Annotated in this window: 49 protein-coding genes and 1 pseudogene (2 of these 50 running past the window's edge); 28 read left to right on the forward strand and 22 right to left on the reverse strand. The window is 65.1% G+C overall.

Annotated elements, in window-relative coordinates; genetic code table 11:
- Window positions 1–1,135 carry the 5' portion of a galactarate dehydratase gene (garD, locus tag FVF58_RS24720; RefSeq protein ID WP_149672455.1) on the reverse strand. It extends 455 nt beyond the left edge of the window, so only the first 1,135 of its 1,590 coding nucleotides appear in the window; the start codon lies at window positions 1,133–1,135; the stop codon falls past the left edge of the window.
- 223 nt (window positions 1,136–1,358) lie between these two features.
- Between garD and kdgD the strand changes: the two genes are divergently transcribed.
- The 3 genes from kdgD (at window position 1,359) to FVF58_RS24735 (ending at window position 4,869) form a co-directional block, all read left to right on the forward strand.
- Entirely contained in the window at window positions 1,359–2,276 is a 918-nt protein-coding gene (gene kdgD, locus FVF58_RS24725) for a 5-dehydro-4-deoxyglucarate dehydratase (RefSeq protein ID WP_149672456.1), read from the forward strand.
- A gap of 292 nt (window positions 2,277–2,568) precedes the next feature.
- Complete coding sequence (locus FVF58_RS24730) at window positions 2,569–3,927, forward strand: MFS transporter (RefSeq protein ID WP_149672457.1); 1,359 nt, start codon at window positions 2,569–2,571, stop codon at window positions 3,925–3,927.
- A 198-nt stretch (window positions 3,928–4,125) separates the two neighbouring features.
- Window positions 4,126–4,869 (forward strand): FadR/GntR family transcriptional regulator, encoded by a 744-nt coding sequence (locus FVF58_RS24735; protein WP_149672458.1) that lies wholly within the window; start codon window positions 4,126–4,128, stop codon window positions 4,867–4,869.
- Between the two features lie 147 nt (window positions 4,870–5,016).
- On the opposite strand, the gene FVF58_RS24740 is transcribed toward FVF58_RS24735, so the two are convergent.
- Complete coding sequence (locus tag FVF58_RS24740) at window positions 5,017–6,600, reverse strand: aldehyde dehydrogenase (NADP(+)) (RefSeq protein ID WP_149672459.1); 1,584 nt, start codon at window positions 6,598–6,600, stop codon at window positions 5,017–5,019.
- Window positions 6,601–6,823: 223 nt separating this feature from the next.
- On the opposite strand from FVF58_RS24740, the gene garL reads away from it, so the two are divergent.
- From garL to FVF58_RS24755, 3 genes and pseudogenes are all read left to right on the forward strand, one after another.
- Complete coding sequence (gene garL / locus FVF58_RS24745; protein ID WP_149672460.1) at window positions 6,824–7,624, forward strand: 2-dehydro-3-deoxyglucarate aldolase; 801 nt, start codon at window positions 6,824–6,826, stop codon at window positions 7,622–7,624.
- Window positions 7,625–7,654: 30 nt separating this feature from the next.
- Window positions 7,655–8,584 (forward strand): annotated as a pseudogene (locus FVF58_RS24750) (2-hydroxy-3-oxopropionate reductase); the annotation flags it as partial.
- A 238-nt stretch (window positions 8,585–8,822) separates the two neighbouring features.
- On the forward strand, window positions 8,823–10,850 hold the full coding sequence (locus FVF58_RS24755) for a glycoside hydrolase family 28 protein (protein WP_149672462.1): 2,028 nt from the start codon (window positions 8,823–8,825) through the stop codon (window positions 10,848–10,850).
- Between the two features lie 436 nt (window positions 10,851–11,286).
- On the opposite strand, the gene FVF58_RS24760 is transcribed toward FVF58_RS24755, so the two are convergent.
- A complete protein-coding gene (locus FVF58_RS24760) occupies window positions 11,287–12,588 on the reverse strand; it encodes an MFS transporter (protein ID WP_149672463.1) in 1,302 nt (433 codons plus the stop codon).
- A gap of 27 nt (window positions 12,589–12,615) precedes the next feature.
- Window positions 12,616–13,452, reverse strand: a complete 837-nt coding sequence (locus FVF58_RS24765) for an NAD-dependent epimerase/dehydratase family protein (RefSeq protein WP_149672464.1) — start codon at window positions 13,450–13,452, stop codon at window positions 12,616–12,618.
- Window positions 13,453–13,871: 419 nt separating this feature from the next.
- Here FVF58_RS24765 and FVF58_RS24770 point away from each other — a divergent pair, with 419 nt between their 5' ends.
- Window positions 13,872–14,411 carry a DUF2867 domain-containing protein gene (locus FVF58_RS24770; protein ID WP_149672465.1) on the forward strand — a complete coding sequence of 180 codons (540 nt, stop codon included), beginning with the start codon at window positions 13,872–13,874 and terminating at the stop codon, window positions 14,409–14,411.
- Between the two features lie 161 nt (window positions 14,412–14,572).
- Here FVF58_RS24770 and FVF58_RS24775 read toward each other — a convergent pair whose 3' ends face one another.
- The gene (locus tag FVF58_RS24775; protein WP_149672466.1) at window positions 14,573–15,394 is read right to left on the reverse strand and encodes an alpha/beta fold hydrolase; all 822 of its coding nucleotides are present in this window, start codon (window positions 15,392–15,394) and stop codon (window positions 14,573–14,575) included.
- 428 nt (window positions 15,395–15,822) lie between these two features.
- Window positions 15,823–16,059 (reverse strand): hypothetical protein, encoded by a 237-nt coding sequence (locus FVF58_RS24780; RefSeq protein WP_149672467.1) that lies wholly within the window; start codon window positions 16,057–16,059, stop codon window positions 15,823–15,825.
- Between the two features lie 93 nt (window positions 16,060–16,152).
- On the opposite strand from FVF58_RS24780, the gene FVF58_RS24785 reads away from it, so the two are divergent.
- The 4 genes from FVF58_RS24785 (at window position 16,153) to FVF58_RS24800 (ending at window position 19,894) form a co-directional block, all read left to right on the forward strand.
- Window positions 16,153–17,565, forward strand: coding sequence for a cytochrome ubiquinol oxidase subunit I (locus FVF58_RS24785; protein ID WP_149672468.1), 1,413 nt, complete (start codon window positions 16,153–16,155; stop codon window positions 17,563–17,565).
- A gap of 30 nt (window positions 17,566–17,595) precedes the next feature.
- On the forward strand, window positions 17,596–18,600 hold the full coding sequence (cydB, locus tag FVF58_RS24790) for a cytochrome d ubiquinol oxidase subunit II (protein WP_149672469.1): 1,005 nt from the start codon (window positions 17,596–17,598) through the stop codon (window positions 18,598–18,600).
- Window positions 18,575–18,766 carry a hypothetical protein gene (locus FVF58_RS24795; RefSeq protein WP_149672470.1) on the forward strand — a complete coding sequence of 64 codons (192 nt, stop codon included), beginning with the start codon at window positions 18,575–18,577 and terminating at the stop codon, window positions 18,764–18,766. The genes cydB and FVF58_RS24795 overlap by 26 nt, the downstream gene beginning before the upstream one ends.
- Window positions 18,767–19,120: 354 nt before the next feature.
- Window positions 19,121–19,894 carry a response regulator transcription factor gene (locus FVF58_RS24800; protein ID WP_149672471.1) on the forward strand — a complete coding sequence of 258 codons (774 nt, stop codon included), beginning with the start codon at window positions 19,121–19,123 and terminating at the stop codon, window positions 19,892–19,894.
- Between the two features lie 147 nt (window positions 19,895–20,041).
- Here the strand turns inward: FVF58_RS24800 and FVF58_RS24805 are convergent, their stop codons facing one another.
- Window positions 20,042–21,967 carry an ATP-binding response regulator gene (locus tag FVF58_RS24805; RefSeq protein ID WP_149672472.1) on the reverse strand — a complete coding sequence of 642 codons (1,926 nt, stop codon included), beginning with the start codon at window positions 21,965–21,967 and terminating at the stop codon, window positions 20,042–20,044.
- Window positions 21,968–22,360: 393 nt separating this feature from the next.
- On the opposite strand from FVF58_RS24805, the gene FVF58_RS24810 reads away from it, so the two are divergent.
- From FVF58_RS24810 to FVF58_RS24820, 3 genes are all read left to right on the forward strand, one after another.
- The gene (locus FVF58_RS24810; RefSeq protein WP_149672473.1) at window positions 22,361–23,152 is read left to right on the forward strand and encodes a hypothetical protein; all 792 of its coding nucleotides are present in this window, start codon (window positions 22,361–22,363) and stop codon (window positions 23,150–23,152) included.
- A gap of 208 nt (window positions 23,153–23,360) precedes the next feature.
- Complete coding sequence (locus FVF58_RS24815; RefSeq protein ID WP_149672474.1) at window positions 23,361–26,780, forward strand: alpha/beta fold hydrolase; 3,420 nt, start codon at window positions 23,361–23,363, stop codon at window positions 26,778–26,780.
- 193 nt (window positions 26,781–26,973) lie between these two features.
- The gene (locus FVF58_RS24820; protein WP_149672475.1) at window positions 26,974–27,756 is read left to right on the forward strand and encodes a substrate-binding domain-containing protein; all 783 of its coding nucleotides are present in this window, start codon (window positions 26,974–26,976) and stop codon (window positions 27,754–27,756) included.
- Between the two features lie 101 nt (window positions 27,757–27,857).
- On the opposite strand, the gene FVF58_RS24825 is transcribed toward FVF58_RS24820, so the two are convergent.
- Together FVF58_RS24825 and FVF58_RS24830 are read right to left on the reverse strand one after the other, a co-directional pair.
- Window positions 27,858–29,294: an FAD-binding oxidoreductase gene (locus tag FVF58_RS24825; RefSeq protein ID WP_149672476.1), complete on the reverse strand. Its 1,437-nt coding sequence runs from the start codon at window positions 29,292–29,294 to the stop codon at window positions 27,858–27,860.
- The gene (locus FVF58_RS24830) at window positions 29,291–30,280 is read right to left on the reverse strand and encodes an isopenicillin N synthase family dioxygenase (RefSeq protein ID WP_149672477.1); all 990 of its coding nucleotides are present in this window, start codon (window positions 30,278–30,280) and stop codon (window positions 29,291–29,293) included. The genes FVF58_RS24825 and FVF58_RS24830 overlap by 4 nt, the downstream gene beginning before the upstream one ends.
- Window positions 30,281–30,603: 323 nt before the next feature.
- On the opposite strand from FVF58_RS24830, the gene FVF58_RS24835 reads away from it, so the two are divergent.
- The 5 genes from FVF58_RS24835 to hutC (FVF58_RS24855) all read left to right on the forward strand — a co-directional run bounded on the left by FVF58_RS24835 (window position 30,604) and on the right by hutC (FVF58_RS24855) (window position 34,606).
- On the forward strand, window positions 30,604–31,431 hold the full coding sequence (locus FVF58_RS24835) for a transporter substrate-binding domain-containing protein (RefSeq protein WP_149672478.1): 828 nt from the start codon (window positions 30,604–30,606) through the stop codon (window positions 31,429–31,431).
- A gap of 110 nt (window positions 31,432–31,541) precedes the next feature.
- On the forward strand, window positions 31,542–32,192 hold the full coding sequence (locus FVF58_RS24840) for an amino acid ABC transporter permease (protein WP_149672479.1): 651 nt from the start codon (window positions 31,542–31,544) through the stop codon (window positions 32,190–32,192).
- Between the two features lie 14 nt (window positions 32,193–32,206).
- Complete coding sequence (locus FVF58_RS24845) at window positions 32,207–32,869, forward strand: amino acid ABC transporter permease (RefSeq protein ID WP_149672480.1); 663 nt, start codon at window positions 32,207–32,209, stop codon at window positions 32,867–32,869.
- A 13-nt stretch (window positions 32,870–32,882) separates the two neighbouring features.
- The gene (locus tag FVF58_RS24850; protein WP_149672481.1) at window positions 32,883–33,752 is read left to right on the forward strand and encodes an amino acid ABC transporter ATP-binding protein; all 870 of its coding nucleotides are present in this window, start codon (window positions 32,883–32,885) and stop codon (window positions 33,750–33,752) included.
- A gap of 50 nt (window positions 33,753–33,802) precedes the next feature.
- A complete protein-coding gene (gene hutC, locus FVF58_RS24855; protein WP_149672482.1) occupies window positions 33,803–34,606 on the forward strand; it encodes a histidine utilization transcriptional repressor HutC in 804 nt (267 codons plus the stop codon).
- Between the two features lie 19 nt (window positions 34,607–34,625).
- Here hutC (FVF58_RS24855) and hutC (FVF58_RS24860) read toward each other — a convergent pair whose 3' ends face one another.
- From hutC (FVF58_RS24860) to FVF58_RS24900, 9 genes are all read right to left on the reverse strand, one after another.
- On the reverse strand, window positions 34,626–35,396 hold the full coding sequence (gene hutC, locus FVF58_RS24860; RefSeq protein WP_149672483.1) for a histidine utilization transcriptional repressor HutC: 771 nt from the start codon (window positions 35,394–35,396) through the stop codon (window positions 34,626–34,628).
- 90 nt (window positions 35,397–35,486) lie between these two features.
- Window positions 35,487–37,136: an HAL/PAL/TAL family ammonia-lyase gene (locus tag FVF58_RS24865; RefSeq protein WP_149672484.1), complete on the reverse strand. Its 1,650-nt coding sequence runs from the start codon at window positions 37,134–37,136 to the stop codon at window positions 35,487–35,489.
- A 38-nt stretch (window positions 37,137–37,174) separates the two neighbouring features.
- Window positions 37,175–37,966 (reverse strand): ABC transporter ATP-binding protein, encoded by a 792-nt coding sequence (locus FVF58_RS24870; RefSeq protein ID WP_149672485.1) that lies wholly within the window; start codon window positions 37,964–37,966, stop codon window positions 37,175–37,177.
- A 56-nt stretch (window positions 37,967–38,022) separates the two neighbouring features.
- Window positions 38,023–38,757 (reverse strand): ABC transporter permease, encoded by a 735-nt coding sequence (locus tag FVF58_RS24875; protein WP_149672486.1) that lies wholly within the window; start codon window positions 38,755–38,757, stop codon window positions 38,023–38,025.
- A gap of 14 nt (window positions 38,758–38,771) precedes the next feature.
- Window positions 38,772–39,494, reverse strand: coding sequence for an ABC transporter permease (locus FVF58_RS24880; protein ID WP_149672487.1), 723 nt, complete (start codon window positions 39,492–39,494; stop codon window positions 38,772–38,774).
- Window positions 39,495–39,580: 86 nt separating this feature from the next.
- Window positions 39,581–40,405, reverse strand: a complete 825-nt coding sequence (locus FVF58_RS24885) for a transporter substrate-binding domain-containing protein (RefSeq protein ID WP_149672534.1) — start codon at window positions 40,403–40,405, stop codon at window positions 39,581–39,583.
- A 303-nt stretch (window positions 40,406–40,708) separates the two neighbouring features.
- Window positions 40,709–41,389 (reverse strand): methyltransferase family protein, encoded by a 681-nt coding sequence (locus tag FVF58_RS24890; RefSeq protein WP_149672488.1) that lies wholly within the window; start codon window positions 41,387–41,389, stop codon window positions 40,709–40,711.
- 24 nt (window positions 41,390–41,413) lie between these two features.
- The gene (locus FVF58_RS24895) at window positions 41,414–42,256 is read right to left on the reverse strand and encodes an arylamine N-acetyltransferase family protein (protein ID WP_149672489.1); all 843 of its coding nucleotides are present in this window, start codon (window positions 42,254–42,256) and stop codon (window positions 41,414–41,416) included.
- 206 nt (window positions 42,257–42,462) lie between these two features.
- A complete protein-coding gene (locus tag FVF58_RS24900; protein WP_149672490.1) occupies window positions 42,463–43,146 on the reverse strand; it encodes a hypothetical protein in 684 nt (227 codons plus the stop codon).
- 338 nt (window positions 43,147–43,484) lie between these two features.
- Here FVF58_RS24900 and FVF58_RS24905 point away from each other — a divergent pair, with 338 nt between their 5' ends.
- The 6 genes from FVF58_RS24905 (at window position 43,485) to FVF58_RS24930 (ending at window position 51,445) form a co-directional block, all read left to right on the forward strand.
- Complete coding sequence (locus FVF58_RS24905) at window positions 43,485–45,008, forward strand: carbohydrate porin (protein WP_149672491.1); 1,524 nt, start codon at window positions 43,485–43,487, stop codon at window positions 45,006–45,008.
- 100 nt (window positions 45,009–45,108) lie between these two features.
- A complete protein-coding gene (locus tag FVF58_RS24910; protein WP_149672492.1) occupies window positions 45,109–46,260 on the forward strand; it encodes an NHL repeat-containing protein in 1,152 nt (383 codons plus the stop codon).
- Window positions 46,261–46,298: 38 nt separating this feature from the next.
- Complete coding sequence (efeB, locus tag FVF58_RS24915) at window positions 46,299–47,603, forward strand: iron uptake transporter deferrochelatase/peroxidase subunit (RefSeq protein WP_149672493.1); 1,305 nt, start codon at window positions 46,299–46,301, stop codon at window positions 47,601–47,603.
- Window positions 47,604–47,668: 65 nt separating this feature from the next.
- On the forward strand, window positions 47,669–48,700 hold the full coding sequence (locus FVF58_RS24920; protein WP_149672494.1) for an iron ABC transporter substrate-binding protein: 1,032 nt from the start codon (window positions 47,669–47,671) through the stop codon (window positions 48,698–48,700).
- Window positions 48,701–50,305: an ABC transporter permease gene (locus FVF58_RS24925; protein ID WP_149672495.1), complete on the forward strand. Its 1,605-nt coding sequence runs from the start codon at window positions 48,701–48,703 to the stop codon at window positions 50,303–50,305.
- A gap of 84 nt (window positions 50,306–50,389) precedes the next feature.
- Complete coding sequence (locus tag FVF58_RS24930; protein ID WP_149672496.1) at window positions 50,390–51,445, forward strand: ABC transporter ATP-binding protein; 1,056 nt, start codon at window positions 50,390–50,392, stop codon at window positions 51,443–51,445.
- Window positions 51,446–51,556: 111 nt separating this feature from the next.
- Here the strand turns inward: FVF58_RS24930 and FVF58_RS24935 are convergent, their stop codons facing one another.
- Window positions 51,557–52,438 carry a LysR family transcriptional regulator gene (locus FVF58_RS24935; protein WP_149672497.1) on the reverse strand — a complete coding sequence of 294 codons (882 nt, stop codon included), beginning with the start codon at window positions 52,436–52,438 and terminating at the stop codon, window positions 51,557–51,559.
- A 111-nt stretch (window positions 52,439–52,549) separates the two neighbouring features.
- Here FVF58_RS24935 and FVF58_RS24940 point away from each other — a divergent pair, with 111 nt between their 5' ends.
- The gene (locus FVF58_RS24940; protein ID WP_149672498.1) at window positions 52,550–53,470 is read left to right on the forward strand and encodes a DMT family transporter; all 921 of its coding nucleotides are present in this window, start codon (window positions 52,550–52,552) and stop codon (window positions 53,468–53,470) included.
- Window positions 53,471–53,563: 93 nt separating this feature from the next.
- Here the strand turns inward: FVF58_RS24940 and FVF58_RS24945 are convergent, their stop codons facing one another.
- From FVF58_RS24945 to FVF58_RS24955, 3 genes are all read right to left on the reverse strand, one after another.
- Complete coding sequence (locus tag FVF58_RS24945) at window positions 53,564–53,815, reverse strand: Txe/YoeB family addiction module toxin (RefSeq protein ID WP_149672499.1); 252 nt, start codon at window positions 53,813–53,815, stop codon at window positions 53,564–53,566.
- Between the two features lie 10 nt (window positions 53,816–53,825).
- A complete protein-coding gene (locus FVF58_RS24950) occupies window positions 53,826–54,119 on the reverse strand; it encodes a type II toxin-antitoxin system Phd/YefM family antitoxin (protein ID WP_149672500.1) in 294 nt (97 codons plus the stop codon).
- 267 nt (window positions 54,120–54,386) lie between these two features.
- Entirely contained in the window at window positions 54,387–55,685 is a 1,299-nt protein-coding gene (locus FVF58_RS24955) for an MFS transporter (protein ID WP_188130920.1), read from the reverse strand.
- 187 nt (window positions 55,686–55,872) lie between these two features.
- On the opposite strand from FVF58_RS24955, the gene FVF58_RS24960 reads away from it, so the two are divergent.
- Window positions 55,873–56,649, forward strand: coding sequence for a GntR family transcriptional regulator (locus FVF58_RS24960; protein ID WP_149672502.1), 777 nt, complete (start codon window positions 55,873–55,875; stop codon window positions 56,647–56,649).
- Between the two features lie 4 nt (window positions 56,650–56,653).
- Window positions 56,654–57,100, forward strand: the 5' end (the start) of a protein-coding gene (gene mdcA / locus FVF58_RS24965; RefSeq protein ID WP_149672503.1) for a malonate decarboxylase subunit alpha. Its footprint extends 1,224 nt past the window's final position; the window shows 447 of its 1,671 coding nt (coding positions 1–447); its start codon is at window positions 56,654–56,656; the stop codon falls past the right edge of the window.

Consider the following 57,100-nt stretch of genomic DNA (forward strand, 5'->3'; position numbering starts at 1 on the left):
TCTTGTTGCCCGGCGTGGTGTTCGCGCTGCGGTCGGCGCCGCCGCGCTTCAGATAGTCGTCGTACCACTGCATCTCGCGGATGATCGCCGCGGCGACCTCCGCATTGGCCGCGCGCGCCGTCAGCTGATCGACGCCGTCGCGCACTTCGGTGACTTCCGAGAACATGACCGTCGCGCCGGCGCGCACCAGCAGGTCAGTCGCGAAGCCCACGGCGGGGTTCGCGGTCAGTCCGGAGAACGCGTCGCTGCCGCCGCATTGCACGCCGATCACCAGATCGGACGCCGGGCAGGTTTCGCGGCGACGATTGTTCAGGCGCTTCAGGTGGCCTTCGGCGGTTCGCATGATCGATTCGATCATCGACTGGAAGCCGACGTGCGCCTCGTCCTGCAGCACCACCACGTCGCCGTTCTGGTCGCCGTCGACATCGCCGATGTCCGCAACTTCGGCGACATTCGCGGCCGCCGCGATCGGAATCGTGCCCGGCGGCATCAGGCGCTCAGGCTGCAGCTTCTCGCAGCCGAGGCTGACCATCATCACTTCGCCGCCGAAGTTCGGATTCAGCGCGATGTTGCGCACGGTGCGGATCGGCACCATCGCGTCGGGCGCGTCGATCGCGACGCCGCAGCCGTACGTGTGGCCGAGGCTCACCACGTCGTCGACATTCGGGTAGTTCGGCAGCAACTCGGCCTTGATGCGCGTGACCGCGTGCTCGACCACGTCGGCCACGCATTGCACGGTGGTCGTGATTGCGAGAATGTTGCGCGAGCCGACCGAGCCGTCCGCATTGCGGTAGCCCTCGAACGTGTAGCCTTCCAGCGGCGGCATCTCCGGCGCCTTGACGGTGGCGATCGGCAGGTCTTCGAGTCCCGGCGGGTTCGGCATGCGGATCACGTGTTCGTTGATCCAGCTGCCCTTGGGCAAAGCCTTGAGCGCATAGCCGATCACCACGTTATAGCGGATGACCTCGTCGCCTTCGGCCAGATCGGCGAGCGCGACCTTGTGGCCTTGCGGCACGCGCTCGCGCAGCACCAGACCGTCGGGGAAAACGGCGCCCTCACCCAGACCGCCGTCGTTGACGACGATCGCGACATTGTCATTGGGGTGAACACGAATGTAGAGCGGAGATTGTTCCATTGCATCGATCCTTTGGCCTTGTACGCCTGCTGCGCCAGCTATTCATACGTCATCCTACAACATGGAAGTTGGCAAGGATGTTCCGTATTTACCCTATGACCAGCATTATGCCGCGAAAACCCCGTTGAGTTACCCGTTTTGTTGTTGTACGATGACGTATAAGAAATCTCCATTTCGATTGAATCTCTACTAATCGACTCACACCGACGCCCGGATACTCATCATGACGACACCGCAGGAACTGAAGCAGATCGTTTCGGAAGGTCTTCTGTCCTTCCCCGTTACCGACTTTGACGCACAAGGCGACTTCCGCGCCGACACGTATGCAGAACGCCTCGAATGGCTCGCACCGTACGGCGCTTCGGCGCTGTTCGTCGCCGGCGGCACGGGTGAATTCTTCTCGCTGACGCACGACGACTATTCGAAGGTCGTGCGCACCGCCACCGAAGTCTGCAAAGGCAAGGTGCCGATCCTGGCCGGCGCGGGCGGCCCGACCCGCGTCGCGATCGCCTACGCGAAGGAAGCCGAGCGCCACGGCGCGAACGGCATTCTGCTGATGCCGCACTACCTGACGGAAGCTTGCCAGGAAGGCATCGCCGCGCACGCGGAAGAAGTCTGCAAGGCCGTGCCGAACATGGGCGTGATCATCTACAACCGCGCCAACTCGAAGCTGAATGCCGACATGCTCGAAGGTCTGGCCGAGCGCTGCCCGAACCTGATCGGCTTCAAGGACGGCGTGGGCGAGATCGAAAACATGGTGACGATCCGCCGCCGCCTGGGCGACCGTTTCTCGTACCTCGGCGGCCTGCCGACCGCGGAAGTCTATGCCGCCGCCTACAAGGCGCTGGGCGTGCCGGTGTACTCGTCGGCGGTGTTCAACTTCATTCCGAAGACCGCGATGGACTTCTACCGCGCGATCGCGGCGGACGACCACGCAACGGTCGGCAAGCTGATCGACGAATTCTTCCTGCCGTACCTGAAGATCCGCAACCGCCGCGCAGGCTACGCGGTCAGCATCGTGAAGGCAGGTGCGAAACTGGTCGGCCATAGCGCCGGCCCGGTGCGCGCACCGCTGACCGACCTGACCGGCGAAGAGATGGAACAGCTCGACGCGCTCATCAAGAAGCTCGGACCGCAGTAATTCGCCGGCGCAACTGCCGGGACGAACATCCGGCAGACACAGGCGAAAAGGCCGTAAGGACGGCCGCGCAACGAGCGCCCGGGGACGGCAACGTCGCCGGGCGTTTTTTGTAGCGCGACGGGCGTTGCATGCCGGCGCCCGCCGCTTCACGCGAACGGGCCGCCGCGCGCGACGCTGCACGCGAAGCCGCACCGTCCCTGATCGCCAAACGTATCGACCAAGGCCGCGACGCTCGATTGCGCCGCCCGGCCAGGGAGCCCGCTCCCTTGCACAACAATTTCAGGAGATGACCATGGACATGAGCCGCACGGCGAATCCCGCCGACGCCGCCACGCGCACCAAAGTCCGCTACGCGATCCTGCTGCTGATCTTTCTGATCACCACGCTCAACTACGCGGACCGCGCGACGCTCTCGGTGACCGGCTCGGCGATGCGCACCGCGTTCAGCTTCGACGCGATCCGCATGGGCTACATTTTCTCCGCGTTCAGCTGGGCCTACGTGCTGTCGCAACTGCCGGCCGGCTGGCTGCTGGACCGCTTCGGCGCGCGGCGCGTGTACGCGGCGAGCATTTTCCTGTGGTCTCTGTTCACGCTGCTGCAAAGCTCGATCGGCCTGCTCGGCAGTGCGGGCGCAGCCGTGGCCGCGCTGTTCGTGCTGCGTTTCGCGATGGGCGCGGCGGAATCGCCGGCGTTCCCGGCGAACGCAAAGGTGGTGGCGAGCTGGTTCCCGACCAACGAACGCGGCACCGCGTCGGCCATTTTCAACGCGGCGCAATATTTCGCCGCGGTCGTGTTCACGCCGCTGATGGCGTGGCTCACCCACGCGTTCGGCTGGCAGGCGGTCTACGTGGTGATGGGCGCGATCGGGCTGGCGCTCGCCGTCACCTGGCTGAAGGTGATGAAGAATCCCGCCGACCATCCGCGCGTGTCGCGCGCCGAACTGGAGTACATCCAGAACGGCGGCGGCGTCGTCACCGGCCACAATGGCAACAAGAATGCGCGCTCGAACGCGATCGAAAACGCCGGCGGCTGGTCGCTGGTGCGTCAGCTGCTCGGCAACCGCATGCTGCTCGGCGTCTATCTCGCGCAGTACTGCATCAACGTGCTGACCTACTTCTTCCTGACCTGGTTTCCGATCTATCTCGTGCAGGCGCGCGGCATGACGATCCTGCAAGCGGGCCTCGTGGCGTCGCTGCCGGCGATCTGCGGCTTCTCGGGCGGCGTGCTCGGCGGCGTGCTGTCGGACGGACTGATCCGGCGCGGCTGCTCGCTGACGGTGGCGCGCAAGGTGCCGATCGTCGGCGGGATGCTGCTGTCGGTGAGCATCATCGGCTGCAACTACGTGTCGACCGACTGGATCGTGGTCGCGCTGATGTCGCTCGCGTTCTTCGGCAAAGGCATCGGCGCGCTCGGCTGGGCAGTCGTCGCCGATACGTCGCCGAAGGAAGCGCTCGGCCTGTCGGGCGCGATCTTCAACATGTTCGGCAACGTGGCGGGCATCGTCACGCCGATCGTGATCGGCTACCTGGTCGCGCGCACCGGCTCGTTCAACGGCGCGCTGGTGTTCGTCGGCGCGAACGCGCTGCTCACGGTGTTCAGCTACCTCGTGATCGTCAAGGACATCAAACGGGTCGAGCTGCGCCGGGCCTGATCGAGGCGCGGTTATCGTACTTCCGGGGCGTCGGGACGAGCACTGTCTTTGCGCCGTCTGGCGCCCCACGGCGCGCTTTTCCGCCATGCAGGGCGCGCGCGCCGAAAATGATCTGGCATTTATATAATCAGTCGTCAGACGACGGTATAATGAATCGCAGGGCGTATCTGCAACTATCTGGTTCAAGGGGCGTTTTCGATGGCTACACCACTGGCATCCGCGGCACCGCCACGACGCGCTCGCAATCTTGCCGAGTTCGTCGTGAATTACGTCACCGAGCAGATCGCGAGCAATGCGCTGAAGCCGGGCGACAAACTGCCGACCGAATCACAACTGATGGTCACGCTGAGCGTGAGCCGCACGGTGATCCGCGAAGCGATTTCACGCCTGCAGGCAGGCAAGGTCATCGAGACGCGGCACGGCATCGGCAGCTTCGTGCTGGAGCCGCAGCGCGAAAAGCTGGGCATCGACATGGTGCCCGCCACCACGCTGCGCGACGTGCTTTCCATCCTCGAACTGCGTATCAGCCTCGAAACGGAGTGCGCCGGGCTCGCCGCGCAGCGCGCGAAACCGGAAGACCTCGCGCGCATGCGCACCGCGCTCGACGCGATCGAAGCCACCCGCCACAACGGGCTGGATAGTGTCGACGCCGACCTGCAGTTCCATATCTCGGTCGCGCGCGCTACGGGCAACCGCTATTTCGTCGACATCCTCACGCAAATGGGCAGCGCGCTGATTCCGCGCAACCGGCTCGACTCGGCGGGCATTGCGCGCGCGGAGCCGGATGCCTATCTGTCGCTCGTCAATCTCGAACACGAAAGCATTCTCGAAGCGATCACGCGGCATGACGCGGAAGGCGCGCGCGCGGCCATGCGCATGCATCTGTCCAATAGTCGCGAACGCTTGCGGCGCGCAAACGAGGCCGCCGACGCGAATAGCTGAAGCACATAGCGCAAGCGTCGCGCTTAAGTTCGCGCTGCACGTACGCAGCACGCAAAAAAATGGCCGGGGAGACTCTCCCCGGCCATTTTTTATTCCGCTTCTGCCCGCAGCCCCGTGATCTACCGGGGCCGCGAGCCCAACACCGGCTCAACCGCGCGTGATCTCGCCGTCGCGACGACGCCACAGATCCAGCGGGTTGCCATCGGCCAGCGCTTGCGGCAACAGATCCGCCGGGAAGTCCTGGTAGCACACCGGGCGCAGGAAGCGCTCGATCGACGTGGTGCCGACCGACGTCGCGCGGCTGTCCGACGTAGCCGGGAACGGGCCGCCGTGCACCATCGCATGCGACACCTCGACGCCCGTCGGGAAGCCGTTGACCAGAATGCGACCGGCTTTGCGCTCGAGAATCGGCACCAGCTTCTTCGCTGCGGCGATATCGGCGCTGTCCATCTGCAGCGTCGCGGTCAACTGGCCGGCAAAGTGCTCGGCAACCGCCAGCAGTTCCTGCTCATCCTTGCAACGCACGATGGTCGACACCGGTCCGAACACCTCGTCTTCGAGCGCCGGGTTCGCGAGGAACGTCTGCGCATCGGTCACGAACAGCGCCGCGCGCGCCTGCGTCGGGCCGGTTGCATCAACGCCGCGCGCCACCGCTTCGACGCCTCGGGTCGCCGTCAGCTTGCTCTCGCCGTCCTGATACGCCGCGTGAATGCCGGCGGTCAGCATGGTCTGGGCCGGTTTGCCGCCCAGCGCTTCGGACGCCGTGGCGACGAAGCCCTTCAGCGCATCGCTGTCGATCGCGATCGCGAGGCCCGGGTTGGTACAGAACTGGCCCGCGCCCAGCACGAGCGAATCGACGAAACCGCGTGCGATGCCGTCGCCGCGTTGCGCCAGCGCGTTCGGCAGGATGAACACGGGGTTGATGCTGCTCATCTCCGCGTAGACCGGAATCGGCTCGGCGCGCGCCGCCGCGACGCGCATCAGCGACGTGCCGCCCGCGCGCGAACCGGTGAAGCCGACCGCCTTGATCGCCGGATGCGACACCAGCGCTTCGCCGACCAGATTGCCGGCGCCGACGATCAGCGAGAACACGCCTTCAGGCAAGTCCATATCCTGCGCGACACGCTGAATCACGCGGCCGACCATTTCCGACGTGCCGAGGTGGGCGCGGTGCGCCTTCACCACGACCGGGCAGCCGGCCGCGAGTGCCGCGGCCGTATCGCCGCCCGCCACCGAAAACGCGAGCGGGAAGTTGCTGGCGCCGAACACCGCGACCGGGCCGAGCGCGATTTTCTGCATGCGCAGATCCGAGCGCGGCAGCGGCTTGCGCTCCGGCAGCGGCGAGTCGAGCGTCGCGGCGAGCCATTGGCCTGCGCGTACGACTTGCGCGAACAGTTTGAGCTGGCCGGTCGTGCGGCCGCGCTCGCCTTCGAGACGCGCCTTCGGCAGACCGGATTCCTGATGCGCACGCTCGATCAGCGCGTCGCCCAAAGCGGTGATACCGTCGGCAATGCGTTCGAGAAATTCGGCGCGCACCGTGAGCGGCAATGCCCGGTACGGGTCGAACGCCTGCTGCGCCAGCTCGCACGCCCGCTCGACCTGGGCGACGCCGCCGCTGCCGAAAACCGGTTCGGCGATCGCCGAACCCGTGGCGGGATTGAACGCGTGCAGTGGTTGTTCCTCGCCGCGCACTGCCTGGCGGCCGATCAGCATTTCGCCGGTAATAGACATTTTCGCTTTCCTTGAATGAACGCCCTAGATATAAGTCATCCTACAACATCCAGCACCCTCCACGCAACCTGAAACGCTTGTCTGGTGGGGAATTCGGGTTTACGTGGCCGTTACAACCAGAGAGCCTGGTGCTAATCTGGCAAAAGACATACGACGACCTATAACATAGCGCATAGCCGTCGCCGCAGCTCGCCCGATCCATTGCCGTTCGAGGAGATATCGCATGCCAGCCGTCACGCCTTACCAGGCCCTACCCAACCGCTTTCGCGGCGCCGTCCGCGGCGGTGAAACCCAGATTGGCTGCTGGGCGTCGCTCGCCAGTCCGATCGTCACGGAACTGCTGGGCGTGATCGGTTTCGACTGGATGCTGCTGGACGCCGAACACGCGCCGAACGACGTGCTCACGCTGATCCCCCAGCTGATGTCGCTCAAGGACAGCGCGAGCGCGCCGGTCGTACGGCCGCCGGCCAACGACAGCGTGTTCATCAAACGGCTGCTCGATAGCGGCTTCTCAAATTTCCTCGTGCCGTTCATCGAAAGCGGTGAAGACGCGGCCCGCGCGGTCGCCGCGACGCGCTACCCGCCGCAGGGCATTCGCGGCGTGTCGGTGAGCCATCGCGGCAACCGCTTTGCGACCGTGGGCGACTACTTCGAGCAAGCCAACGACAACGTTTGCGTAATCGTGCAGATCGAAAGCCGCAAGGCGGTCGACTCGATCGACGAGATTCTCGCGGTGGACGGCGTCGACGCGGTCTTCGTCGGCCCGTCGGATCTCGCGGCCGGCTACGGCCATCTCGGCAACCCGAACCATCCTGAAGTACAACGGGCGATCGCGCGTGTTTTCGAGCGCGCGCAGGCGGCCGGCAAATCGAGCGGCATTCTCGCGCCGGTGCAGGCCGACGCAGAACGCTATCTGGCGATGGGCTGCCGCATCGTCGCGGTCTGCGCGGACATGGGCCTCTTGAAAAACGCCGCGCAGACGGTTCAGAAACACTTCATGCAGAAACCGGCGGGCCAAGGCTGAACCTGGGTCCAAACCAGGCGTCAGTCAGCCGCAAACACGGCCGCAATGACATCTTCGGAGCATTCCATGCAAAAAGCAGGCTTTATCGGACTCGGCATCATGGGCAAGCCCATGGCCGCCAATCTTCTCAAGAACGGTGTCGCGCTGGCCGCGTTCACACGCAGCGGCGTGCCCGACGAACTCACCCAGGCCGGCGCGCTCGCGTGCGACAGCCCCGCCGCCGTCGCCGCGCAAGCCGACGTGATCTTCATCATGGTGCCGGACACGCCGGACGTCGAACGCGTGCTGTTCGGCGACCAGGGGCTGGCCAGCGCGCTGCGCGCCGGGCAGACGGTGGTCGACATGAGCTCGATTTCGCCGATGGCCACGCGCGAGTTCGCCGCCCGCGTGCGCGAGCGCGGCGCGGACTATCTGGACGCGCCGGTCTCGGGCGGCGAAGTTGGCGCCAAGGCCGGCTCGCTGACCATCATGGTGGGCGGCGAACCCGCCACCTTTGACAGCGTCAAGCCGATGTTCGACATGATGGGCAAGAACGTCACGCTGATCGGCGCGGTCGGCGCCGGTCAAGTGTGCAAAGTGGCCAATCAGGTGATCGTCGCCGCGACGATCGAAGCGGTCGGCGAAGCGCTGCTGCTCGCGTCCAAGGCCGGTGTCGATCCGGCGCGCGTGCGTGAAGCGCTGATGGGCGGCTTCGCGTCGTCGCGCATTCTCGAAGTGCACGGCGAGCGCATGACCAAACGCACCTTCGACCCGGGCTTTCGCATCGAGCTGCATCAGAAGGATCTGAACCTTGCGCTGTCCACCGCGCAAGCGCTCGGCGTTTCGCTGCCGAACACCGCCACCTGCCAGGCGCTGTTCAACGCGTGCGTGGCGCACGGCGGCAAGGCGTGGGATCACTCCGCGATGGTGCGCGCGCTCGAAGTGCTCGCCAATCACGAAATCGGCCAACAGCCGGCTTAAAGCCGCACGCGTTCGCGCGCCGCTGCGCCCGTTCCATGCAGATGGAGCCGACGCAGCGGCGTGTACGTGCGCGCGCGGCCTGAACACATCTTCCCGATGATAGCGGCACCGCCGTCGCCGGCCTTTCCTTACAAATAATAAGGATGACTAAGTTTAATGAAAGGCGGCGTCGATGGGCCGTCGTCCCCGGCAGCACCCACGATTACTGACAACGCCCAATAAGGGCAAGGAGACATCCGTGACAAACCGGCATAACAATAACGGCAAGCGGAGCGCATCGAGAACCCCGAACCAGACCGAACCGCACTCGGCCGGACGCCGCGCGTTTATCGTGCTGGCCGGCACGTCCGCCGGCGCAACCCTGCTCGGCGGCCTGTCCGCCTGCGGCGGCTCGGTCAGCGACCCGGCCGCCCCCGCGCCGGCCTCACCGCCGGTAGTGCAGGACCCGATCTGGGGCACCTCGGGCGCCGCGACGCAGATCATCGCGTCGCTGAAAGGCATCACCCAGTCGATGTTCCCCGCACGCGATTACGTGGTCACCCAATACGGCGCGCAGCCCTGCTCCGTGGTCGCCGCGGCCAATCCGTACACGGGCGCCGCATCGCTCGCGAGCCCCGGCTCGGCGCAGACCAACAGCGCCGGCTCGTTCGATTCGCGGCTCGCGTTTCTCGCCGCGATCCAGGCCTGCAACACGGCGGGCGGCGGCCGCGTGGTCGTGCCGTCCGGCACGTGGTACTGCGCCGGACCGATCGTGCTGCTGAGCAACGTGAACTTCCACCTCAGCGCGAACTGCACGATCTACTTCAGCCCGAATCCCGCCGACTACGCGAAGGACGGTTCGGTCGATTGCGGCGCCAACGGCAAGCTGTTCTATAGCCGCTGGCAGGCCAACGATTGCCTGAACTTCGGCTCGCCGGTCTACGCGCGCAACCAGACCAACATCGCGCTGACCGGCGAAGACGCCACCTCGGTGCTCAACGGTCAGGCCATGACGCCGTTCACCGGCACGGGCAACACCGCTACCTGCTGGTGGACCTTCAAGGGGTCGAACGGCGCATACGGCTGCGTGAGTTCGTCGACACCGTCGCAGGTTTATCTCAATCCGAACAACGTCGATCTGAAGACCGCCGCGCCGGGCATTTCCGCTGCGCTCTACGCCCAACTGACCAGCCCGACCACGCCGTGGCAAGAGGACCAGAACTACCTGCCCGCGCTGTCCGAGGCGGGCGTGCCGGTCGCCAAGCGGATCTTCGGTGTCGGGCATTACCTGCGGCCGTGCATGGTCGAATTCATCGGCTGCACCAACGTGCTGATGGAGAACTACTGCACCAACAACACGCCGTTCTGGCAGCACCATCCGACCGATTGCACGAACGTCGTGATCCGCGGCGTGACGACCAACAGCATCGGCCCGAACAACGACGGCTTCGATCCGGACGCGTGCGACAACGTGCTGTGCGACAGCGTGACCTTCAACACCGGCGACGATTGCATCGCGATCAAATCCGGCAAGGATCTCGACACGCAATACGGTCCCGCGCAGAACCACGTGATCCAGAACTGCACGATGAATAGCGGCCACGGCGGCATCACGCTCGGCAGCGAAATGGGCGGCGGCGTGCAGAACATTTACGCGCGCAATCTGCAGATGCTCAATCAGAACTGGGCAACCAATCCGCTGAACATCGCGATTCGCATCAAGACGAATATGAATCGCGGCGGCTTCGTGAAGAACTTCTATGTCGACACGGTCACGCTGCCCAACGGCGTGAGCCTGAAAGGCGCGGGCTACGGCAGCGCGTTGCTGAGCGGCAGCCCGATCAACGGCACCGTGCCGCTCGGCGTGGTCACGGCGACGGCGGCCAACCCGTCGGCGGCCCAGGGCGGCCTGATCACGTTCGACTGCGACTACCAACCGGCCAACGACGCGATCAGGACTCGTCCGGCGGTGGTGCAGAACGTCAACATCTCGAACGTGCAGGCAAGCAACGTGACGGTCAACGGCGCGACGGGCTCGTGCTTCCAGGCGATCGTCGCACAGGGGCCGGTCGCTTTCGACTACAACGGCCCCACTCCGGCGCCGACCGTGCCGCCGATCACCGGCGTGACGATCTCGAACTGCAATCTGGGCACCGCCGTGTGCGCCGGACCGGCTAGTGCGAGCACGCCTGGGCCGATCTATGCGTACAACGTCAACGGCATCACGTTGAACAACGTCGTGATCGGCTCGACGACCTACAACACGACGGTCGTCGATAAGCGGTAAGCGGAAAGCGGGGACACGGCGGGGCGAAGGGCATTGTCCTTCGCCCCGCTTTCTTTTGCGCGGGAGTCGGTATGCAGCGGGCTGCATCGAGCCGCACTAAGTCGCGAATCTGACTCGACAAAAGCAACAACGGAAAAGCGACGTAGTTACCGTGAAGCGCCGCGATGCTTAGATGGTGCCCGTTTGTCGGAGCACCGGCCTGGCAATTCAAAAGACAACTTTTGGTCCGGGAACAATCGCGCGAAGGCGTTTCTAGTTATGAGCGTGGTTCATGGTCAGTCAGTGCAGATCTAAAACCAGAAACGTCCGCATCAGCCATTAAAATGCAGAACGCCCGATGAAGAGCATCGGGCGTTTTTTACCACTATATAGGTTTCAATCTCTGGCAGGACCGGGCACCACTCTGCTCGATCAAGCCGAGCGGACCCACCCTCGCTTACTTCGCCCCAGCAGCAGCCGTACCCGTTGCCGTCCACGTCGGCTCGGGCATCTTGCCGGGATTTTTCGCCAGCAGGCACACCACGGCAGCGGCGATCAGATCGAATACGGCCAGCACGACGAACAGCGGGCTGTAACCGATCTGAGTAACCAGCACACCGAACAGTGCCGTGAACGCCGCTGCACCGAGATAGCCGGCCATGCCGCCCATGCCCGTCGCCGTGGCGACTTCGTTCTTGCCGAACATATCGGACGTGATCGCGTACAACGCACCCGACAGCGTCTGGTGCGCAAAACCGCCGACGCACAGCAACGCCACCGCCATGTAAGGACTCGCCACCAGGCCGACGCACGCCGGTCCGATCATGAACAGCGCGCCGACCACGAACACCATCTTGCGCGACGTGAACAGCGAGACCTTCGCATACTTGTGGAACAGCGGGCTCAAATAGCCGCCGAGCACGCAGCCGATGTCGGCGGCCAGGAACGGCATCCATGCAAACAGCGCGACTTCCTTCAGGTTCATGTGACGCTCGGTCATCATGTAGAGCGGAATCCACGCGTTGAACGTCTGCCAGGCCGGCTCGGACAGAATGCGCGGAATACCGATCGCCCAGAAGTCGCGGCTCACCAGCATCGCGCGCCAGCTGCGCTTCGGTGCGCCCGCGTCGCTATGCTTTGCTTCCTGCCCGCTCAGGATGTACTCGCGCTCCTGCTCGCCCAGCAGCTTCTGCTTGCGCGGATGCTTGTACAGCACCATCCACAGCACGCTCCACACGATCCCCGCGACGCCGACGATCACGAACGCCAGTTGCCACTGCCCGCGCAACAGCGCCCAGACCACCAGCGGCGGCGCCAGCAACGCGCCGATCGACGAGCCGATGTTGAACCAGCCAATCGCCACCGAGCGTTCCTTGGCCGGAAACCATTCGCTCGTCGCCTTCACGCCGGCCGGAATGCCCGCCGCTTCAGCCAGCCCGAGCAAACCGCGGAAAAATGCGAGGCTGCGCCAGCCTGTGGCCCACGCGGCCGCCGCGCACGCCAGCGACCAGGCGAGCGCGAACGCCGCGAAGCCGATCTTGGTACCGACGGTGTCGAGCACGAAGCCCGCGACCGGCTGCATGAACGCATAGCACAGCTGCCACGCGACGACCACATGCGAGTACTGCTCGGTGGTGATGTTGAGGTCCTTCATCAACGTCGGCGCGGCGACCGACAGCGTGTTGCGCGCGAGGTAATTGATGATGAGCCCGGCCGCGACCAGACTGACCATCCACCAGCGGATTCCCTTGACTCTCATGACTGTCTCCTCGTAATGCCGCGCCGGTCAGAGCGGCCGTGCCGCTTGCGCCGCCGAACCGTGCACACCTGCGTCGTCGCGCGAATAGTCGATACCGACAAAGCTGCCGCCCTGGAAGCGTTGACCCAACGCGTCGAGCGGATTCGGCCGCGCCAGAATCTCCTCGGCGTAGTCTTCGGAATTCTGGGTCGGCTGATAACCCAGACGTTCGGCGCCGCTGTTGTCCCACCAGCTGCGCGTGTTGGCCGACACGCCCCAGATAGTCAGGAAGCCGACGTTTTCGGCTTCGACGCAGCGGTCGAGGAAGTGCATCAGGTCACGATGACCGAACCACGTGCTCAGGTGGCGCGGCTCGCTCGGCCGTTCGAGGCAGCTGCCGATGCGCACGCACACGCTCTCGATGCCGTGCTTGTCCCAATACATGCGCGCGAGTGCTTCGCCCCACACCTTGCTCAGGCCGTAGAAGCCGTCCGGGCGCAGTTCACAGTCGAGACTGAGCCGCTCGGTGACCGGATACATGCCGATCGCGTGATTCGAGCTGGCGAACACGATGCGCTTCACGCCTTGCCGGCGCGCGCCCTCGTACACCTCGACCAGCCCGCGCAGATTGTTCTCGATGATTTCGGGCAGCGGGCGCTCGACGCTCGTTCCCGCGAAGTGGATCAGCACGTCCACGCCTTCGAGCAGACGATCGACGACCGCCGGATCGCGCAGGTCGCCGTGCATCACATCCTCGCCTTCGACGAGAGGCGTCAGGGCTTTCGAGCCGGCCGCCGAACGCAGCGGCGTGCCGCGCGCAATCATTGCAGCGCGCACGACGGAGCCGAGTTGGCCGCCTGCGCCACTCAGGGCAATCTTTTTCATAAGGGGGTTCCTTTACTGCGCCGCGCGCAATCGAACTGGGGGTACAGCTAGCGGTCGAGCGAAGGCGGATGGCGCCTGCATAACCCGCGTTAGTTGTACGATAACGTACTATCAACGATGCGAAAGCGGATTTCAACTCGGCATTTACCCTTGGTTCACAAGCGATGAAAAACGCTTTTCCTTGCCAAACAAGCACATAGGACGGTTCTGTTTATGCGATGTCATATGACTAAAAGCTAAAGTTTTGGCTCGCGATGCCGTCATCCGCGTACCGCGCCGATCCCATCCGCGGCGATCGCCCGCAAGCACGCGTAGACTTGTCCCGCTTATGCACGCGTGAATCCGCTACGCCGCCGTCGCCGCCGTGGTCGCCGCGCGCATCCTTGGAGCCCGCTTCATTTCCAGTACAGCACCTCACGATGCCCAACGCCAACCGCTCCGTGCAAGCCGTCGCCCTGCCGACCGAATCCGCCGTCGCCAGGCTGTACAACGCGCCGGATCTCGCCGACGCGTATGCGGTCCGACTGCCCGACAACGCGATCGACGACCCGGAATTGCTGGCGCGCTTTCTGTTCGCGCATCAGGCGGGCTGGGTGGCGAAATTGATGGGACTGCGCGATGCGCTCGTCGCGCGCTTCGGGCTCAAGACGGCAAAGCAGTTGCGCACGGAGGGTTCGGGCGGCTCGCGTGAGCGCGTCGACTTCTTCAGGATCTTTACGCGCAGCGCGCACGAAATCATTCTCGGCGAGAACGACAGTCATCTGGACTTCCGGGTGTCGGTGCTGCAGCAAACCCGTGATACGCGCGACGGCCGTTCGCGCTATCTGGTGCTGTCGACTGTCGTGCATTGCCACAACAGGCTCGGGCGTTTTTATATTCTCGCGATCGCGCCGTTCCACCGGCTGGTGGTGCGCTCGACATTGCGGCGAGCGGCGCGCGTCGGCTGGCCGACTGCGTGAGCGGCAAGAGTATCGGGTGAGCGCGCGCAGGCGCGCGCTGTGCTGCGCGGACCATGACGCGCGAGGTTTGGAGCCGGCCAAACGCAGGCGCGGCCATCACCGCCCGTCCGCACCCGCCCGCCTCACTCGCGCCTGCACGCGGGCCGGCCCGCCTCACCCCATCATGAGCCGATAAACTCCAGCAGATCCGCATTCACCTTGTCGGCCTCGACGGTGCACATGCCGTGCTGGCCGCCCGGATAGACCTTCAGCGTCGCGTTCTTCACGATTTTCGCGGTCTGACGGCCCGCCGCGTCGATCGGCACGATCTGGTCATCGTCGCCGTGCAACACCAGGGTGGGCACATCGATCTTCTTCAGATCTTCCGTGTAGTCAACTTCGGAGAACTGCTTGATGCAGTCGTACAGCCCCTTGATCGAGCCGGCCATGCCCTGTCGCCAGAACGAATCGATCACGCCTTGCGACACCTTCGCGTCCGGCCGGTTGTAGCCGTAGAACGGCATCGCCAGGTCCTTGAAGAACTGCGAGCGATCGTCGACCACACCCTTGCGGATTCCGTCGAACACGTCGATTGGCGTGCCGTTCGGATTGCTGTCGGTCTTCAGCATCAGCGGTGGCACCGCGCCGATCAGCACGGCCTTCGCGACGCGCTGCGTGCCATGCCGGCCGATGTAGTGCGCCACTTCCCCACCGCCGGTCGAATGGCCGACCAGCGTGGCGTCCTTCAGATCGAGATGTTCGATCAGCGCGGCGAGATCGTCGGCATAGGTGTCCATGTCGTTGCCGTCCCACGGTTGCTCGGACCGGCCATGACCGCGCCGGTCATGCGCGATCACGCGAAAGCCCTTGCTGCCGAGAAACAGCATCTGCGCATCCCACGCGTCCGCGGTCAACGGCCAGCCGTGCGAGAACACGACCGGGCGCCCTTTGCCCCAGTCCTTGTAGAAAATTGCCGTACCGTCTTTCGTCTTGATCGTGCTCATCTGCTGACTCCTTATGGATGAAGTCTGCCGTCGCCGGCAGGTGGATGAAGCGTGACTCTCGAACATACGCGCGGCGCATGACGGGACGCCCGATCAGGCACGGCCCAACTTGCGCTGCATTTTCATGACGGGATTCGCGACGCGCGCCGCAGGTTTGCTCACGGGCGCGCCGGCATGACTATTCGAAACGAATAACGGGGAATAACAACTTGATGGCTACGTGGCGTATGTGCCGCTCGAGCGTGAATCCGCCCGGCAACACCGCCCGCTGGCTTCGTGCATGGTAGAGGCTAACTCATCGGATAGCTAGCTGACGCGCGGGCGAAAGTCCGTTCGGATGGACGGATTGTCGGCTGACGACGAACGCAGACCCGCCTGCGGCGCGGCCGCGCCAACCGGCCGCGCCCGACATGTCGAACTCAGGCGACTCACAGGCATGCAGCCTCGCTGCGGACCGCGTGCCCGCACGTGATGAAGCGCGGCGAGTTGCATTGCTGCAGAGCGGTCGATTGACGCAGTTTCAGCGCGGGCAGACCTGACGCACCCCGCAAGCCGATCATAAAAACTTGATAAACATCAATGGCTTGCGCCAGAAAAACGCAACATTCGCGCAAAACAAGGTGGTTTTTTGACGCACGTCGCGGCGCAGCAAAAAGCCCGGCCATCGCCTACGCTTGCGCCATCTGCTCCCCGCAGTGCGCACCGACACCGGTCGACGCGCGTAGTCCGCCCAGGCGGCTCTCACGCACAACACGCTTATGAACTCCGCACTATCGGCATTCGATCTCGCCCGCATCCAGTTTGCGTTCACCGTCTCGTTTCACATCGTGTTTCCGGCGCTCAGCATCGGCCTCGCCAGCTTCATCGCCGTGCTCGAATGGCGCTGGCTGAAAACCGGCAAGGCGTACTACAAAGACCTTTGCCTGTTCTGGTCGAAGATCTTCGCAGTGGCCTTCGGCATGGGCGTCGTCTCCGGCGTCGTGATGAGCTATCAGTTCGGCACCAACTGGTCGGGCTTCTCCAGTTTCGCGGGCCCCATCACCGGCCCCTTGCTGATGTACGAGGTGATGACCGCGTTCTTCCTCGAAGCGGGCTTCCTCGGCATCATGCTGTTCGGCTGGCAGCGCGTGAGTCCGCGCGCGCACTTCGGCGCCACGCTGATGGTGGCGATCGGCACGCTGATCTCGACCTTCTGGATTCTCGCATCCAATAGCTGGATGCAAACGCCGCAAGGCTTCGAGGTCGTGAACGGCCACGTCGTGCCGCTCGACTGGTTCAAGATCATCTTCAATCCGTCGTTCCCGTACCGGCTCGCGCACATGGCGCTCGCGGCGTTCATCGTCGCGGGGCTGGTGGTGGCGGCGGTCGGCGCATGGCATCTGCTGCGCGGACGGCGCGATCCGGCCGTGAAGAAAATGTTCTCGATGGCGCTCTGGCTGCTCTTGATCCTCACGCCGATCCAGGCGTTCGTCGGCGATCAGCACGGTCTGAACACGCGCGAATATCAGCCGGCCAAGATCGCCGCGATCGAAGGTCTGTGGGACACCGAGAAAGGCGGCACCGCGCTGAACCTGTTCGGCATTCCCGACATGAAGGCCGAGACCACGCGTTACGCGGTGTCGGTTCCGCATCTGGGCAGCCTGATCCTCACGCATAGCTGGGATGGCGAAATTCGCGGCCTCAAGGAATTTCCGCCCCAAGACCGCCCGAACTCGACGGTGGTGTTCTGGAGCTTTCGCATCATGGCCGGGCTCGGCGTGCTGATGATCGTGATGTCGCTCGCGGCATGGGCGCTGCGCCGCCGCGGACGCCTGTTCGAATCGAAGTGGTTCCAGCGCTTCGCGGTCGCGATGGGCCCGACCGGCTTCATCACGCTGCTGGCCGGCTGGGTCACCACCGAAGCGGGCCGCCAGCCGTGGGTCGTGTACGGCGTGATGCGCACTTCGCAGGCCGTGTCGCCGTTGACCACGCAGCAGGTCGGCATCTCGCTGATGGCCTTCGTGGCGGTCTACTTCCTCGTGTTCGGCACCGGCATCTACTACATGCTCAAGCTGATGCGCTCGGGTCCGGCACTGCCGGGACACACGCCGCACGGTGTGCCGCGCCACGAGCCGAACCAGACCGCGCGCCGCCCCCTGTCCGCCGCCGATCAGCTGATCGACGCCGCCTGAGTCCAACCCCAACCGCTTGCGAGAAAGAAAATGGATGTAACCGTCGTATGGGCCGCGATCATCGCGTTGGGCCTTTTCATGTACGTCGTGCTGGACGGCTTCGATCTGGGCATCGGCATCGTCTTCCCGTTCTTCCCCGACGAGAAGGAACGCGACCTGATGATGAACACCGTCGCGCCGGTGTGGGACGGCAACGAAACCTGGCTGGTGCTCGGCGGCGCCGCGCTGTTCGCGGTGTTTCCGCTGGTGTATTCGACCGTGCTGTCCGCGCTGTATCTGCCGCTGATCTTCATGCTCGTGTGCCTGATCTTCCGTGGCGTGTCGTTCGAGATCCGCGCCAAGGCCAATCGCACGAAGCATCTGTGGGATCTGGCGTTCATCGGCGGCTCGGCGGGCGCGACGTTCTTCCAGGGGATCGTGCTGGGCGCATTCCTGCAAGGCATCCCGGTGGTCGACGGCAGCTATGCCGGCGACGCCTTCGGCTGGCTCACGCCGTTCAGCCTGCTCACGGGCCTCGGGCTCGTCGTGACCTATGCGCTGCTCGGCTGCTGCTGGCTCGTGACGAAAACCGAAGGCGATCTGCAACGCCGGCTGCATCGCGTGGTGTGGCCGCTCACGCTGGTACTGCTTGGGTTCATCGCGATGGTCAGCCTGTGGACCCCCTTGCAGGATCCGGCGATCGCGCAACGCTGGTTCCATGACGGCCTCTTCTACCGCTTGCTGCCGGTGCCGTTCCTCGTCGCGATCTGCGCGTTCTTCATGCATCGCGCGGTGCGTGAGCGCCATCACAACACGCCGTTCGCGCTCGCGCTGCTGCTGGTGCTGCTCGGCTATGCGGGGCTGCTGGTGAGCCTGTGGCCGTATGCGATCCCGTCGAGCATGACCCTGTGGGAAGCCGCCGCGCCGCGCTCCAGCCAGACCTTCACGCTGGCCGGCGCAGCGGTGATTCTGCCGATCATCATCGCCTATACGACGATGGGTTATTGGGTATTTCGAGGCAAGGTGCGTCATGGCGACCAACATCACTATCACTGAACGGCGCGGCGTGCCCGCCGTCCTTCAAGCGTCCCCGGTGCCGGCGCGCAAACTGCCCGGCTGGCTATGGTTCATCGCGCTGTGGTGCTTCGGCGTCGGGTCGGCGATGTCGCTCGGATTCGCGTTCAAGCTTCTGATGAATGCGACGTTGTTCGCAGTCAAATAGACGTGGCCGAAGCGCGACCGGGAAGCGGCCGGCGCGTGCTTTCGGCCCGCGCGCATGAGCTGCGCAAAGCTATCAGTACGCCTTCAAAAAAATGCCCGCGCGGCTCGTCTACGTAGCAAGCCGGAACCTATGCGCGGGGAGACCTGCCTTACACGTGACGTGGCGCATCGAAGCAGCCGGCGAACGCAACGATAGGGCGCCACTCGCGCGGGCCGCCGCAAGGCGCGCCGCGCCGCCGCTCGGCGCAGCAAACGCGGGGTAGCCGGCCATGATGCGGTTCACGAGCATAGAAGTACAACGAGACCCTACTACGGCGGTAGTCCACAACGGGCAGGCCCGACTCGCGGAGACATCATGAAGTTTCTTGTGGCCGACGACCATGAACTGATCCGGCAAGGCGTCAAGGGCATGCTGCGCGGTTTCGATCCCGACGCGCAGTTCGACGAAGCCGATAGCTGGGAAACCCTCGCCACCGCCGCGCGGCCCGATGCCGACCACGATCTTGCGATCGTCGATCTGCATATGCCGGGCATGAACGGCGCGACTTCGCTCGAAGCGCTGCTGAAGGCGAACCCTGCGCTGCCGGTGGTCGTGCTGTCCGCCGAGGAATCGCCGGACGAAATGCGCGCGGTGCTGGCCGCCGGTGCGCTCGGCTTCGTGCCGAAGCGGCAGCCGGCCAGCGTGATGCTGAAGGCGATCGAACTGGTGTTGTCGGGGGGCGCTTATGTGCCGATGGAAGCGTTGAGCCTGCTGGGTTCGCGCGACACGCGGGTGGCGCCCGGCGGTGGCGATGCGGCTGCGGCCGGATTCGCCGGATTGCGTGGGCAGGACGGCGCAGGCCAGGGCGCAGGCGCGCCCGCCGAATCCCTCACCGAACCCATTACGCTGGTGCCGTCGCTACAGCCGCATCAGCAGCATCTGCTGGAAAATCTGTCGCCGCGTCAGCAGGACATCATGCGGCTCGTGCATCGCGGCTGGACCAACAAGATGATCGCGCGCGAACTGGGCGTCGCGGAAGGCACGGTCAAGGTGCATCTGTCGGTGATCTTCCGGGCGCTCGGCGTGCATAACCGGTCGACGGCGATCGCGGTGATCAATGGGTGGCTGGAGGCGGGGAAGACTTTGTAGGGTTCTTGCTGGGCTGGTGAGCGTCCTGCCGTCGTCCTCTCGCTGGATTCTTGTTGTCCCGCTTGCGGCGCTTGCTGCCCTTGCGCCCTTTGCAGCAAAAGCACGGCGACACGCGGCCACGACAGCCAACGCTGCCGCTCGCCACCTTTATTCGTGCGATTCGCTGCGCGACGGCGCCTGCGAGCCGCCCCCCGCAGCACGCGCCGCCCCACTCGCCGCGTCCCCTGCCGCGCGCGGCGTCGCGCCACTGCGCGCCTCATCGCCCGTTACGTCCTCGCGCAACGCCAGCGTCCCCACCGCCCGTCCCTTATCCAGCTCCGCCTGCTGCCACAGCATTTCCAGCGTGCGCCGCAAGCGTGCGGGCGTCACCGGCTTGTGCAGCACCGGAATGCCCTGCAAAGCAAGCGCCGCCAACTCCGCCGATGCCATGTCACCGGTAATCAGCAAGGTCACCGCGTTGTCGTGCCCCGCGCGCGCGAGCACGCCGCGCACGGCCGTCAGCGCCTGCGCGCCGGTCCGGTGATTCGCCAGCTGGTAGTCGCACAGCACCGCATCCGGCACGAAGCCGGTTTCGAGCGCCGCAAGCGCCTCGGCCTCGTCGCGCGCGCCGAGCACGCTGCAACCCCATCGCCCCAACAGACTCGATAGTCCTTCGAGAATCGACGGTTCGTCGTCGATGCAGAGCACGCGCCGCCCCTGCGCCGACGGACCGCCCGCCACCGCTTCGTTCAGGCTCGCAACGATCCCCCGAGCGTCGCCCGCCTGCACCGGGAACCGGAACACCGACCCGCGGCCCGGCGCGGAGCGCAATTGCAGTTCGCCGCCGAGCATGTCGACCAGCCGCTTCACCGTCGGCAGACCCAGGCCGTGGCCCTGGCGTGCGTCGCGTTGCGGATTGGCGACCTGATAGAACTCTTCGAAAATGCGCGCATGCTCTTCGGCGGCAATGCCGATGCCTGAATCGCGCACTTCGATATAGCCGCCCGTCGCCCGTCCCGCGCGACGAAAGCCCAGCCAGATCGCGCCTTCCTCGGTGTAGCGCACCGCGTTCGACAGCAGGTTGCTCAGCACGCGTTCGAGCAGCACCGGATCGTCGTAGACGACCATCGTGGTCGGCGCGATCCGCAGTGCGAGTCCCTTGGCCGCGGCCTGTGGGCGGTACTGGCTGCCGACCCGCTCGAACAGTTCGGAGAGCCGGAAATGCAGGCGGATCACCTGGGTCACGCCGCTTTCGAGCCGCGCGAGATCGAGCACCTGGTTGAACAGCTGATTGAGCGCCTCGACGTTGTAGACGATGTGTTCGGCGGTTTTAGCGTGCTGCACGGGGGTCGCCGCCGTGTCGTTGAGCGAGGCCGCGAGCAAGCCGATCGCATGCAGCGGCTGCCGCAGATCGTGGCTGGCGGCCGCGAAAAAGCGCGTCTTCGCGAGACTCGCTTCTTCCGCGACATGCTTCTGCGCCGCCAGCGATTCCGCCAGGTACTGCTGATCGACCCGCGCCTGCACGACCTGGCGGAACAGCTTGCGATAGCTCATCGCATACACGTTGATCGCGCAGAAGAAGAACGCGAGGACGATCGCGAGGATCGTGCGGTCGAACGTGTGCGAGCCGAAATGCAGCACGATCGACGGAAACAGCAGGAATGGAATCGCGGTGGAAAAGTTCAGGAGGTCGAAACCGTTCGACATGAACACGCCGGCCGCCAACGTGACGAGCATGACCGTATGGAGCAGCGGCAAATCGGTTTGCGGGCTCTGGAACGCGAACCACACCGCGAAACCCGGCCCGCTGTACAACAGCACGCCGCGCAACGCGTGCAGATAAATCCAGTCGCGCGGCGAGACGAGATGCGGATAGCGGCGGTTGAAGATCCACAGCGCGAGGCCGCCGCAATTGGCCGCCGCATAGAAACTGAAGCACGCGAGAAACAGCGGCGGCGACGGGATTCTCGGCCAATAGATCGCCACCAGCACCGCGATCGAAAACCAGTGCGAAAAGAAAGCGATCGGATCTTGCGCGTACAGCACGCGCACCAGATCTTCGTCGATGGCACGCTGGATCGGGTCGGCCCGCATCGAGCGGTCTCCTTGTCGGGCACGGCAATTTCGGTGAGGGGCGCGCAAGCCCGGCGCATCGGGCGCGTCCGGCGGCCCGGGCGGGTCGAACCGCGCGTGCTGCGCGGCAGGACCGCATCCGGTGCGGGGTGATTGTGCAGCGGCGGAGCAACTCGCACGGGGCGGCGGTCCGGTGCCGCCGATGCCCTCTCATCAGACGAATAAGCGCTCTCTCGTCAGAAGGTTTACCCGGCAGTTTACCCATCAGCTAGCACTTAATCCATATAGGCGCGGGCGGCGCCGCAAACCATACTGGATTCACGTTCCAGCGCGGCTTCAAGTTTCATCGTCGAGGTACCGGCCTGCAGCCCAGGCTCACCGCGCTCCTTGCCTTACCCCCAGACGGAGGTTTTCATGGGCGCAGTTCCAAGCTACGAGTTCGTCCGCAATCTCGACGATGCGATCCTGCCCGACCTGTGGCGCCGGCGCACCCGCTTGTCGGCCGATGAAATGGTGTCGATGGTCGAGCTGGTGAAGCGGGCGCTGCGCACCTATCACCCGGTGGAATTGCAGGCGCTCGGCGAGGACAAGGAAGAACTGGTCGCCCAGTTCATCTACGCGAAAGTGCTGCGGCTCGCGCCGGGCCACACGGAAACCCACGCCAGCGCCGAGAGCGCGCCGTCCAACGGCTACGCGGTGTGCGCGTATTTCCGCCGCTATCTGATCGACTGTCTGCGCAGCGCCGGCCATCAACGCAACGTGTCGATGGAAAACGAAGGCATGGCGCAGGAAATCGATCTGCACGCGCATGCACTGGAAGACCCAGTGGAAAGCGTGCTGCTGCAATACGGGCTCGACGAACAGCGCGTGCGGTTCGCGGCGCGCGCGTTCATCGAAAGCCTCGACGAGCCTGAGCGCATCGTGCTGGCCGGCAGCCTTGGCTGGTGCTCGGAAGGCAAAGGCGGGCTGTCGGCGGTCGCGGCTCAGCATCGGGTGCCCTCCTATCACTATCGCGCGGTCAAGCTCGGCGTCACAATGAAAAAGACGGGCGGCGCCGAGGATTTTTCCAATACCAAGATCGGCCGCTGGCTCACGGACGTGCTCGGCATCGCGATCGACATCGACAATCGCGCGGCCATTCTGCTCGCGCTGAACCTGCTCGCCGCCGAATCGAGCGATAGCGAAATGAATGAAGCAGCGGCCTAAAAGAACCTGACCAACCTGCCTCGCCTGCGCGGCTCGGCAACACGCCGTGCGAATGCCGCAGAGGCCGTGAGGAGGTCGCGCGCCATCCACGGCGCGCTTTTTTTGTGACCCCGCACCGCCTACGATAAAAAAGCCGCCGCCGCGCACCGTCTTCCTTCCGAAGTCCGGCCTCCGTTCCCCGCATTCGATTCCAGACGAGGTGGTCCTGATGAACCGCTTATCGAGCGCCCCGACGGCGCTGCAAGATCATTACGAGGTGGTCGTGGTGGGTTCGGGCTACGGCGGCGCGATCGCCGCGAGCCGCATGGCGCGCGCAGGCCGCAGCGTGTGCGTGCTCGAACGCGGGCGTGAATTCATGGCCGGCGAATTTCCGCGCACGCCATTTCAGGGCGTCACGCAGATCCAGTACAACACCGCCGCCGCGCACATCGGCTCGCCGCTCGCGCTGATCGAAGTGCACGTGAACGAGGACGTGAACGCGGTGGTCGGCTGCGGCCTCGGCGGCACCTCGCTGATCAACGCGAACGTCGCGCTCGAAGCCGACCCGCGCCTGTGGGACGACGCACGCTGGCCGGCCGCGTTGCGCGCCGACAAGCCGGGCCGCGATCACGGCTATGCGCTGGCGCGCGCGATGCTGCAACCGTCGAGCGTGCCCGACGATTTCCCGCTGCTGCCGAAATTGCAGGCGCTCGAAAAATCCGCGCAGGCGCTCGGCATGGCCGACCGCTTCAGCCGCCCGCCGATCACCGTCACCTTCGAACAGCGCGCGAACGCCGCCGGCGTCGAGCAGAAGGCCTGCGTCGGTTGCGGCGATTGCAACTCGGGTTGCAACTACGACGCGAAGAATTCGACGCACATGAACTATCTGCCCGATGCGGTCGCGCACGGCGCGCAGATTTTCACGGGCGCCGCGGTGCATTCGGTGACGCGCGAGCCCGGCTCGAAGCAATGGAAGGTGAGCTTCCAGCTGGTGCAGCTCGGACGCGAAAGCTATGACGCGCCCAACCTCTTCGTGAGCGCGGATATCGTCATCGTGTCGGCCGGCACGATCGGCTCGACCGCCTTGCTGCTGCGCTCGCGCAAGGAAGGGCTGAGCACCTCGGACATGCTCGGCCGGCATTTCACCGGCAATGGCGACGTGCTCGCGTTCGCGTACAACACCGACGACACGATCAACGGCGTCGGCTGGGGCTCGCACGAGCCAGGCGAAATTGCGCCGGTCGGCCCGACCATCACCGGCCTCATCGACAATCGCGGCACCGCTAACGTGACCGATGGCTACGTGATCGAAGAAGGCTCGCTCGCCGGGCCGGTCGGCGCGGCGCTGATCGGCATGCTCGGCGCCGCCGCGCCGCTCGAAGGCGAGGACGTGGGCGGGCCGCGCTCGCTGCATGACCGGCTCGCCTATGACGCGCGAGTGATCGAGAGTTTGCTGCGCGGTCCGTATCACGGCGCGCTCAACCATACGCAAAGCTACCTGGTGATGGCGCACGACGACGAAAGCGGCCAGATCAGCGTCGACGACAAAGGCCGCGCGCGCATCGCGTGGGAAAACGCGGGCAAGCAGCCGATCTTTCAAACGGTCGAAGACGCGCTCAAACAGGCGACCGTGCCGCTCGGCGGCAAATACCTGCGCAATCCGATTTCCACCGATATTCTCGGCAACCAGACCGTCACCGTGCATCCGCTCGGCGGCTGCGGAATGGGCGAGGATGCCGGACACGGCGTAATCGATCATATGGGCCGCGTGTTCAGCGGCGCGGCGGGCAACGCGGTGCACGAGGGCCTGTATGTGATGGACGGCGCGGTGATGCCGATGTCGCTCGGCGTCAATCCGCTGTTGACCATTTCCGCGCTGGCCGAGCGCAATTGCGCGCTGCTCGCGGCCTCGCATGGCTGGACGATCGACTATGCGTCCAAGGGCGCCGCTGTGCCGCCGCCCGAGCAAAAGATCGGCCTGCGCTTCACGGAGACGATGGTCGGCAGCTACACGCCGGTCCTTCCAGGCGATGCAGGCGACGCCGTCACGAGCCCGATCGAGTTCACGCTGACCGTCGAATCGGATGATCTTGCCGAGATGATCGGCAATCCGCAGCATCTCGCCCGCACAGCGGGCACGCTGACCTGCGGCGCTCTGTCCGCGCAACCCATGACGATCACCGAAGGCACGTTCAATCTGTTCGTCGTCGACGCATCGGACGTGGACGAGCGCGACATGAACTACCGGATGACGCTCAATGCCGTCGAAGGCAAGACGTACTATCTGAGCGGCCAGAAGATCATCACGCGCACGTCGCCGGTCAATCTGTGGGAGCAGACCAATACGCTCTACGCCGAGCTTCGCGAGTCGCCACAGGCCGACGCGCCGGTGATCGGCAAGGCGACGCTGATCATCACGCCCGAAAACTTCCTCAAGCAGCAACGCACGCTCGAAGTCACTCATGCGCCCGATCTGAAGACGCGCCTCGAATGGACGCTGAAGTTCGGCAAGTTCTTCGCGGGCGTGCTGTTCGACGAATACGGCGGCGTGGCGGCGCCGTTGCAGTTCCTCGGCCCGAAGCCGGCGCCGCGTCTGAAGCGGGCGCTGCGCGCGCCGGCGCCGCAAGTCGTTTTCTTCGATACGCCTGATGGAACCACGCTGCGGCTCACACGCTACGTCGACCCCGCCCGCAACGCGACACGCCCCGTGCTGCTGATTCATGGCTCGGGCGTGTCGAGCCGCATCTTCTCCACCGACCTGATCGCGACCAACATGGTCGAATATCTCTGCGCGGCCGGCTACGACGTGTGGCTCGTCGATCTGCGCGTCAGCATCGAAATGCCGAGCGTGCTGGTGCCGACCAACGTCGACAAGGTCGCCCGTGAGGACATCCCCGCCGCCGTCGCCAAGATCCGCGAACTGACCGGCGCGCAGGAGATACAAGCGGTGGGTCACTGCCTCGGCGGGCTCGCGTTGAGCATGTCGTTGCTGTCTGGGCTCGAAGGCGTGCGTTCGGCGGTCATCTCGCAAGTGTCGACGCATCCGGTGCCGGGCACGCTGCAAAAGATCAAGGCCGGCCTGCACATCCCCGACATCATGCAGTATCTCAACGTACGCGATCTGACCGCGTATACGCAGGACGACTCGTGGCCGCAGAACCTGCTCGACGAAGCGCTGCGCCTCTATCCGATCGATGACGACGAGGAGTGCGGCAACCCGATCTGCCATCGCGCGACCTTTCTGTACGGCCTGCTCTATGAGCATGAAAAACTGAACGAGACGCTCCATGCGAATCTGCAGGAATTGCTCGGCGTGCACGATGTCGAGGTCTTCAAGCACTTGGCCGCGATGGTGCGCGCGGGCCGGGTCGTCGATGCCGAAGGCAAGGATGTTTATCTGACCGGTACGGGCGGCATGAAGGGCCTGGCGGGCATGCGCCTGCCGATCGGCTTCATCCACGGCGATAGAAACGAAACCTATCTGCCGGAAAGCACCGAGCTGACTTTCGACATGCTCGTCAAGCAATTCCCCGAACAACCCTACGAGCGGCATCTGATTCCGGGCTATGGACACATCGACTGTATTTTCGGCAAGGACGCGTCGGTGGACGTTTATCCGGTGATCGCGCGGTATCTGAACGCGCACTGACCAGCGCCCTGCTTCGATCCGCACTCGCCCGCCGCCCGCGCGACGAAGCTTCGCCGCGACGCGGCGGGTTCTCCTCTGGCTCGCGCTGCGGTATGGTTCACCCTGCGCAGCGGCGGCCGCCACGCGCTTCATTACTGATGCGCCCGCCTTTCATTCCCGCTTTTACCCACTTCGCAGGATCACGCTGATTCCGATGAAATCCTTCTTTCTCTCCATGCTGACCGCAGGACTGCTGGGCAGCACCGTCGCCGCCGCGAACGTGCAGGCGGCCGAGCTTCACGTGATGAGTTCAGGTGGCTTCACTGCCGCGTATCAACTGCTCGGCCCGAAGTTCACCGCGTCCACGGGCAACACGCTCGACACCATCCTCGGCCCGTCAATGGGCAACGCGCCCGAAGCCATTCCTCATCGGCTCGAACGCGGCGAACACGCCGACGTGGTCATCATGGTCGGCTATGCGCTCGACGATCTGATCAAGCAAGGCAAGGTCATTCCGGGCTCCCGCGTCGAACTCGCGGATTCGCGCATCGGCATGGCCGTGCGCGACGGCGCGCCAAAGCCGGATATCGGCTCGGTCGATGCGCTGAAGGAAACCCTGCTCCACGCGAAATCCATCGCTTACTCGGACAGCGCGAGCGGCGTCTATATCGAACGCGAGCTGTTCAAACGGCTCGGCATCGCGGATCAGGTGAAGGCCAAGGCGAATATGGTGCCGAAGATTCCGGTCGCCTCCGTGGTCGCCAACGGCGATTACGAGGTGGGCTTCCAGCAGGTCAGCGAGTTGCTGCCGGTGCAAGGCGCGAGGTTCGTCGGCAAGATTCCTGAATCGGTGCAATCGGTCACGCGATACGCCGCGGGCATTCCGGTCGACGCACAGCATCCGAAAGAGGCGAAGGCGCTGCTCGACTACCTTGCGTCGCCCGATGCGCAAGCGGCAGTCAAATCGACAGGGCTTGACTCTGTTGCGACGCATTGAAGATTCGAGCGGCGCGTGTCGGGTCACTTTCGGTGCACCCGACGGCGAGTGCGCCGCATTTTTACTTCACGACTTCCTCGTTACGCGCCCCGCGCCGGCGCTCAGAACAGCTTGCCCGGATTCAGAATGCCGTGCGGGTCCAGCGCGTGCTTGATCGCGGCCATCGCCGCAAGCTCCGCGGGCGAACGCGAGATCGGCAGAAACTCGCGCTTGAGCAAGCCGATCCCGTGTTCCGCCGACACCGAGCCGTGCAACGGCCTGAGCATCTGATAGACGAACGCGTAGACCGCATGATGATCGACACCGGCGATCGAATGACCGTCAACGGTCACGTGCAGATTCGAATCGCCGATATGCCCGAAGAAATACGACGCGTTGCCGGGCCAGCGCCGATCGAGCGCCGCGCGGCAGCGGTCGACGAACGCGCCGATCTCGCCGATCGGCAAGCTCACGTCGAAGTTGATGGCATCGAGCCGTACCGGAAACTCCGCAGTGCATTCGCGAATCGCCCACAACGCGCGCGCATCGGCCACCGATTGCGCGATCACCGCATCGCGAATCGCGCCCGCCTCGAGCGCTTCGGTCAGCGCAGCGGCGAAGCGTTCGCCGTGGTCGCCCGCATCGAAGCTCGCGTGCTCGATCAGCGCATACAGCGGATGCGCGGCGGCGAACGGCGAACGCGCGCCGGTCAGCTTCACGCCGAAGTCGTAGAAGTCCGGCCACATGATCTCGAACGCGCCGATGTCGTTGCCAAAGCGCGTCGATAAACGGCGCAGCAGGTTCACCGCGGCGGCGTAGCCGTCGAGCGCGACGAGCGCCGTGTGACGCGCCGCGCGCCGCGGATGCAGCCGTAGCACCGCGCGCGTGATCACGCCGAGCGTGCCCTCGGAACCGATGAACCAGTGCTTCAGGTCATAGCCGGTGTTGTTTTTGACCATCTTGCCGAGCGAACTCAGCACGTCGCCGTTGGCGAGCACCACTTCGAGCCCGAGCACCTGATCGCGCGCGGTGCCTGACTGGATCACGCGGTTGCCGCCCGCGTTGGTCGCGAGGTTGCCGCCGATCTGGCACGAGCCGCGCGCGCCGAGATCGAGCGCAAGTTCGAAGCCGGCTTCGGCGGCGGCTTCCTGCGCAGCTTGCAAGGTGGTGCCGGCGCGCACGGTCAGCGTCGCCGACGCGGTATCGACTTCTTCGACGCCGCTCAAACGCTCGAGCGATAACGCGATGTCCGTGGCCCGCGCGATCGCGCCGCCCGCGAGCCCGGTCATGCCGCCTTGCGGCACCACCGGCTGATGCGCCGCGTGGCAGATCGCCAGCGCGCGCGAGACTTCGTCGGTGGTGCGCGGCAACAGCAGCGCAGCGGGACGCGTCGGGTCGTGACGCGTCCAGTCGGTCATCGCGCGTTCGCCGATCTGTTCGCCGGTGCGCACCGAATCGTCGCCGAGCGCGGCGCGCAATGCGTCGAGTGTCGACGCGAGCGGCGCGGCGGCGTTTGTTTCGACTGCTGTACCGCGACTTGCCCTACCGTGATCTGTCATGCAGTGGTCCCTTGCGTGCCTTGAGCCGCGTGTTTCTTCCGATAGCCCATCGAATCGTTGATGCGCCCGAGGATATAGTCGCCCGCGGCGACCGGCTGATATTTGAGGTCGGCCTCGCTCGTGCCGAGTTCGCGCGGATCGACCATCGCGCCGTAAGTCGGATCATAGAACGTCGCGATCGAATAGCGCTCGCGTCCCGACGCATTGACCACCCGATGCAGCGTGGAGCGAAACCGGTCATTGGTCCAGCGGGCGAGCAGATCGCCGACGTTCACGACGAAGCTGCCCTCGACGGGCGGCGCATCCACCCACGTGTTGTTGGCGATCTCGCGCACCTGCAGTCCGCCCACCTGATCCTGCCACAGCAACGTGATGCAACCGTAGTCGGTATGCGGTGCGACGCCGAACTGATCTTCGTCCGATTGGGGCGGCTGCGGCGGATAGTAGACCATCTGCGTGCGCTGCATCCGCTTCGTGTAGCGCGGCGCGAAGAAATGTTCGTCGACGCCCAGGCTCACCGCCACCGCGCGCAGCAGATCCGCGCCGCACGCCGAGACCGCGTCATAGTAGCCATACAGCGCGGGGCGCAGTTCCGGCATGAAGTCCGGCCAGTTGTTCGGCCCGCGCAGCGCCTGGCCCGCGAGCACGTCCGGATCATCTTCGGGCAGTTCGAGGCCGATGCTGAAGAACTCCTTGTAGTCGGGCCGCTTCGCCTGGTACATGGTCGCGTCGCCGAGCGCGTTGAAACCGCGATGCCGCTGGTTGACCGCCGCCCGCCGCTTGGTCTCCACCGGGAACGCGAAGAACCTGCGCGCCGCATCGGCGGCGGCATCGATCGACGCTTGCGGCACGCCATGATTGACGATGTAGAAGAAGCCGATCGTCGTGCACGCTTCGCGAATGTCCTGTGCCACGCGGCGCAGCGCGTGCGGGTCTCCCGCGCGCACGCCGGCGAAGTCGATGATCGGAATGCGGGTCACGGGCATGGCGTTGCTCCCTGAAGGGCCCTGAAGGGCGGTTGAATCGAATGACGACGAGTGACAACAATCGACTGACGAAAGCGGCGCGTGCGACGCGGTGACGGCATCACGCGCAGACCACCTGCAATCCTTCACGCGCCGCGCGCATTGCCGTTGTATATACCGCCAAAAGCACACCCGCAAGTTGCTTTTCAGCCCTTCATATAAGGGCTTTTCTCTAGCTGCACGTTTATTTGTTTCGCGCGAAAAACGCGGTATATACTGCCTCGCATGAACCGCGCCGAACGCACCGCTTTCGCACAGCACCGCTTTGCCAACCGGAGAATCCCATGAGCATCCTTGCAGGCTGGAAGTGTCGTCTGGTCATGCTGACGTTGTGCGCGGCAAGCGTCGCCGCTCACGCGGACGACCAGCTCGCCAAAGTGAAGAAAGCCGGCGAACTGGTGGTCGGCACCGAGATGCAGTTCGCGCCGTTCGACTTCCTCGAAAACGGTCAGCAGGCGGGCTTCAACAAGGACCTGTTCGCCGAAGTCGGCAAGGAAATGGGCGTGAAGGTGCGCTTTATCGACCTGCCGTGGCCGAGCGTGCTGCCGGGTCTCGAAGCGGGCAAGTTCGACATGGTGGGCGGCCCGTTGACGGTCACGAAGGCGCGCATGGACCGCTACACGTACACGCTGCCGGTCGCGGACGCCACCGACGCGCTGCTCAAACGCGCGAACGACGCGTCGGTCAAGCAATCGTCGGATATCGCGGGCAAGACGGTCGGCGCGGGCAAGGGCTCGGCGCAGCTCGACCAGTTGAAGACCTACGTCGCCACGTTGCCGAAGCCGCCTGAAATCCGCGAGTACGTCGACAACAATCAGGCTTACGCCGATCTCGCCGCCGGTCGCATCGCCGCCGTCGCGAACTCGATGACCAATATCGCGTACGTGGCCAAGCAACGTCCGGAGACGTTCGCCGTGGTGCAGCCGCCGTTCGGCGCGAAGGTGTACTTCGCGTACGCGCTGCGCAAGGACGCGGACAGCAAGCCGCTCGCCGACGCGTTCAACGCCGCGCTCGTCAAGATGCACAACGACGGGCGGCTCGCCACGTTGCAGAAAAAATGGTTCGGCGTCGCAATGGACGCGCCGACCACGATGCCCACGCCGAACTATTGATCGCTGCACGCAGCGACCGGCCTGAGTTTTCGATGCAGGTGTTTTGACGCACGCGATGCGCTCCGCCGCGAGCCGCATCGCCGTCATCCGTTCCAGCGAGTGCGCCGCTTATGTTCAGCACGACCGTCTTCGTCCAGGGTTTGCCGCTGTTGCTGCACGCGGCGCTCGCCACCATCGGCATTTCGCTGACGGGGCTCGTGATCGGCTTCTTCGTGGCGATCGGGGTATGCGCGGCGCGGCTCTCGCCGAAGCGCGCGGCACGCATGGTCGGCGGCGCTTACGTGTTCTTCTTTCGCGGCGTGCCGATGCTGGTGCAGTTGCTGCTGGTGTACTACCTGCTGCCGTTCGCGGGCATCAATGTGTCGCCGGTGGTGGCGGCGATCAGCGCGGTCTCGCTATGCTCGGCGTCGTATATCGCCGAGATTCTGCGCGGCGGCTTTCTCAGCATTCCGCCGGGTCATCTCGAAGCCGCGCGCATGCTCGGCCTTTCACCGTTCGACATGTTGCGGCGCATTCTGGTGCCGCAAGCCTTTCGCTTGACGCTGCCGTCGCTCGTCAACGAAATGGTGCTGCTCATCAAGGCTTCGTCGCTGATCTCGGTGGTCGGCGTGGCCGAGCTGACGCGCACCGCGCAGAACCTCGCCGCCAGCACGTACCGGCCGCTCGAAGCGTATCTCGCGGCGGGACTGATCTACTTCGTGATCTGCGGTGCGCTCGCGCTCGTCGCGCACGCCGCCGAATATCGTTTGCAGCACGCCTGACCTGAGTCCACGCCATGCAGACGCTCGACCCCACCGTCATCACGCACAACCTGCAGCCGATCGCCGCCGGTCTCGCGACGACGCTCGGCACCTGGGCCGCGGGCGTCGCGATCGGCCTCGTGATCGGCTTTCTGATCGCCGTGCTGCAACTCTTTTGCGGACGCTGGGTCCGGGGCCTGCTGCGCGTCTACATCGAACTGTTTCGCGGCACGCCGTTTCTCGTGCAACTGTTTCTGCTGTACTACGGAGGCCCGTCCATCGGTCTCACGCTCGAACCGATGACGGCCGGCGTGCTCGGTCTGGGCCTCTACGGCAGCGCCTATTTCGCCGAAGCGTTCCGCTCCGGCTTTCAGTCGGTGCCACCGGGACATCTCGAAGCGGCGTCGTGCCTCGGGCTCACGCGCTGGCAAGCCGTGCTGCGCATCCAGGTGCCGCAAATGCTGGTGCTGATCGTGCCCGCGTTGACCAATCTGATCATCGTGCTGAGCAAGGAAACCGCGGTGCTGTCCATCGTCACCGTGCCTGAGCTGACATTCGTGCTGACCGGCATCGGCTCGGCCACCTTCGCTTTTGTCGAAACGCTGCTGGTGCTGTGCGTGTGCTACCTCGCGCTGGTCGAACTGACCTCGCGCGCGGGCATGTGGGCCGAGACCCGCATCGCACGCTTCGTCGCATGAATCCGGAGCCTTTATGAATGCCATCGCCGACATGCCCTCCTCCGTGTCCACCACTGGCATCGCCACCCCGCCAGCCGCGCCGCTGATCGAAGTGCGCGATCTGCGCAAGCGCTTCGGCGAAGTCGAAGTGCTGCGCGGCGTCGATCTGCAGATCGCGCGCTCCGAGGTGGTGTGCATCATCGGTCCTTCGGGCTCGGGCAAGAGCACGCTGCTGCGCTGCCTCGCCGCGCTCGAAACCTACGATCAGGGCGACGTGCGCATCGAAGGCGAGCTGCTCGGCTATAGCGAGCGCAACGGCAAACGGGTGCGCGCGTCGCAGGCGCAGATCAATCGCGTGCGCCGCAATGTCGGCATGGTGTTCCAGCAGTTCAACCTGTGGCCGCACATGAGCGCGCTAGGCAACGTGATGGAAGCGTTGCTGCGCGTGCGGCACGTGTCGCGCGACGAAGCGCGCCGCCGCGCCAACGCGATGCTCGAAACGGTCGGCCTCGCGCACAAGGGCGATGCGTATCCGGCCAAACTGTCGGGCGGCCAACAGCAACGCGTGGCGATTGCGCGGGCGCTGGCGATGGAGCCGCACATCATGCTGTTCGACGAGCCGACCTCGGCGCTCGATCCAGAACTGGTCGGCGAAGTGCTGCAGGTGATGAAGCAACTCGCGCGCGACGGCATGACGATGGCCGTGGTCACGCACGAAATGGGCTTTGCCGCGCAGGTCGCGGACAAGGTGATGTTCATCGATCAGGGCCGCATCGCCGTGCAGGGCAAACCGCGCGAGGTCTTTCACGACGCCGGGCAGCCGCGCTTGCGGCAGTTCCTGCAAAACTACTTCGACCGCAACGCGTTCTGGACGCGCGATGCCGGCGACGCGCCGCCGCTATGAACGCGCACCGGTTTCCGCCCTCCTCGCGCGAACGGTAGCGAGCGCCGCCCATGACCTCCCCGGTTCGCAGCAAGGCTCACGACAAGCCGTCTTCCGCCGCGGCGATGAAGACCGCGCGCAGCGCCGACGATGTGCCCGCCGCGCGCTACGAACAGGTCAAGCAGCACATCCGCCAGATCATCGAATCGGGCGCGCGCCAGGCGGGCGACCGTCTGCCGTCTGAACTGGATCTCGTCGCGACGCTCGGCGTGTCGCGTATGACGGTCAATCGCGCGCTGCGCGAACTCGCGGACGCGGGGCTCGTCACGCGCGTCTCCGGCGTCGGTACTTTCGTCGCGCGCAGCAAGCCGCAATCGACGTTGCTGATGATCGCGCACATCGGCGACGAGATTCGCTCGCGCGGCCACGAATATCGTTGCGACACGGTGCTGTCGCAACGCGAGACGGCGTCGGTGATGGTGTCGAACGCGCTGGGGCTCGCGCCCGGCGCGTCGGTGTTTCATGTGATCTGCGTGCATCGGGAGAACGGCCTGCCCGTGCAGCTCGAAGACCGCTACGTGAATCCGGCAATCGCGCCGGACTTCCTGACCCAGGATTTCTCGGCAGTCAGGCCATCCGAGTATCTGCTGGAGATCGTGCCCGCGCACGATGTCGAGCATGTCGTCGACGCGGCGCTGCCGACGCGCGCCGAGGCCGAGCTGCTGCAAATCCGCGCCGAGGAGCCCTGCCTTACGCTGATGCGCCGCACGTGGACGAACGGCGTGGCGGTGACGTTCGCGCGCTTCGTGCATCCTGGCTCGCGCTATCGGCTGGGTTGCCGTTTTTCACCGGATATGTGGCAGCGCCAGGGGTGATGCACCCCCAACGCGTGTGCTAAACGTTCCCTGCCAGATGAAAGCGCGACGCCGGATGCCATAAGCGCACCGACGTCGCCACATCGTCGCCGACCCACGTGCGACGCCACAGCTGCAAACACGGCTCGCCGATATCCATCATCAGATGCCGGCGCACGTAGGCGTCGGGCTTTTGCGCGTAGATGCGGAACTCCGCGCGCTGGATCGGCGCGAGCCGCACCATGTAATGATTCGGCGTCTCGACCGTGAAGTCCTGTTGCAGATAGTCGGGAAACACTTTCGGATTGACGTAGCGGTCCTCGTACTGGATCGGCTCGCCTTCTTCGCTGTGCACGATGCACGAGTGAAACGCCGGGCCGCTTGCGAGGCCGAGCGCTTCGAGCGCGAGCGGGTCATCGCTCGGTTCGAGCGTCAGCACGCTCGCCGAATGGCGATGCCCGCGGTCGGCAATTTCGTCGGCGATATTGCGGATTTCCAGCACCGTCGACTCATAGCGCTGCGGCGCGACGAACGTGCCCGAGCCTTGTACGCGCGTGAGCACGCGCTCGGCCGTGAGTTCACGCAGCGCGCGCGAAACCGTCATGCGCGCGACGCCGAATTCCTTGACCAGTTCCATTTCGGATGGGATCAGCCCGCCTGGCTTCCAGTCGCCCTCGCAGATGCGCCTGATCACGTAGCGCTTGATCTGCTCATACGCGGGCAACGCCTTGAGCGGCATCTCGCGGGGGCGATCGGGTTGGCCATGCGGCTGCGCTGTTTGCGCTGTTTGCGCGTTTGTAATTGTGTTCACTCCGACCTCGTGGGTGGTACGCGGCTGGTACAAGGTGTGCACCGTGGCCGGTTCGCCGACGGGTAGGCCCGCTCACCGGCATTGTCTCCATCATGCCATGTGCGCGGCGGCCTGCCCGTTGTCGACTGCGGCGCTCGCGGCAGCGCGGATGCTGCCGGCGGCGGTCAGACCCGTCACCGTGGCGCGTGCCGGCTGCTGCGCGCCGTCGACAGAGGTCACCGCGCGAGGCCCAATGTTACCAGGGTTCGGTAACGGCGGCGGCGCTTCGTCGGCGATCATCCGGAACGCGACGCTCATGTCGTCCGCGAGCGGCCGGTCGTCGCGGTAGGTCGGCACGGCGCGCCGCACGCGTTGCCTGAGCGCTTCGGTATGCGGCGCGCGCGGCGCATCGCCGCTTTGCAGGTCATAGGCTTGCGCGGCCGCCAGCAATTCGATCGCGACGATACGCCCGGCGTTGTCGATGATTTCCAGCGCCTTGAGCGCGGCGGGCGTGGCGTGGCACAGGTGATCCTCCTGCAAGCCCGACGTGATGCCGCCGTCGAGACTCGCCGGCACGGCAAGGCGCCGGTTCTGCGCGACGAGCGAGGCCGCCGTGTACTGCGCGATCATGAAGCCCGAACAGGTGCCGCCCGGCTCGGCGAGAAACGCAGGCAAGCCGCTGACCAGCGGATTGACGAGACGGTCGAGACGCCGCTCGGCCATCGCCGCAACTTGCGCGATGGCCGTGGCCAGACTGTCCATCGCCAGCGCGATCGACGCGCCCACCGCATGTGCCTGCGAATAGACGCGCGGCTCCTGCGGCGTGCCGGCGACGATCGGGTTGTCGGTGATCGACGCGAGTTCGCGATTGACCACGTCGGCGGTCGCGGTCAGCACGTCGCGCGCGGCGCCGTGCACGTGTGGAATGGTCCGCATGCTCAGCGGGTCCTGGGTGCGCTGCCCGACCACCGCCGCGAGAATGCCGCTGTCGGCGAGTGTGGTGCGCAACCGTTCGCCGACCAGATTGAGGCCGGCGGAAATCCGCAGCGCGAGCGAGTCTTCGTCGAACGCCGCGAGCTGGCCGCGCAAATTTTCGAAGCTCATCGCCGCGACCATGTCGGTCCAGTCGAGCAGGCGCGCGGCGCGCGCCATCGCCAACGCCGCGAGGCCGGTGACGCACGGCGTGCCGTTGACCAGGCTCAGCCCTTCCTTGGCTTCGAGCACCAGCGGTTCGAGCCCCAGCATCCGCAACGCGTCGCGCCCCTTGAGGCGCTCGCCGCGATAACGCACATGCCCCTCGCCGATGCAGACGAGCGCGATATGCGCCATATGGCTCAGATAGCCGACCGAACCGAACGCGGGCACCTCCGGCAGACAATCGGCATTGAGCAACGCGACCAGTTGCCCGGCGACTTCGAGGCGGATGCCCGAATGTCCATGCGCGAAATTATTGAGGGCCGCGGCCATGATCGCGCGCGTCTCGGCGGCGCCGAGCGGCGCGCCGACGCCGACCGCGTGGCTCATCAGGATGTTGCGCGACAGGGTGCGCTGTTCGCCCGGCGACACGATCACATCGCACAACGCGCCCACGCCGGTATTCACGCCATACGCGCGAATCCCGCGCGCGACGATCTGCTCGACGAGTTCACGCGCCGCCGCGATACGCGCGCGGGTGCCGCTGCAAAGCTCGAGCGGCTCGCCAGCCGCGATTGCTGCTACTTGAGTCCAGTCGAGAGGACGTTCGGAACGGATCACGGTCATGAGGGTGTTTTACCTGGTCGATTACCTGGTGATACTGATCAATGTGTGCTGCGATCCTGGTGGCTCGACACGAACTGCCGGAAGCGTGCCGACTTGCAATCGACGAACACTTCGTCGGGCGTCCCGTCCGCATCCACCTGCCCCTGATGCAGGAACAGCACGCGGTTCGACACATGGCGCGCGAAACCCATCTCGTGCGTGACCACCAGCATCGTGCGGCCCTCTTCGGCCAGCGAGCGCATCACACGAAGCACTTCGCCCACCAGTTCGGGATCGAGCGCCGAGGTCGGCTCGTCGAACAGCATGACCTTCGGATGCATCGCCAACGCGCGCGCAATCGCCACACGCTGTTGCTGACCGCCCGACAGATGCGCCGGATAGTGGCCGCGTTTTTCCGCGAGGCCGACTTTGGCGAGCAGCGCCTCGGCCTCTTCGACCGACTCGGCACGGCTGCGCTTTTGCACACGCATTGGCCCTTCGATCAGATTTTCCAGCACCGTCATATGCGACCACAGGTTGAAGTTCTGGAACACCATGCCGAGTTGCGAGCGCACCCGGTCCACCTGGCGGCGGTCGCTCGGGTGCAGTTTGCCGTCCGCGCGGCGCTTCATTTTCAGTTCTTCGCCGGCGAGCGCGACCGAGCCGTCATCGGGCGTTTCGAGCAGGTTCAGACAGCGCAGGAACGTGCTCTTGCCCGAGCCGCTCGCGCCGAGAATCGAAATCACATCGCCCTCGTGGGCATCGAGCGAAATGCCTTTGAGCACGTGATGATCACCGAACGATTTGTGAATGTTCTTGACCGACAGTGCGACGGGTGACGTAGCGTTCATGGAGTTCTCCAGGTTCATCCGGAAGGGCCGGTCGTTCAGGACGCGGCGCGACATGCTTAGGTAGTGGCGGAGACCGGGCGGCTCGGCGCGGTCTGAATGGCGATCGGACCCAAATGGCGCGACAGACGCGTTTCGAGCAGGCCGAGCGCGCGCACGATCACGAAGTTCAGGAACAGATAGATCAGCGCCGCGCAGACGAAAACTTCAGTCGTGCGATAGGTCTGCTGGATGATCTGCTGTGCGACGCCGGTCACCTCCCACACGGTGACGAGACTGGCGAGCGCGGTCGACTTGACGAGCAGCACCGCTTCCGTCGAATACGCGGGCAGACACTGGCGCAATGCGATCGGACCGATCACGCGGCGCAGCAGCGCGAATCCCGACAGGCCGATCGAATAGCCCGCCTCGATCTGGCCGACCGGCACGGCCATCAGGCCGCCGCGGATGATTTCGGCGGTATATCCCGCCGTGCATAGCGCGAGCGACAGCACCGCGCACAGGTAAGGCTCGCGCAGCAGCGGCCACAGGAAGCTCTCGCGAATCACGCCGAACTGGCCCATCCCGTAGTAGACGAGGAACATCTGGATCAGCAGCGGCGAGCCGCGAAACACGAGGATATAAGCGCGTGCGAAGCGGTTCGGCAGCCAGCGCGGCGACATGCGCATCGTGACGATCACGAGCGAGAGCAGACCGCCGAGTACCAGCGACGAGAAGAACAGCCCTAGCGTGGTCGGCACTGCTGCGATCAGTTGCTTGAGCGTATCGAACAGAAAGTCGAAATCGAAATGCATGGTGGCCGCTCCCGTCAGTTGCGCGCGAAATTGCGCTTGAAGGACCGGCCCACGCGCGCCTCGGCGCGGTTGAAGACCCGGTTCGAGATGCTGGTCATCAGCAGATACAGCGCGCCGCCCACCACGAAGAACGTGAAGTACTGATGCGTGGAGCCCGCCGCCACCTGGCTCGTGCGCAGCAGTTCCGCGAGCCCCGTGACGGAGATCAGCGCCGAATCCTTCAGGCTCAACTGCCAGACGTTGCCGATGCCGGGCAGCGCGAAGCGCAGGACTTGCGGAATCAGAATGCGGCGCGCCATCGTCAGCGTGGGCATGCCGATCGAGCGCGCGGCTTCGAGTTCGCCGCGCGACACCGCCAGGACCGCCGCGCGATACACCTCGGCCTGATAAGAGCCCGAAATCATGCCGACCGCGAGCGCGCCGATCACGAACGGCGGCACGCCGACGAAACCTTCGGCGCCGAACCACTGGCCGACGGTGGTCACGAGCGTCGAGCCGCCGAAATAGAACAGATAGATCACGAGCAGTTCCGGCACGCCGCGAAACACGGTGGTATAGATATCGCCGATCACGCGCAACGTGCGAAAGCGCGACAGCTTGGCCGCTGTCACCAGCGCGCCGAACACGGCGCCCACCGCGAGCGCCGCCAGCGTGAGCACGACCGTCATCAACGCCGCGAGCAGCAGCACGCCGCCCCAGCCTTCCGGCCCGAAGCCGAGCATTTGTATCAGAGCCATCCCCTACTCCTCGTTCGTGACCGCGGATCGAACCAGCCGGCACGCAACGTCGCCGCGCGTGCCGCATCTTCCGAGCGCCGTGCGCATCAAGGTGTCACGTCGGTCTTGAACCACTTTTCGGAAAGCTTTTTGATGGTGCCGTCGGCGAGCGCGGCGCCGATCGCAGCGTCGAACTTCGCTTTCAGCTCGGGGTCCTGCTTGCGGAATGCGAGTCCTTCGCCCGGCCCCCAGATCGGGCCGCCGATCTTCGGACCGGCCATCGTGATCGACGCGTTTTCTTTCTTGTCGAGGTTGGCGGCGTAGTAGGTCACGTCGTCGAATGAGGCGTCGATGCGGCCGTTCGCCAGATCCAGATCGCGTTCAGGCGAGGTCTTGTAGACGCGGATGCTGGCGACGTCCTTGAAGCCGTCGTTGATGAATTTGGTGTAGACCGTGCCCGACTGGATGCCGATGGTCTTGCCCTTGAGCTGCTTGCGCAATGAGTCGATAGCAGGCAGATCGGCCTTCGGGTCGCCCGACAGCTTGACGATGCCAGCCGTGGGCACAGCCTTCGGCAACACCTTCACATCGGCCACCGCGAAGGTGGCGGGCGTCGCGGCGTAGGGCCGCGAGAATGCGATGATCTTTTCACGCTCTGGCGTGATCGAGACCGCATCCATCAGGACATCGAACTTACCGGCTTGCAGGCCGGGAATCATGCCGTCCCAGTCCTGTGCGACGAGGTTGCATTGCAGCTTGGCACGCTCGCACAGATTGGCGGCCAGTTCGGGTTCGAAGCCGCCCAGCTTGCCGCCCGGCAAGGTCAGATTCCACGGTGCGTAGCCGCCTTCCAGCGCGATCGTCACGGTCTTCCAGTCTTTAGCCTGCACCGGTGCCGCAAAAATCGTCGCGGCGCCGAGAACGGCTCCCATCAATGCGTTTGCTGCCGTTCTGCGCTTCACTTTCACGTCGAAACTCCTTTGATTGAGGAAACCGTCGAGTTGGCTGTTTTGACTGCCGCCTGATTTGTATAGACAAGCTTGCACCAGTCAAAAAGCAGGGGCAAGAGGATTCAGCGGAAATACCCCGAATCCTCGGGTAAGCCCCTAGTCAGCACCGTCGAATAAGGCTCTGCGGGGAGTTCTTAAAGACCGGAGGTCGAAGGAAGATGCCGCCGCTTGAATGACGCACGGCGCATTTTGTCTAGACAGGTTCGCGCAAGGAAGAAATGCGGTCTACCAGATGAACGGCACGAAGCGAAAGCGCACCCGCGCCATGTACTCCGTATAACCGTCGAGTTGCGCGGCTAGCAGCCGCTCTTCGCGCACCGCGCGCCAGCCCATGCCGAACACCATCACCGGCACCACGGCGAGGCCCCACCATGAACCGAGCAGCAAGGGCGTACCGACGAACATCAGCAATGCGGCGCAATACATCGGATGGCGGATATGCGCATAAGGGCCGCTGTCGATCACCTTGTGGCCACGGCTCGTCTGGATCTTCACGACCGGTGCCGCATAGGTATTGGCCTTGAACACGAAGCGGCACATGAAGATGCACAGAAACACACACAGCGCACCGAGGACGACCAGCGCGACCGGCAACGGCGCGGACCAGCGAAAGCGCATCGCGTCGAATCCCATCACGACCAGCCAGCCCGACCACAGCAGCGCGATGCCCAGCATGAACAGACGATCCCAGCGGCTCTGCTCCGCCTGCACGGGCGGCGCGAGACGCTCGGCGAGCAAAGCGGGATCATGGCGCGCGAGCCACACACCGATCCATATGCTCAACACGCCCACCTCGATCAGATACCACCACGCCGCCGGCCACGCCAGCGTGCCGGCTGCGCCGAACAGCAGCACGCCCATGCCGGCCAGCCAGAGCACTGTTTGCAGGACGAGGCGCGCGATCATGCTCGTGGTCCGCTATGGAGTCCGTTATGCGCTCTGCGCCGGGGTACGCACGCGCTCGAACACCGCCGCGATGTCGATGCCGATCTCGCCGGCATCCAGACCGAAGCGATCGCGCAGACATGCGGCGAGTTCGGCGGCGCTGGCGAGTTGCCGCTCGTCGACGATCTCGCCGTTCGCCGTGCGCTCGTTCAGTTGATCGTTGAACAACGTGAGACGCGTCGTTGGCAATACGCGGCATACGATCAGGTTGCTCGCGAAGATCGAATCGGGCGAGGTCGACGTGTACCAGTTCGACGTTTCATAGTCGATCCATTCAACCGGCTGCAAGTCGAAGCGATAGACCCGCACCCAGCTTTCGTCGTGAGCCTGCACTTCGAGATAAAGCGCCTCGCGCGCCGCGTCGGCGAGACGGAACGTGCCGTGCGGGGTCGGCTGCGCGAGGCCCGTGATCAAACGCAGCGGCGCGGTCAGCGTCACGCTGCCGAAGCCGACGTCGGCGATCCACGCGTCGGCACCGATGTCGACGCGCAACACCATGTGCGTGCGCGGCGGTATCGCGTCGGACTCGCGGCCCCACAGCACGCGCCCGAGCAGCGGCGTGATCTTGAAGCCCAGTTGCATCAGCACGTTGGCGAGCAATGCGTTCTGCTCGAAGCAGTAACCGCCGCGCCGCCCGGTGACGAGCTTGGTCTCGACCGATTCGAGATCCAGCTTGACCGCACGACGCGTGAGCGGCGCGAGGTTCTCGAACGGGATCGCCGCGGGGTGCAGCCGGTGGATTTCCTGAAGCACTTCGAGCGTTGCCGCGCGCGGGCCCTGGTAGCCTATGCGGGCGAAGTAGTTGTCCAGATTGACGGTGTGTGACATCGGCGTAATCCCGGCAGGGTTGAGCTGGCCGCCTACGGGCCTGGCGTCTGCGTGCTGCGAGCGGCCAGGCGGCTTTCGGGACACGATCATAGCCGGTTTTAACGTGGTTCCGAGGCAGGGCACTCGACGTGCGTCAGCCTTTTTCGTAGCCGATGCGAGCCGCCGCGCGCCGCCGCCGGAGCGGCGCGTGCGACATCGGCCGCGTGCTACTGGACGCCCTTCAATGCCGACGTCGCGATCGACGGTACGGTAATGCCGTGGCTCGACGCGAACTGCACCGCCGAATTGAGCGTCGACATCAGCGATTGCAACTGCCCCGGCGCCGATTGCGCGATATACGACGCGCTCTGCGCCGTCTGCGGATTCATTCCGGACTGCAACAGCGAGGACGGACTCATCTGACCGATGCTGCCCAGCCCCGACTGCAGACTCGAATACTGGCTCACGCCCTTGCCTAGCGACGCCAGGCCGTCCGTGAACGCCTGCTTGTTCACCGGCGTCGCCGACGCGCTGCCGCTCGCATGGCTCGCGAACGCCTGTGTCAGTGTTTCGGAGAGCGACTGCTGCGTGCTGCCCACCTGCGTCAATTGACTCACCGACGGCGTTCCGCCGCTCAGCAGGCTCGCTGCCTGCTGCGCCTGCCCGGCGGCACTGCTCATGCCCATCGCCGACGCGAGGCTCGACTGGCCGCTGAGCACCTGCTGGTTCGCGCCTACATAGGTCTTCAGCAACTGCGACATTCCACCTTCCGACGCCGGCGCGGCGCCCGCCGAACTATCGCCGCCGCCGCCCAGGCCGAACTGCTTCAGATTCAGTTGCGCGTTTGCAACGCCGCCCAACAGCAAGCCGCCGCTCGCCAGCATCGAAATCAAAAGAATGCGGGTTTTCATGTCCATCTCCTTACTTTGGCCTTCCGGGTTGATCGTGCGCTTCGACACGGCGCTTTCGCACGCGTTCGATATGACCACAGCCCTACGATCAGATTACATTTTCATTCGGTTCGAATTACATCCACATGCCATTTAGCAGCAGTACGTAACGATGGAAATTACACGCCAGTAATATTGATGAGAATCGTTCTCATTTGAATTGACGTCTGTAATACGCATGAGTACGATTCTCGTTATCTGCTGCACGGCGTCGCGGGCTGTTACGGCAAATCGCGGGCTGGCAGGCATGCTGGCCCGCGATGAATAAATCAGTCGAAACAACACTAATAAGGATTTCGATGAAGTTCGCCAAACTCAACGGCCCCGCCGCCCAAGCGCATCCACGTCGCGACTGCGCGACGCGCGCTGGCGCAACTTATCGTACGCGCTTGCCTTCGATGCGGCGCGCCGCCCTCTGCACCGCGTTCGCCTGGGCCTCTTTGACGGCCGGCGCGGCAATGGCCGAAGCCAATCCCGATGCCACCCCCGAAGCCCCTGAAGCCGACCTGAACATCAAGGCGACCCAGACCAGCCAGTGGACCGGCTTCTGGAATCGCGAGCAGATGCTCGGCGACATGGGCGGTCTGCGCCCGTGGCTCGGCAAGTACGGCGTGACGTTCTCGCTCACCGAGACCAGCGAAGTGCTCGCGAATCTGCGCGGCGGTCTCGCACGCGGTGCGGACTACGACGGCCTGACGACCGCCGCCGTCCAGATGGATACGCAAAAAGCGTTCGGCTTGCCGGGCGGTCTGTTCAACGTCAGCGCATTGCAGATTCACGGCGCCAACCTGAGCGCCAACAAGCTCGGCACGCTGAATACGGCAAGCGGCATCGAGGCCGACGACGCCACCCGCCTGTGGGAGTTGTGGTATCAGCAGTCGTTCCTGAACAAGCGCGTCGATGTGAAGATCGGTCAGCAGAGTATCGACCAGGAATTCATCACCAGCGCGTACTCGGCGCTGTTCCTGAATACGATGTTCGGCTGGCCCGCGCTGCCCTCGTACGACATGCCGTCCGGCGGTCCGGCCTATCCGCTCGCGGGTCTGGGCGTGCGCGTGCGCGGCCAGATCACGCCTTCGTTGACGGCGCTGGCCGGCGTGTTTTCCGGCGACCCGCTCGGCAACAACCCGAACAACATGAGCGGCACCAACTTCAACCTGCACAACGGCGCGCTGTGGATCGGCGAGTTGCAGTACGCGATCAACCAGCCGGCCGAGGGCGAAATGGTCGGCACGGGCAGCAACGGTTTGCCGGGCACCTACAAGATCGGCGTCTGGTACAACTCCAACAGCTTCGCGGACCAGCGCTACGACAACAACGGTTTGTCGCTGGCGAATCCGGCTTCGACGGGCATCGCCGCGACTCATCACGGCAACTACAGCATCTACGCGGTAGCCGACCAGATGGTCTGGCGTCCTAACCCTGACGAGCCGCGCAGTCTCGGCGTGTTCGCGCGCGTGATGGGCGGCCCAGGCGACCGCAACCTGGTGAGCATCGCGGCCAACCTCGGCGTCGTGCTGAGAGCGCCGTTCGCCGGCCGCGACAACGATAGCGCGGGCCTCGCACTCACCTACATCAAGGTCGGCAACCACGTGAACGGGCTGGATCAGGATTTCCGCGCCTTTACCGGCGGCCCGTACGGCGTGCGCACCAGCGAAACCGCGCTCGAGGCGACCTACCAGTATCAGGTCAATCCGTGGTGGCAACTGCAAGCCGACGCGCAATACACGTTCAACGCCGGCGCCGGCCAGAATCCGAACGACCCGACGCAGCCGCTGCGCAATACCTTCGTCGTCGGCGTACGGACCAATATCACGTTCTGATGCAATTCGCGCCCTACCCATACGCTATCGACAAACCGGATCCCATGCTTTCGATCATGACCGCAACCACCGTTTCGTGCGCAGGCACGGAGGCTCAATCGTGAATCAACCCACGCGCAAATTTTCGCCGCGCGCCGCGCGGGCTCTCGTCGCCGCCGCTGCCGGCGCCGCCGCGTTTGCGACGGCCGCCAGCGCCTATGCCGAGCCGCAAGGTTTCCTCGAGACCATCAAGCACCACACCACGCTGATCAACACCGTGCCCGAGAACGGCGACCAGAACCCGTACGCGGTGGTGGTTGCGCCGGTCACGGCGGGCGCCATCAAACAGGGCGACGTGCTGGTCGGCAACTTCAATAACTCGACCAATCTGCAGGGCACCGGCAGCACGATCATCAACTATCGTCCGGATACCAAACAGATGACGGTGTTCGCCACGGTGCCGCGCGATCTGAAGGAATGCCCCGGCGGCATCGGCCTGTCGACCGCGATGACGATGCTCAAGTCGGGCTACGTGATCGTCGGCAGCACGCCGAGCAACGACGGCACGACCGGCACCAAGGGCGCCGGCTGCCTGATCGTGATCGATCCGCAAGGCAAGATCGCGTCGGCCATCACGAGCCCCAACATCAACGACCCGTGGGGCAACATGGCCGTGGTCGACAACGGCACGAGCGCGACGCTGTTCGTCAGCAACGCGGGCTTCGGCGTGGGCGGTGCGCAAGGCACGCCGCCGGTGTTCAAGCAGGCCACCGTGCTGCGGCTGGACCTCGACGTGCCGGCCGGCAAGCCGCCCGTCGTGAAGAAGGAAACCGTGGTGGGCAGCGGCTTCGGCGCGCAGGCGGACAAGGGTGTGTTCCTCGTGGGCCCGACCGGGCTCGCCTTGTCGAACGATCAGAAGCTGCTGTACGTGTCCGACGCGATCGGCAACCGCATCACCGAAATCGACGACCCGATGACGCGCGACACCAGCGCCGGCGTGGGCCGCCAACTCACCGCCGATGGCCTGCTGCATCGCCCGCTCGCGATGGTCACCGCGCCCAACGGCCACCTGCTCGTGACCAATGCGCTGAACGGCCAGATCGTCGAAATCGATCCGGCGACCGGCAAGCAGATCTACGCGCGCTGGATCGACACCGACAAGGCGCAATCGCCGCCGGGCAACGGCGACCTGTTCGGCCTCGCGATGACGCCCGAAGGCGACGGTTTCTACTACGTAGAGGACGACGTGAACACACTGGTGCTCGCGAAGTGAGCGGCACGCTCCCACGCGACAATGAAGGCGAAGTAACCATGACAAACGATCAACCCCCACGTCCCTCACGGCGCGGCTTTCTGAAGGCCGGCGGCGCCGCGGTGGCCGCCGGCGCGGGCCTCGGCACGGGTCTCGCGGCGCCCCAGGCCGCGCTCGCCAAAGCCCAGCCCCACAGCGCCGATCCGCAGATGGCCGTTGAGCCGTTCTACGGCGCGCATCAGAGCGGCATCGTCACGCCGCAGCAGAGCCACACCTACGTCGCCGCGCTCGATCTGACGACCGACAGGCGCGACGATGTGATCGCATTGCTGCGCGCGTGGACCGACGCGGCCGCGCGTCTCACGCAAGGCGGCACGGCCGCCGCGCTGCCGGCGGGCGACGCCGGCGACAATAAGTCCGCGCCCGATTCCGGCGACGCGCTCGGTCTCGGCCCCAACGGTCTGACGGTCACGTTCGGCTTCGGCCCGGGCCTGTTCGCGAAGGACGGCAAGGACCGCTACGGCCTCGCCGCGCGCCGCCCTGCCGCGCTGGTCGATCTGCCGCGCTTTAACGGCGATCAGCTGATTGCCGAGAAAACCGGCGGCGACCTCTTTATCCAGGCGTGCGCGAACGATCAGCAAGTCGCGTTTCACGCGGTCCGCCAACTGGCGCGGCTCGCGTATGGCACCGCGGCCATGCGCTGGGGCCAGGCCGGGTTCCTGTCGGGTCCGCGCGGTCAGACGCCGCGCAATCTGATGGGCTTCAAGGACGGCACCAACAACCCGTCGACCGCGAAGCCGCAGTTGATGAACGAATTCGTGTGGGCCGGCGCCTCCGCCGACGCGCCGTGGATGGAAGGCGGCACCTACACCGTCGTGCGGCGCATCCGCATCACGCTCGAACACTGGGACAACATGGAACTGGGCTTCCAGGAACAGGTGTTCGGGCGTCACAAGTACAGCGGCGCGCCGATCGGCAAGAAGAACGAGTTCGACGCGGTTGACCTGAAGGAAGAAGACAAGGACGGCAATCCGGTGATTCCGGAGAACTCGCATGTGCGCCTGTCGAATCAGGCGAGCAACAACGGCGCGCAGATTCTGCGCCGCTCGTACTCGTACAACGACGGCACGAACTTCTACATCGAGCGCTGGCCGCCATGGCGCCAGGAAACCGAGTACGACGCGGGACTGATCTTCGTCGCGCATCAGAGCGACCCGCGCACCGGCTTCATTCCGATCAACGAAAGGCTCGCGAAGTTCGACATGATGAACCAGTTCACGACCCACGTCGGCAGTGCGATCTTCGCGGTGCCGCCGGGGGCGAAGCCGGGTTCGTATATTGGCGCGGGGCTGTTCGAGACGTAAGGCAGCCGCTGAAACACACAGACAACTTAGATCAACCAACATCATCACAACGGGACTTCTGGAACATGGCTTATTCCTGGTTTGGCACCCGCCTGCGCCTTCTGAGCAGCGTGGCCGCGCTCACGCTGGCTGCTTTCGCGACGGTGCCGTCGGCGGCCCGCGCTGCGTCGATCACGCTGTATAACGCGCAGCACGAGCAGGTCGTCAATGTGCTCGCGAAAGACTTCGAGAAACAGTCGGGCATTTCGGTGAAGATCCGCAACGGCGAAGGTCCGGCAATGGCCGCGCAGATCGTCGCGGAAGGCGCCGCCTCGCCCGCCGACGTGTACTTCACGGAAAACTCGCCGGAGCTGATGCTGCTCGAAGAAAAGGGCCTGCTCGCCAAGGTGGACAGCGCCACGCTCGCCGCCGTGCCGGCGCGCTTCAACTCGCCGAGCGGCGTATGGGTCGCCGTGACCGCACGTGAAAACGTGCTCGCGTACAACACGGCCAAACTGCAGCCAGCGCAACTGCCGCAATCGCTGTTCGATCTCGCGAAGCCGGAATGGAAAGGCAAGATCGGCATCGCGCCGAGCGACGGCGACTTCCTGCCACTCGTGAGCGCCGTGCTCGCGCTGAAGGGCGAACAGCAAACCGTGCAATGGCTCAAGGGCCTGAAAGCCAACGCGCAGATTTTCGACGACGACGAAGGCGTGGTGGCCGCGGTGAACCGTGGCGGCGTCGCCACCGGCCTGATCAACAACTACTACTGGACGCGTCTGCATGCCGAACTCGGCGATGCGAAGACCCGCAGCGCAATCCATCACTTCGGCAACGGCGACGCCGGCGCGCTGGTGAACGTGTCGGGCGCGGCGGTGCTGAAGTCCGCGCACAACCCGGACGGCGCACAGAAGTTTCTCGCCTATCTGGTCAGCGAGCGCGCGCAACAGTTGATGGCGAACAGCCACGTGATGTTCGAATACCCGCTGCATGCGGGCGTGGCGCCGGACCCGATCCTCAAGCCGTTCGCCGAATTGAGCCCGCCGGCGCTGACGATCCAGCAACTGGGCGACGATAGCCAGGCCGGCAAGCTGCTGCGCCAGGCCGGTCTGCTGTAAATGAGCGAAGCCCTGTCAGCCGGACCGCCGGCTGTCCCCACCGCCCCGGCGCGCGCCCGTTTGCGCGCGCCGCGCGGTTTGTTCGCGGCAGCCGCGCTCAGCGCTTTGCTGGTGCTGCTGCCGATTGCGTTTACGTTCTGGCGCGCCGCGAGCTTCGGCGCCGCCGAGGCGCTCGATCTGGTGTTCCGCCCGCTGGTCGGCGAACTGCTGGTCAACACGCTGATGATCACGGTAGCGACGACGCTCGTGTGCGCGGTGATCGGCACCGCCGCCGCATGGTTCGTCGAGCGCACGCATTTGCCGGGACGTCGCGCGTGGGCCGTGCTCAGCGCCGCGCCGCTCGCGATGCCCGCCTTCATTTCGAGCTATGCGTGGGTCTCGCTCAGCGAGGATTTGCAGGACTTCAACGGCGCGTTGCTGGTGTTGAGCTGCGCGTATTTCCCGCTCGTCTATCTGCCGGTCGCCGCCGCGCTGCGCAGCATGGACCCGGCGCTCGAAGAAAGCGCGCGCTCGCTCGGCTGCAACCGCTGGAGCAGTTTCGTGCGCGTGGTGCTGCCGCAATTGCGGCCGGCGTTGCTCGGCGGCATGTTGCTGGTTGCACTCGGCGTGCTGTCGGAGTTCGGCGCGTTCACGCTGCTGCGTTTTCGCACCTTCACCACGCAGATCTACGCGGACTTCCGCACCAGTTTCGACGGCGGCGGCGCTTCGCTGCTCGCGTGTCTGCTGATCGTGATCTGCCTGATCGTGCTGGCCTTCGAGTTTCGCGTGCGCGGCGCGGCGCGTTATGAACGCGTCGATCGCGGCGCGCGGCGCGCGGTGTTGCGCTACGAGCTCGGCGCGTGGCGCTGGGTGGTGGTCGCCGGCTTTGCGCTGCTCACCATCACGACGCTCGGCGTGCCGCTCGGCATGATCGGCTACTGGCTTACGCAGCCGGGCGCGGCCGCCGTCACGCCGGCCGATGTCTCGCCCGAGCTGCTGTTCAATGCGACGCTGTCGTCGCTCGGCTTCGGCTTCGCAGCCGCGCTGCTGACCACCTTGCTGGTGGTGCCGCTCGCATTCCTGCTGGTGCGCTACCCCGGCCGTTTCGCGACGCTGTTCGAACGCACGGTGTTTCTCGCGCAAGGCGTGCCGGGTCTGGTGATCGCGCTGGCGATCGTGTCGCTCGCGGTGCATGCGCTGCAACCGCTCTATCAAAGCGCGACGCTGCTGGTGGTCGCGTACGCGATGCTGTTCATGCCGGTCGCGCTGGTGAGCGTGCGCGCCGCGCTCATGCAGGCGCAGCCGCGCCTCGAAGAGACCGCGCGCGCGCTCGGCCTGAGCTGGCCGCAGACGCTGGTTCGCGTGATCCTGCCGCTCGCGGGGCCTGGGCTTGGCGCAGCGGCGGCGATGGTGTTCATCTCGGTCGTCACGGAACTGAACGCGACGCTGCTGCTCTCGCCTCTCGACACGCAAACGCTCGCCACCCAGGTCTGGGCCGATACGTCGACGATGGCCTTTGCCGCGGCCGCGCCGTACGCGGCGCTGCTCACCGGCATTTCACTGCTGGCTTCGGGGCTGCTGTTCGCGCTGCTCGGCAGGTCGGCGCTGCTTGGCGAGCGCGGCTGAGCGGGTTGCGATGCCACTGATGCCACCGATGCCGCCGACGCTGACGACGCCCCTGAATCAACGCGCTTTTATGATCGGATTTTCATGAGCGAATTTCGTATCCGCGGACTGCGGAAATCGTTCGAGGGCCAGCCGGTGCTGCACGGCATCGACCTCGCGGTCGAGCGAGGCACCCTGCTCGCGCTGCTCGGCCCGTCGGGTAGCGGCAAGACCACGTTGCTGCGTGTGCTGTGCGGGTTCGAACGCGCAGATGGCGGCAGCGTCGAGATCGACGGCCGCCGCGTCGCCGACGACAATCTGCACGTGCCGTCGGAACAGCGGCGCATCGGTTATGTGCCGCAGGAAGGCGCGCTGTTTCCGCATCTGTCGGTCGCCGACAACATTGTGTTCGGCCTGCCGCGCACACAGCGCCGCGCGCGGCATCGGGTGGCCGAGCTGCTGGAGCTGGTCGGCTTACCGGCGGACTTCGGCGAACGCGCGCCCCAGCAGTTGTCGGGCGGCCAGCAGCAGCGCGTCGCGCTGGCCCGCGCGCTGGCGCCGGCGCCGACGCTGGTGATGCTGGACGAGCCGTTCTCGTCGCTCGACGCCGCGTTGCGGCTCGAAACCCGGCAGGCGGTGGCCAGCGCGTTGGCTGCCGCCGGCGCGACGGCCGTGCTGGTCACGCACGATCAGTCCGAAGCCTTGTCGCTCGGGCATGAAGTGGCGGTGTTGTGGAACGGCCGGCTGATCCAGACGGCGACGCCGGAGACGCTGTACCAGCGGCCGGTGACGCGCGAACTGGCGTCGTTCGTGGGCGAGGCGGTGTTGTTGCCGGGCATGGCCGAACGGGACCGCGTGAGTTGCGAACTCGGCGACCTGGCGCTGGCCGCGCCCATGAGCCATGGCGCGGTCGATGTGATGGTGCGGCCCGAACAGATCCGCCTGCTGCGCGCCGGTGAGACGACTTCTGATGGCACAGCTTATGAAGCCGTCGTCACCGAGGTGGTCTTTCAGGGGCAGGACGCCGGCGTGGCGCTGCAATTGCAGTCCGGCTCGAGGACGATGGTGCGCGCTCGGGTGCCGGGTTATCTGTGTCCACGGCCTGGGGAACAGGTGCGGGTTGCGGTGGATGGAAAGGTGACGGCTTTTTTGCGGGGTTAGGGGCGTTGGACGTTTGTGGTTTCGCGGCAGCCGTTTTTGGCAGCCCAGTGCTCACGTGCGAAGCGCGAAACCACAAATCAGCCAGGCCGCTTCGTGCCCCCGCTTCGTGCCCTATTCCACCGTCCCCCGCGACGGCGTCCGCAACGACAAATCCTGCACCATCTGCGCGGCCAGATAGTCGCAAGTCGGCCGGTCTGATTTGGCGCTGCGCGCCACCACGATCTCCAGCGGCGCGATCTTCGGCAAGCCTTGCGCTTCGCCGAGAATCGCGAGCCGCGCCGGCACGCTGCAACGCGTGAGCGCAATCACCGACAGCCCCGCATCGACAGTCGCCACCAGCCCCATCAGGCTGGCGCTGCTGAACGCCGCCCGATAGCGAATCCGTGCGCCATCCAGGGCGGCCAGCGTATGCTGCCGCGCCACGCAGCCGGGCTCGTAGAGTCCCACCGGCAACGGCGACGCCGCCAGCACCGGCGTGTCCACCGACGCCCCCACCCACACCATCGGCTCGCTGCGCACGAACTCGCCGCGCAGCTTGCGATCGCGCGTGACGAACGCGAGATCGATCTTGTTATCGGCCAGCATCGGCGCGAGCGACGTGCTCTGCGCGCAGACGATCTCGATCTCGACGTGCGGATACAGATTCGAAAACCGCCGCAACACCGGCGACAACAGCGACGACACGTAATCGTCCGGCGCGCCGAGCACGACGCGCCCCGTCACCTCGGGCCGCACGATTGCCGACCACGCCTCCTCATGCAGCGCCAGGACGCGCCGCGCGTATTCGAGCAGCGTATTGCCGGGCCGCGTGAGCGACAGATTGCGCGTGTTGCGCGCGAATAGCGTGGTGCCGAGCATGGTTTCGAGCCGCTTGATCTGCATGCTGACCGCCGCCTGCGAGCGATGCACGCTGGTCGCCGCCTTCGTGAAGCTGCCCGTTTCCACCACCGCGACGAAGCTGCGCAACAGATCGACGTCGAATTCCGGGTGCATGATTTATCAATTCAGCTGATGGAATTGCTCAATTTAATTCGTTTGTGGGGGCCGTGCAAGCCGCGCAATATTCAGGACATCACGTCAGACCACGTCACGGAGCCGTTTCGCATGTCCCTCACCCCACGTCAACAAGGCGCAATCACGCTCGCCAGCGGCGGGCTTCTGATGGGCACGATCGGTGTTTTCGTCGAAGAAGCGCGGCTCGACGCGCCGACGCTCGTGTTCTTTCGCTGCCTGTTCGGCTTTCTGTCGCTCGCCGCGTATTGCGCGTGGAAGGGTTTCTTCACGCGCGCCCATTTCACGCGCCGCACCGTCGTGCTCGCGCTTGTGTCGGGCGTGCTGATGGTCACCCAGTGGGTCGGTTTCTTCGACGCGATCCATCGCACCAGCATCGCGGTGGCGACGGTCGTGTTTCACGTGCAGCCGTTCTGGGTCGTGCTGATCGGTGCGGCGCTGTTCAACGAGCGCCTCGGCGCGGACCGGCTCGGCTGGATCGCGACCGCCTTCGTCGGTCTCGTGCTCGCATCGGGCGTCGCCGCGACGGAGAATCTGCAGGGCCATACGAGCTACCTGATCGGCATCGGCGAAGCGCTGGTGGGATCGCTGCTCTACGCGAGCGTCACGCTGATTGCGAAGGGGCTCGGCAATTTACGGCCGCATCTGCTGACGCTCGCGCAATGCGCGGTCGGCGTGGTGTGCCTGCCGTTCATCGCACCGCTTGGCGCCGTGCATATCGGCCCGATGCAGTGGTTCTGGCTGGTCGGCATGGGCGTGCTGCATACCGGACTCTCATATGTGTTGATCTACGGCGCGCTGCCCAAACTGAGCACGCCGGTGATCGCCGTGCTGCTGTTCGTCTATCCGCTCACGGCGATCGTGGTTGATGCCCTCGTGTATGGCCGGGCGCTGTCGCTGCCGCAACTCGCGGGGATGGTGCTGATCGTGGTCGCGAGCCTGGGCGTCAATCTCGGCTGGCCGCTGATATCGTGGCTGCGGGCTGGCGGCCGGGCACGGCGGCACGCTGATTGAGACACGGGCGCACCGCCGCATCCTGCGATAGCGCCGACACTGCCCGCTCTCGTCGCTGCGGCGAACCGGAACAAGTTTCGCGGCTGCCTTCGTCTAACGATCGTAGTGAAAGCGACAAGCGATCACGTAAACTTTGCCCGCTCTCGGCAAGTAGACCAGTCGGTCGGCAAGCGTGATACGGCGCGACCATAAGCCGCTCAGGCTGCCAACCAATGCCTCCGGCTTGCCCGTGCCGCTATACGGATCGCGCCGGCACTCTTCCAGCAACGTGTTGATCTTGCGCAAGACCTTCGGATTGGTCTCCTGCCAGTACAGATAGTCGTCCCACGCTTCGTCGGTAAACATAAAAACGCTGTCAGCCTTTGCGGCCTCCACGTTGCGGCTTTTCTGTTGGTTCATCGGTCAGCAGTTCGCGCGCAGTCGCACCGCCGGAGTTCAATTGCGCGATAGACCTGGCAAGCCGCTGGGCGTTCTTCGACGAACTCAACAGATACAAGGTCTCCTGCATCGCGTTGAAATCGTCGAGCGACACCATGACCACGCTCTCGCCACTCTGCCTCGTAATAAGCATTGGCGTGTGATCCCGGCAGACGTCGTCCATCGCTTGCTTAAAGCCGGCACGCGCCTCGCTGTAAGTAAGGACGTTCATTCGTTATCCGATCTGAGAGGTTGCCCTCCAGTCGCTCCAGTCAAAAAGTTAGAGACGATTCCCACCGCACGGATAGCTCTCGCGGCCACGACAGCCGGTTGAGACCAGTGGTCTCCGAAGCAAGAAACCCTTCGGGGGGTTCGGCAATCATTGTACATAGAACCGTACAGATCGGCAAACCCAAAATCGGCGGAGAAAAGCGTCGTCCAACCGAGGGAAAGCATGCCCGCTCGCAGCCGCTCGCGCCACTCGGCCAAACGGCCATCATCACTGGGGCAGCACTTCCCCTTTCGTCTCCGGAGCGAACGGAATCACGAACAGCCCGATCACGAACGCGAGCGCGGTCAACGCAACCGGCACGCCGAGCGTATGCATGTGCAGCACCGCCGCGCCGAGCAGAAAGTTGACACCGGCACCGACAAACCGCCCGAACGACGTGCAGAACGCAAACGCCGTGGCCCGCACGCGGGTCTCGAATTGCTCCGGCAGCCACAAGCTGAACAGCGCGAAATTGCCGCCGAAGAAACCCAGCACGAACAGCCACGCGATGAACGGCGCGAGCCCGTTGGGCAGATAGAACGCCCAGCCGAAACTGCCGAGGATCGACACCGCCATGCCAGCGAAATAAATCGCCAGCGTCTTCTTGCGCCCGATGCGCTCGGCGATCGGCGGCAACGCGAGGCAGCCGAGAATCGTCCCGATGGACAGCAGCCCCGTCGCCAGCGATGCCATTCTGATCGAATCGCCTTTCGCGAGACCGGCGCGAGTCGCCAGTTGAATCACTGCGGACGGCTCGTACACCGCGCCGGCCCACAAGCCGATGATCGCAATCGTCAACAGGATGCACGCCACCCAGGTTCTGCGCCGATAGGTCGGCCCAAGGATTTCGCGCAGCGGACGGGTGCGCACGGCGTTCGCTTCAGCCTTTTGCCACTTCTCCGGCTCCTTCACACGCAGCAGGATCAGAATCGCCACCACGACCGGCACCGCGCCGGTGAGAAACATCGCGCGCCAGCCGTAGTGCACGCCGATCGTGTAGTTGAGCGCCGCGGCCAGAAAAAAACCGGCGTAGTAACCCGTTTGCAGATAGCCCGCGCCCATCTTGCGGCGATCCTCCGGCCACGCTTCGGCCACGTAAGTGCCGGCCAGCGCCCACTCGCCGCCGATGCCGACCCCCGCGATGAAGCGATAAATGCCGAGTTCCCACACATTCGTCGAGGTCGCGGCGAGCCCCGTGAAAATCGCGAACGTGAAGATGGTGCCGGCCAGCACCTTGGTTCTGCCGAAGCGGTCGGCGAGCGGCCCCCAGATGAACGACAGTCCCCAGCCGACCAGGAACAGCGCGAACAGGATCGACCCGGCCAGCCCGACGTTCGCCGGCGTGGCTGCGAAACCGGAGCGCGGCAGCAACTCGGTCAAGGCCGGCGTCAACACCAGCGCGTAGATGAACGAGTCCATGCCGTCGAGCGTCCAGCCCGCCCATGCCCCCCAGAATCCTACGATCTGCGAACGATTGAGCGGCGTTCGGCGCCGCGTGACCGGCGTGCGGTCGGTCAGTGTATTCATCATGCTCCTCCGGCCCTACGGTTGGCGTACGTAACGGGAACGACGAGATGGCGCGCGCTGATCGACGCGGTTGCTTCGAGGCCTCTCGTCGTGTAACGAAAGCAGGCCGCGCAGCAGGCCCGTTGGAATATTCTTCCGGGTTTGTCCTCGTGGAAAGCGCGTATTTTTATATATAATATTTGATACTATGAGCGACGCAACAGATGGTTTTCCCCTGGTCACGCCCGTGCGCAGCCCGCTTTTGCCCGCTGCAGCGCCGCGTGAGAGCACCCCACGCGTGGTCGCGGAGGCGCTGCGCACGGCGATCGTCGACGGCACATTGGCGCCTGGCGCGCCGCTGCGGCAGGACGCGATTGCGCGGCACTTTTCTGTCAGTGCAATTCCCGTGCGCGAAGCGCTGCGCCAGCTGGAAAGCGAAGGCTGGGTGCGCGCCGCGGTGCACAAGGGCGTCACGGTCGCGCCTTTGTCGGCGGACGAAGCGCGCGAGATCTACGAGATCCGCTCCGCGCTGGAGAGCCTCGCCATCAGCCTCGCGATTCCGAACCACACTGCAGGAACGCTGCGCGAAGCCGCAAGCCTGTGCCAGGCCGCCGAGCGCGAGCCGGACCCGTCGCTGTACGTTGCGCGCAATGCCGCGTTTCACATGAGCCTGTATGCACCAGCCGGGCGCGCGCAACTGGCGGACATGATCGGCATGCTGCATCGGCGCGGCGAACGGTATCTGCGCCTGAAGTTCGGCTTGCCCGTGTACAAGGGCGAGTCCGACAATGAACACGCCGCGCTGCTCGACGCCGTGCAGCGCCGCGATATCGCGGCGGCGCAATCGCTGGTGGTCGCGCATCTGCTCGGCACCGGCGAACTGCTGCATCGTTTTCTGACCGAACGCGCGCAGGCGGAAGCCGCGCTCGCGAATCAACCGAAGCCGCGCGGCAAACGCCCGCGCGCCACCACCGGAGTTGCCTGAGCCGATGAACCGTCCCGCCGAAGCCGCCGTGTCACCACCCGCCGCCCGTCCCTGGACCACGCGCCGCGACGAGAAGAACCGCCGCCTCGCCGCCATTGCACCCTGGCTCGAAGACGGCGTGCTGCCGACCCACCGCATCGTCGATGCGCTCGAAACGCTGATCCGGCCCGGCGATCGCGTCGCGCTCGAAGGCGACAACCAGAAGCAGGCCGACTTTCTGTCCCGCTCGCTCGCCAAGGTCGATCCGCAAAAGATCCACGACGTGCATCTGCTGATTTCCAGCATCAGCCGTCCTGAGCATCTGACGCTGTTCGAGCGCGGCATCGCGCACAAGGTCGATTTCTCGTTTGCCGGGCCGCAGAGCTTGCGGGTTGCGCAACTGCTCGAAGACGGCCAGCTCGAAATCGGCGCGATCTACACCTACGTCGAGCTGTACGCGCGCATGTTCGTG

The organism is Paraburkholderia panacisoli (assembly GCF_008369935.1).
Classification (GTDB): domain Bacteria; phylum Pseudomonadota; class Gammaproteobacteria; order Burkholderiales; family Burkholderiaceae; genus Paraburkholderia; species Paraburkholderia panacisoli.

What these genes read in the sequence shown, in the direction of transcription:
- FVF58_RS24890 (WP_149672488.1), bottom strand. Translation starts at nt 41,389, where the DNA reads ATGATCGCGCGCCTCGTCCTGCAAACAGTGCTCTGGCTGGCCGGCATG.
- FVF58_RS24730 (WP_149672457.1), top strand. Translation starts at nt 2,569, where the DNA reads ATGGACATGAGCCGCACGGCGAATCCCGCCGACGCCGCCACGCGCACC.
- FVF58_RS24835 (WP_149672478.1), top strand. Translation starts at nt 30,604, where the DNA reads ATGAGCATCCTTGCAGGCTGGAAGTGTCGTCTGGTCATGCTGACGTTG.
- FVF58_RS24930 (WP_149672496.1), top strand. Translation starts at nt 50,390, where the DNA reads ATGAGCGAATTTCGTATCCGCGGACTGCGGAAATCGTTCGAGGGCCAG.
- FVF58_RS24875 (WP_149672486.1), bottom strand. Translation starts at nt 38,757, where the DNA reads ATGCATTTCGATTTCGACTTTCTGTTCGATACGCTCAAGCAACTGATC.
- FVF58_RS24865 (WP_149672484.1), bottom strand. Translation starts at nt 37,136, where the DNA reads ATGACCGTGATCCGTTCCGAACGTCCTCTCGACTGGACTCAAGTAGCA.
- FVF58_RS24940 (WP_149672498.1), top strand. Translation starts at nt 52,550, where the DNA reads ATGTCCCTCACCCCACGTCAACAAGGCGCAATCACGCTCGCCAGCGGC.
- FVF58_RS24810 (WP_149672473.1), top strand. Translation starts at nt 22,361, where the DNA reads ATGGGCGCAGTTCCAAGCTACGAGTTCGTCCGCAATCTCGACGATGCG.
- FVF58_RS24920 (WP_149672494.1), top strand. Translation starts at nt 47,669, where the DNA reads ATGGCTTATTCCTGGTTTGGCACCCGCCTGCGCCTTCTGAGCAGCGTG.
- FVF58_RS24895 (WP_149672489.1), bottom strand. Translation starts at nt 42,256, where the DNA reads ATGTCACACACCGTCAATCTGGACAACTACTTCGCCCGCATAGGCTAC.
- FVF58_RS24795 (WP_149672470.1), top strand. Translation starts at nt 18,575, where the DNA reads ATGGCGACCAACATCACTATCACTGAACGGCGCGGCGTGCCCGCCGTC.
- FVF58_RS24830 (WP_149672477.1), bottom strand. Translation starts at nt 30,280, where the DNA reads ATGCCCGTGACCCGCATTCCGATCATCGACTTCGCCGGCGTGCGCGCG.
- FVF58_RS24805 (WP_149672472.1), bottom strand. Translation starts at nt 21,967, where the DNA reads ATGCGGGCCGACCCGATCCAGCGTGCCATCGACGAAGATCTGGTGCGC.
- FVF58_RS24815 (WP_149672474.1), top strand. Translation starts at nt 23,361, where the DNA reads ATGAACCGCTTATCGAGCGCCCCGACGGCGCTGCAAGATCATTACGAG.
- FVF58_RS24800 (WP_149672471.1), top strand. Translation starts at nt 19,121, where the DNA reads ATGAAGTTTCTTGTGGCCGACGACCATGAACTGATCCGGCAAGGCGTC.
- FVF58_RS24885 (WP_149672534.1), bottom strand. Translation starts at nt 40,405, where the DNA reads ATGGGAGCCGTTCTCGGCGCCGCGACGATTTTTGCGGCACCGGTGCAG.
- hutC (WP_149672482.1), top strand. Translation starts at nt 33,803, where the DNA reads ATGACCTCCCCGGTTCGCAGCAAGGCTCACGACAAGCCGTCTTCCGCC.
- FVF58_RS24820 (WP_149672475.1), top strand. Translation starts at nt 26,974, where the DNA reads ATGAAATCCTTCTTTCTCTCCATGCTGACCGCAGGACTGCTGGGCAGC.
- cydB (WP_149672469.1), top strand. Translation starts at nt 17,596, where the DNA reads ATGGATGTAACCGTCGTATGGGCCGCGATCATCGCGTTGGGCCTTTTC.
- FVF58_RS24925 (WP_149672495.1), top strand. Translation starts at nt 48,701, where the DNA reads ATGAGCGAAGCCCTGTCAGCCGGACCGCCGGCTGTCCCCACCGCCCCG.
- FVF58_RS24825 (WP_149672476.1), bottom strand. Translation starts at nt 29,294, where the DNA reads ATGACAGATCACGGTAGGGCAAGTCGCGGTACAGCAGTCGAAACAAAC.
- garL (WP_149672460.1), top strand. Translation starts at nt 6,824, where the DNA reads ATGCCAGCCGTCACGCCTTACCAGGCCCTACCCAACCGCTTTCGCGGC.
- FVF58_RS24945 (WP_149672499.1), bottom strand. Translation starts at nt 53,815, where the DNA reads ATGTTTACCGACGAAGCGTGGGACGACTATCTGTACTGGCAGGAGACC.
- FVF58_RS24850 (WP_149672481.1), top strand. Translation starts at nt 32,883, where the DNA reads ATGAATGCCATCGCCGACATGCCCTCCTCCGTGTCCACCACTGGCATC.
- FVF58_RS24905 (WP_149672491.1), top strand. Translation starts at nt 43,485, where the DNA reads ATGAAGTTCGCCAAACTCAACGGCCCCGCCGCCCAAGCGCATCCACGT.
- FVF58_RS24935 (WP_149672497.1), bottom strand. Translation starts at nt 52,438, where the DNA reads ATGCACCCGGAATTCGACGTCGATCTGTTGCGCAGCTTCGTCGCGGTG.
- FVF58_RS24765 (WP_149672464.1), bottom strand. Translation starts at nt 13,452, where the DNA reads ATGAAAAAGATTGCCCTGAGTGGCGCAGGCGGCCAACTCGGCTCCGTC.
- FVF58_RS24740 (WP_149672459.1), bottom strand. Translation starts at nt 6,600, where the DNA reads ATGTCTATTACCGGCGAAATGCTGATCGGCCGCCAGGCAGTGCGCGGC.
- FVF58_RS24775 (WP_149672466.1), bottom strand. Translation starts at nt 15,394, where the DNA reads ATGAGCACGATCAAGACGAAAGACGGTACGGCAATTTTCTACAAGGAC.
- FVF58_RS24950 (WP_149672500.1), bottom strand. Translation starts at nt 54,119, where the DNA reads ATGAACGTCCTTACTTACAGCGAGGCGCGTGCCGGCTTTAAGCAAGCG.
- kdgD (WP_149672456.1), top strand. Translation starts at nt 1,359, where the DNA reads ATGACGACACCGCAGGAACTGAAGCAGATCGTTTCGGAAGGTCTTCTG.
- efeB (WP_149672493.1), top strand. Translation starts at nt 46,299, where the DNA reads ATGACAAACGATCAACCCCCACGTCCCTCACGGCGCGGCTTTCTGAAG.
- FVF58_RS24960 (WP_149672502.1), top strand. Translation starts at nt 55,873, where the DNA reads ATGAGCGACGCAACAGATGGTTTTCCCCTGGTCACGCCCGTGCGCAGC.
- FVF58_RS24760 (WP_149672463.1), bottom strand. Translation starts at nt 12,588, where the DNA reads ATGAGAGTCAAGGGAATCCGCTGGTGGATGGTCAGTCTGGTCGCGGCC.
- FVF58_RS24880 (WP_149672487.1), bottom strand. Translation starts at nt 39,494, where the DNA reads ATGGCTCTGATACAAATGCTCGGCTTCGGGCCGGAAGGCTGGGGCGGC.
- FVF58_RS24785 (WP_149672468.1), top strand. Translation starts at nt 16,153, where the DNA reads ATGAACTCCGCACTATCGGCATTCGATCTCGCCCGCATCCAGTTTGCG.
- FVF58_RS24845 (WP_149672480.1), top strand. Translation starts at nt 32,207, where the DNA reads ATGCAGACGCTCGACCCCACCGTCATCACGCACAACCTGCAGCCGATC.
- FVF58_RS24955 (WP_188130920.1), bottom strand. Translation starts at nt 55,685, where the DNA reads ATGAATACACTGACCGACCGCACGCCGGTCACGCGGCGCCGAACGCCG.
- FVF58_RS24900 (WP_149672490.1), bottom strand. Translation starts at nt 43,146, where the DNA reads ATGAAAACCCGCATTCTTTTGATTTCGATGCTGGCGAGCGGCGGCTTG.
- FVF58_RS24735 (WP_149672458.1), top strand. Translation starts at nt 4,126, where the DNA reads ATGGCTACACCACTGGCATCCGCGGCACCGCCACGACGCGCTCGCAAT.
- FVF58_RS24770 (WP_149672465.1), top strand. Translation starts at nt 13,872, where the DNA reads ATGCCCAACGCCAACCGCTCCGTGCAAGCCGTCGCCCTGCCGACCGAA.
- FVF58_RS24870 (WP_149672485.1), bottom strand. Translation starts at nt 37,966, where the DNA reads ATGAACGCTACGTCACCCGTCGCACTGTCGGTCAAGAACATTCACAAA.
- FVF58_RS24840 (WP_149672479.1), top strand. Translation starts at nt 31,542, where the DNA reads ATGTTCAGCACGACCGTCTTCGTCCAGGGTTTGCCGCTGTTGCTGCAC.
- FVF58_RS24780 (WP_149672467.1), bottom strand. Translation starts at nt 16,059, where the DNA reads ATGGCCGGGCTTTTTGCTGCGCCGCGACGTGCGTCAAAAAACCACCTT.